Genomic DNA, 57671 nt, shown 5'->3' on the forward strand with positions numbered 1-57671 from the left:
GCAAGGCGCAGCGCGAGGTCGCTGGCGGCGAGCAGGGCATTGCGCCCGTCCTGCGGATTGCGCCCGGCATGAGCGGAAAGCCCGGTGACGACGGCGGCGTAATTGCCCGAACCCGGCCGCGCGCGGGCCATCGAGCCGTCGGGAAGGCCAGGCTCATAGGTCAGCGCCGCCAGCTTGCCCTGCGCGAGACTTTCGATCAGCGCGGCGGAGGACAGCGAGCCCGTTTCCTCGTCGCTGTTGATGAGCACGTCGTAGCCCATCATCGGCGTACCGTGCTCGAAGGCGAGAAGTCCCGCGAACATCAGCGACAGGCCGCCCTTCATGTCGGCGGTTCCGGGGCCGTTCAGGGTGTCCGCGTCCAGCCAGGTGCAGGTCTGGAACGGGTGCTCGCGGGCGTAGACGGTGTCCATGTGGCCGGTCAGGATCACCCGGTGGTCGGCCTCCGGGCGAACCGACAGGACAAGGTGGCGACCGTGACCGACCTCGCGCAACTGGCCCTTGCCATCGACTTTCTCGACCGGCGCGGGATCGACGAGGCGGACCTCGCCCGGCAGCGCGGCGAAGGCGTGGGCCAGCCGTTCGGCCATCGCCGCAAGGCCGTCGAGGTTGCCGGTGCCGCTGTTGATCGCGGCCCAGTCCAGCGTCCGGTCGAGGATCGGCGCGTGCTCGATCGGTTCGAGCAGGTCCAGTTCCTCGCCCGACAGCGCGCTCATGGCCTGAGCTTGCCGTTGAGTGCACCGACGTTGCCCGAGGCGTCGGCGGCCTCGAAGCTGGCGACCGGGTAGGCGCAGTAATCGGCGGCATAGTAAGCGCTCGGCCGGTGGTTGCCGCTCTCGCCAAGGCCGCCGAAGGGCATCGAGCCCGCCGCGCCGGTGGTCGGACGGTTGCGGTTGACCACGCCCGCGCGGCACTCGGCGAGGAAGCGCTCCCACAGCGCGTCGTCGGCGCTGACGAGCCCGGCGGAGAGGCCGAAGCGGGTGTTGTTCGCGGCCTCGATCGCGGCGTCGAAGTCGGGCACGCGGCTGACTTGCAGGACGGGCGCGAAGATTTCCTCATCGGGCACGAACACGCCGGTCACGTCGAGCATGGCCGGGGTGACGAAGGCGGCGGAGCGGCCCTCGACCCCGGTGAAGGGGCGGATGACCCTGGCTCCGCGCTCGACCAAGCCGTCGAAGCGGGCCTTGGCGGCATTGGCAGCGGCATCGGAGATGAGCGGGCCGATCCACGGCTCGGGCGTCTCGTTCCAGGCGCCGATGAAGATGCGGTCGGCGAGGGCCGCGACGGCCTCCACCAGCGCAGAGCCGAACGTGTTGTCGGGCACGATCAGCCGCCGTGCGCAGGAGCAGCGCTGGCCAGTGGTGATGAAGGCCGACTGCACGACGACCGAGGCGGCCTCGTCCACGTCGCCGTCCCACGCGACGAGCGGATTGTTGCCGCCCAGTTCGAGCGCGAGGATCACGTCGGGCCGGTCGGCGAAGATCCGCCGGAAATGCGCGCCCGCGCCCGCCGAGCCGGTGAACAGCAGTCCGTCGATCTCGCCCGCCACCAGCGCCTCGCCGATTTCGCGCCCGCCCTGGATGCACTGGAAGACGTGGGGATGATCCACCAGAGCTTCGGCCCAGCACTCGGCCATCAGCGCGCCGGTCGCGGGCGTCATCTCGGAGGGCTTGAAGACCACCGTGTTGCCCGCGAGCAGGGCCGGGACGATGTGGCCGTTGGGCAAATGGCCGGGAAAGTTGAACGGCCCGAGCACCGCCATCACGCCATGGGGGCGGTGGCGCAGCACGGCCTGACCGAACGGCATGTCGGTGCGCTTCTCGCCCGCGCGTTCGGCCTGCGCCGCGATCGAGATGCCGACTTTGCCGATCATCGAGGCGACTTCGGTGCGGGTTTCCCAGAGCGGTTTGCCGGTTTCGCGTGCTATGGTCTCGGCAAGCGCATCCTTGCGGGCTTCGAGGGCCTCTTTGTACCTTTGCACCACCTCTAGGTGCCGTTGGGTGCCAAGGCGCGACCACGCGCCGAATGCCTTGCGAGCCCGCAGCAAGGCGGCGGAAACCGCTTCAAAATCAGTAACTTCGCCTTCCCACACGAGCGTGCCGTCAACCGGGGCGAAGGATTTGAGGGTATTCATGCCTGCTCCCTCGTCACCGCGAAGATTCCGGTTGCATTGCCGCTGTCGAAAGTGAGGTCGAGGAGGCCGGTCTCGGGGTCGATGTCGCGTGAAATGAACTCGTAGAACGAGCCCGGAACCTCGCGGATGCCCTCGCTGCCGTCGGGCAGGCGGAAGGGCCGCGCGACCTTGTCGGCAAGGATCGCGGTCTGGCGAACCCGGCCGTTGCGGGAAATCTCCACGGCCGGTTTCAGCGGGTAACCCTCTGATTTCAAAGCCTCGGCATGGGCCTCGACGTCAGGCACGCGGGTGGTCGCATGGTTGAAGGCATTGCCCTCGGTGGCGATCCAGGCACCTTCCTTGCTGTGCTTCAGCAGCGCCTCGTAGTCGGCGAGGGCAGGGGCGGGATGCTGCCGGTCGAAGGCGCGCAGGGCGCCGCGCAGCATGGTGATGCCGTCCTCGATCGAACAGTCCCCATCGCGCGAGAGCGCATCGAGAGCAGCCCGCTCGGCTTCGCCCAAAGGATCGGCAGAAGCCCCGAAAATGGCGGTTGCGGCGGCCTGCGCGGTGTCGGGAAGCTGGTCGATGTGGAGTTCGGAAACGAAGAACTGCGGCACCTCGGCGGGCAGATCGACCTGCACATAGGCGCGCCCCGTCATCGTCAGCGCAGGCAGTGGGTAAAGCCCGCGCACTTCGTAGCCCAGCGGCGCGAGGAAACGGCCGAATGCCTCGTGTCCAGAGGGCAGGGCGCCGGTTGTGCCGTCGATCGTGCGCAGGGCGCCATGGTCGAAGACGATCGGCTCCCCGGCAGCGCGCATCCGCTCGACATAGCGCGCGGCGGTCGGCACGCGCGCCAGAAGGTCGAGGAAAAGCGCGGCGTTCAGCGCCATTGCCACTTGGGCGCGGCTGGCGCGCTCGGCCGATCCGGCCAGTTCCGGCGCGATCCGAAGTGTCTGCAGAGCCTCTTGCGCCTTTGCCTCGCCGACAATCGGCGCCAGCAGGCGAGCGAGCGTTCCAAAGTCGGAAAATGCAGGAATCATCGATCCCCCGTTATTCATTTATTGCGTCAGCGGGAAACATAGGAAAGCCGTTTGCGGAAGTCCATGCCCCTGCGAAAGAAGCTGACGAGGCAGAATCTTTGCCTTTTCACGGCAGGTGCTTAGAAGGCCATCAAGTCAATTGACGGAGTGGGTCATGTCTTTTCTCGAAAGGCTGGACGTAAGCCTGCCCCTCATCCAGGCGCCGATGGCCGGGACCAGCACTGCGCTGTTGGCGGCGGAAGTCTCGAATGCAGGGGCGCTCGGCTCGATCGGCGTCGGCGCAACGGATGCGAGCAGCGCGCAGGCCATGATTGCGGAGGTGCGCGAGCGCACCGATCGCCCCTTCAACGTGAACCTGTTCGTCCATCGTACACCAGTCGCCGATATCGAGGTGGAGAGGGCATGGCTGGATTGGCTGCGCCCGCTCTTCGCCGAGTTCGGGGCCGAACCGCCACAAGCTCTGCAGTCGCCTTACACGAGTTTCGCGGACGATCCTGCGATGCTGGCGATGTTGCTGGAGACCAGGCCGCCGGTGGTGAGCTTTCATTTCGGCTTGCCTGATGCTCAGGCCATCGCCGCCTTGCGCGAGCGGGGAATCGTGCTGCTGGCAACGGCGACGAATATCGATGAAGCGCGCGCCATCGCGGTCGCCGGGATCGACGCCGTGGTCGCGCAGGGGATCGAGGCGGGCGGCCATCGCGGCATGTTCGATCCCGGAGCGTCCGATCCCGAACTCGGCACGACGGCGCTTACCCGGCTGCTGGTGCGCGAAGCCGGACTGCCGGTGATTGCCGCGGGCGGCATCATGGACGGCGCCGGGATCGCCGCCGCGCTCGATCTCGGCGCGGTGGCGGCGCAACTCGGGACCGCCTTCATCGATTGCCCGGAATCGGCGGCGGACGAGGGCTATCGCGGGGCGCTCAAGGGGCCGGGTGCGTGGCATACGACATTGACGCCGCTTGTTTCGGGGCGCCCCGCGCGGGCGCTGGCGAACCGGTTCACGGCGCTCGCAGCAGAGGTGGGCGGGCGGCAGGTGCCGGACTATCCAATCACCTACCACGCCGGGAAGGCGCTGAATGCTGCGGCCAAGGCAAAAGGCGAGTACGGGTTCGGCGCGCAGTGGGCCGGACAGGGCGCTCCGCTGGCGCGGACGATGCCTGCAGCCGAGATGGTCGCGGTTCTGATGGCGGAACTGAAAGCCGTGAGGACGCGGGGCTAGCCCGGACCCGCGATCTTTCACCTATTTCCCGTCACCCTGAACTCGTTTCAGGGTCCATTTCGCCGATAGCGCGGTAGCTGGATCAGCAAACCGACAGCGCGGCGTGAGCACGACGCTTCGGCACCCATTGCTCGATGGACTCTGAAACGAGTTCAGGGTGACGGGGGCGTTACAGGTGTGGGAGGGCGTGGTTCCGGCTTGGCAGCCACACCCTCAAACCCCCGTCACCCGTGCGCGCCGAACTCGTTCGCCAGCGCTGTGGTGATCCGCAGCGACAGGGCGTATGACCGCGCGATCGGGTCGATGAAGTCCTTGTGGATCTGCGCATAGCCCGTCGCGCTCGAATCCGGGTAGTCGCTGGGCGCATCCACCGCGAAGTCGCTGATCGAGGGGAAATGCACCGGGAAGGCGCGGCGCAGCTGGGCCAGGCCGTCCTCCACGCGCAGGGTGAAGAACATCTCCAGCACGTCGTCGCGGCTGATGTCGTTGGCGCGGCTGAACTGCGGGGTCATGACCGAGCGCAGGAACATGTGCTGGAACAGAGCGATGCGCAGCGCATGGAGCACGCCGAGCGAACGGCGCGTATGCTCGCGATCCTTCTGCGGGGCCTCGTCGGGGACGAGATCGAGCAGGCGGTGCAGCTTCAGCGCGTCGACGCGCAGGCGCGAGGCGAGGCGGCGGTAGACACCGGCGCGGTCGTCCTTGGTCAGGTACTCGGCCAGCTTGAGGCAGGCGTCGGAGATGTTCTCCTCACCGCCGCGATAGGGGCGGCTGGCCCAGTAGGCTGAGTTGAACAGCTCGCCATAAGCCGAGACGGTCTTGATCGAGGCCAGCGCATTGGCGGCGCGGGCAAGGCGCACGATCTGGCGACCACGCGCGGATTCGCGCAGAAGTCCGCCGATTTCCTCGCGGTTGCCGTCCGCCGCCGTGCCGATCCCGGCGATCACGTTCACCGGATAGCCCAGCTGCTGCAGGATCGCGTTGTGCGGGATCGCGCGGATCTGGCGCAGGTTCATCGACCGGTCGGAGGCGAGGTCCGACTGGCGGCGCGACTTGCGGCTACCGGTATCGTTCAGCAGTCCCAGCCCGAACGCGGTGATCGCCCGGCTGTAGGTCGAGCTTTCCAGATGCTCGTGCTGCACCGAACGGATCGCGCGGTAGAAGTCGAGGCTGAGGTCGGTGCGGCGGTAGAACAGGTCCGTCGGCACATTGACGTCGGCGTCCCACAGCGGGCGCTCGGCCATGCGGGTGAGGGTGGCCAGCGCCAGTTCGTCCGAGCCGAACCAGAGGTAGCCGTCGCCGCCCTGGAAGCTGACTTCGGGCTCCAGCCTGATCCCTGCGCGCAGGAAGCGGCGGCGCGCCCAAGGGGACAGCTGCCAGTCGAACCGGTCGTCGATGCTGGAGGGGTGGCAGCCCCGGCCCATCGATTCGCCGCCGGTGTTGAAGATCAGCGCGCAGACGTCCGACAGGCCGTTGGCGGCCATCGCTTCCGACAGGCGGCCCTGCAGGCGTTCGATGGCGAGGGCGGCGGGCACCTGGCCCACGAAGCGGCCCGCGTCGGAGAAGCCGGTCTGGATCGAGACGCGGCCGCGCCGCCTTGCGTAGTCGCGGTAGGCGGGCTCGGCCAGCACCGCGTCGAGGAAGCGGCCGCCGTGCTCCAGCGCGGATTCCGTCTCGAACAGCGGTGAGACGTCGACCTTGTCGTCGATCCCGAACATGCGCGCGAAATAGAGCGCGGCAAGCACGGTGGTCGGCTCCTCGCACTCGGCGACGAGCATGCGGATCGGTGCGTCGGCGTCGATGTGGGCGAGGATCTGCGCCATCGCGAGGAACTGGCGCACGGCGGTCGAGTTCTCGATCGCCAGCGCGGCGAAGTTGGACTTGAGCGGCTTCACTTCAGCCAGCAACTCGCGCATGCGCACCAGCGCGGCCTGGCTGGCAAGGCTGAGCTTGCCGTCCGGATCGATGCGGCGGCGGATCGCGTTCTGCAGCTGCGATGCGTTCACGCGGAAGTGGATGCCGCCCATGCCGAGCCCGTCGGCGCGCATGGCGGCGGCGGTGACGAGCATGGCGCGGGCCTGCTCCTGATCGGCGTGGCGGGCTTCGTCCTCAAGCCGGGTGATCACGCCTTCGAGGCTGACGATCTTGTCGGCGTGCTCGGCGGTGAGGCCGTTGGCGGCGGCGGACAGTGCTTCGGGGTCAGTGAGATCCTGCTTGAAGGCGGCCACCGCCTCTGCGGTGTGCGCGTGGGCGCGCGACAGTTGCGCGACGATTTCGGGCGCGACCTGCGCCAGCGCCTCGGCATAACCGGCCAGACGCTGGGCCTTTTCCTCAAGCCGGTAGCGGATCGAGGTGGACCAAGAAATGTCCGTGCGCCCGTCCATGTCGTAGCCGACCCAGTGGGCGAAGCGCACCGGCATCGGGTTCAGGCCCTTCCAGCGCTTCGGCCAGCGGGCGGCGGCAAGGTCGAACAAGCGCGCGTTGATGCGATCACGCGCCTTCTGGCCGCGCGCCATGGCGGCCATTGCAGCGTCATGCTCGGAATCGAGCGTGATCGTGTCGCGCGCCGGGGAGGCTACGCAGACCGAGGCCACGCTGAAATCGCCGTTGGAGGCAGAGGTGGTGACGGCCGCGGTCTGGGCTTCGCTCAGCAGGAACGTGGGGTGCGCGGTGAAGACGACATGCGCCGCCGGGCGCTGCCAGCGCACGGCGAAGGCGGTGAAGTCGTCGTCATCGGCGGTCTTTGCGGCAAGGGCGTCGAGCGCCTTGTCGTTGTCTGCGATCGGCACGGTGCCGAGAACGCGGTCGAGCCGGGCGGCGCGGGCGCGCAGGCCCTCGCATTCCATCTCGGCGACGAGCGCCTCGATGTCGTCGAGGGACATTTCGCCGTTTTCCAGAGCCCGCGACAGTTCCAGACCCAGCTGGAACACGGGGTTGAACAGCGGCGTCACCGCCGTGAGCTTGTGCAGCTCCTTCAGGCGCGCGTCGAGTTCGTCGACGGTGCCCAGCGCCAATGCGCCCTTGCCCTCGGCCGCCATCAGCGAGCGAGGCCCGCTGCGAGGCGCGCTTCGGCTTCGATCTTCGCAACGTCCGGCTTACCCTTGGGGACCATCCAGCTGCCGCCGACGCAGATCACCGCGTCCAGCGCCAGCCATTCGGGCGCGTTCTGCGGAGTGACGCCGCCGGTCGGGCAGAACTTTGCGGCCATCAGCGGGGCGGAGATCGCCTTCAGCGCGGGCGGACCGCCTGCGGCCATCGCCGGGAAGAACTTGAGGCGATCGAACCCGCATTCCAGTGCGAACATCACGTCGCTGGCGTTGGCGGTGCCGGGCAGGAACGGGACCTTCGACTTGTAGGCCGCTTCGGCGAGGTTCGGCGTCAGGCCGGGCGAGACGATGAATTCGGCGCCCGCGTCGATCGAACGCTTGAGGTCGTCAGGCGTCAGCACCGTGCCCGCGCCGACGACGGCGCCGGGAACCTGCTTCATGATCCTGATCGCCTCGATCGCGCATTCGGTGCGCAGCGTCACCTCCAGCGCGGGCAGGCCGCCGGCGACGAGCGCCTCTGCGATCGGCAGGGCGTGCTCGATGTCCTCGATGACCAGAACCGGGATCACCGGGGCGAGGCGCATGACCTTCTCGACGGCTTCGGATACGGTAGTCATTACTGGAGGTGCTCCCTTGCGAATGCGGCCGCCGCGCCGAACAGGCCGGGCTGCGGGTGAGTGATGAGCTTGACGGGCAGGGTGGCCATCAGGCCGGCAAAGCGGCCCTTGGCGCGGAAACGCTCGGCAAAGCCCGAGGTCTTGATGGTCTCGCGGATGCGGTAGCCAAGGCCACCGGCGATGACGACGCCGCTGGCGCCCTGTGCCAGCGCGCAGTCGCCCGCCGCCGCGCCGAGCGCGAGGCAGAAGCGGTCCACGGCGGCGACGGCAAGGCTGTCCGTGCCCTCTGCGGCGGCGGTCCAGATCTCGACGTCGGAGAGTTCGTGGATGGCCTTGTGCTCCATGGCGGCGAGCGTCGCATAGATATCGACGATACCAGGACCGGAGACAATGCGTTCCACCGAGACGCGGGTGTGGCGCTTGCGCAGGCGGGCGAGGATCGCGTCCTCGATCAGGTCGAGCGGGGCGTAGTCGGTGTGACCACCCTCGGTCGCCTGAACGTGGTAGCTGCCCTTGCCGTCACGGTAGAGGTGCGCGACGCCAAGGCCGGTGCCCGGGCCGAGGATGCTGAGCGTGCCCGATGCGGGCAGCGCCTCGTCCGGGCCGGTTAGGTAGAGGAAGTCGCTCTCGTCCGCGCAGGCGACGGCGTGGGCGACGGCGGCGAAGTCGTTGATGATGGTCTGGCGCGTGGGGCCAAGCATCTCCTGGATCTTTGCGGGGCGCAGGATCCAGGGGTTGTTGGTGAACTTGATCACCTCGTTGCCGACCGGGCCTGCCACCGACATGGCGACGGCATCGGGCAGGGCGCCGCCGTTCATGGCGCGGAACGCCTCCCACGCCAACTGGAAGCTGCCGTGGTCCTTGGTGTGCAGCGTGGCGGGTTCGCCCAGCGTGATCCTGCCGTCATCGCCGATGGTGGCGATGGCGAAGCGGGCATGGGTGCCGCCGATGTCGACGGCCACGATTTCCGTCGTCACAGCCCGGCAACCTCCAGCATCGACGAGCCGCCGTGTTCGGCGCTCGACGCATTGATGCGGAACATCGCGAAGAGTTCGCGGCCGGTGCCCATCGCGGGCGGCGGGGTCGGGGCGGGTTCGCGGCCCGAGAGGTCGGCGGTGGTGGAGATGGTGCCGTCCTCGGCCGAGAGACGCACGATATCGCCATCGCGCAGGTACGCCAGCGGGCCGCCTGCGAAGGCTTCCGGGGTGACGTGGATGGCGGCGGGCACCTTGCCCGAAGCGCCCGACATGCGCCCGTCCGTCACGAGCGCGACCTTGTGGCCGCGATCCTGCAGCACGCCCAGCGGCGGGGTCAGCTTGTGCAGTTCGGGCATGCCGTTGGCGCGGGGGCCCTGGAAGCGGACGACGACGATGACGTCCTTGTCCAGTTCACCGGCCTTGAATGCCTTCGCCACGCCTTCCTGATCGTCGAACACGCGGCAGGGCGCCTCGATCGTCCAGCGTTCGGCATCGACCGCGCTGGTCTTGAAGGTGCCGCGACCGAGGTTGCCGTCGACCAGACGCATGCCCCCATCCGGCAGGAACGGGTTGGAGACCGGGCGCAGCATCGTGTCGTCGCCGCTGACGGTGGGCGCCGGAGTCCACGCGAGTTCGCCGTCGACCATCACCGGCTCGTCGGCGTAGGCGGACATGCCGCCTTCGGCCACGGTCAGGATGTCGCGGTGAGCGAGGCCGCCGTCGAGCAGTTCGCGGATCACCCAGGCCATGCCGCCCGCTGCGTGGAAGTGGTTCACGTCGCCCGAGCCGTTGGGATAGGCGCGGGTGATGAGCGGCACGACGGCCGAAAGCTCGTCGAAGTCCTGCCAGTCGATCAGGATGCCGCCCGCGCGCGCCATGGCGGGCAGGTGGATCGCGTGGTTGGTCGAGCCGCCCGTGGCCAGCAGACCGGCGATGGCATTGACGATCGCCTTCTCGTCCACGACCTGCGCCATCGGCCGATAGTCCTCGCCCTTGCGAGTCATCGCCGCCAGACGGTGCGTGGCCGAGCGGGTCAGCGCGGTGCGCAGCGGGGTGTTGGGCGGCACGAACGCTGCGTTCGGCATGTGCAGGCCCATCATCTCCATCATCATCTGATTGGAGTTGGCGGTGCCGTAGAAGGTGCAGGTGCCCGGCGAGTGATAGCTGGCGCTTTCGCTGGCGAGCAGTTCCTCGCGGCCGACCTTGCCCTCGGCGTAGAGCTGGCGGACCTTCTGCTTCTCCTTGTTGGAGATGCCGGTGGGCATCGGACCCGAAGGCACGAAGATCGCGGGCAGGTGGCCGAAGCGCAGCGCGCCGATGACGAGGCCGGGGACGATCTTGTCGCAGATGCCCAGCAGTGCCATGCCGTCGAACATCGCGTGGGAGAGGGCGACGCCGGTGGACAGCGCGATGACGTCGCGGCTGAACAATGACAGTTCCATGCCGTCGAACCCCTGCGTCACGCCGTCGCACATGGCGGGCACGCCGCCGGCGACTTGCGCGGTGGCGCCGACTTCGCGCGCGAACAGCTTCATCTGCTCGGGGTAGCGGCCATAGGGCTGATGGGCCGAGAGCATGTCGTTGTAAGCGGTGACGATGCCGAGGTTTACCGCCTTGTTCCCGGCGATCGTCGCCTTGTCCTCGCCCGAGGCGGCGAAGCCGTGCGCGAGGTTCGAGCACGAGAGGAAGCTGCGGTCGGAATGGCGGTCCGTCTCGCGGGCGATCATGTCGAGATAGCGCGCGCGGCTGTCCTTCGACCGTTCGATGATACGGTCGGTGACGCGCGCGACCACCGGGTGGAGGTTGGTCATGGTCTACTCCTGGTCTTTCGCGACATCCGGCTCTTCCCGCCCCGCATGTGGGCGGGAAGGTAACCGGTGTCAATCGCTATATTCTGGCCTATGAACGGCCTGCTCAAGCAAACTTGAAGGCTGACACGAGGTTACTCGTGCCAGGTCACTCCGTCACGTTCGGCGAGGGCGATCGCGGCGGACGGGCCCCAGCTTCCTGCAGTGTAAGTCTTGGGCTCCTGCGCCTGTTCCTCCCAGCCGGAGCGGATCGCGTCGATCCATTCCCATTGGGCTTCCACTTCGTCGCGGCGCACGAACAGGGTCTGGTCGCCTTCGATGAGGTCGAGCAGCAGGCGTTCGTAGGCGATGCGGCGCTGGTGGTCGGCGAAGGCGTCGGGGCGGGTGATCGCCAGCGGCACCGAGCGCAGGCCGTAGCCGTCACGGTCCAGCCCCGGCACCTTGGCCATGAGCGAGAGGGTGATGTTCTCTTCCGGCTGGATGCCGATGACGAGGCGGTTGGGCACCGTCTTCGCGCCCTTGCCGTGGAAGATCGAGTGCGGAACGTCGCGGAATTGCACGACGATCTCGGTCGTGCGCTTGGGCAGGCGCTTGCCGGTGCGCATGTAGAAGGGCACGCCCTGCCAGCGCCAGTTGTCGATGAAGCCCTTGATCGCGACGAAGGTTTCGGTGTTCGAATCCTTGCCGAGCTCTTCATCATAGCCGGGCACGGCCTTGCCGGTGATCGCGCCGGCGCGGTACTGGCCGGTGACGGTTTCCTCGGGCTTCACCTTGCGCAGCGAGTGGAGGACCTTGACCTTCTCATTGCGGATCGAGGTGGCGTTGTACGAAACCGGCGGCTCCATCGCCACGAGCGCGAGCAGCTGGAGCATGTGGTTCTGCACCATGTCGCGCAAGGCGCCGCTGTCGTCGTAGTAGGCGACGCGCGATTCGAGGCCCACGGTCTCGGCCACGGTGATCTGCACGTGGTCGATGTGCGCGGCGTTCCACAGCGGCTCGAACATCAGGTTGGCGAAACGCAATGCCAGGATGTTCTGCACCGTCTCCTTGCCGAGATAGTGGTCAATCCGGAAGATCCGGTCCTCGGGGAAGGCGCTGGCCACCGCGTCATTGATGACCTTGCTCGATGCGAGGTCCACCCCGAGCGGCTTTTCGAGCCCGATGCGCACGTTGCCGCTGGCGAGGCCGCTCTTTTCGAGGCCGTGGATGGTCGGTTCGAACAGGCTGGGCGCGGTGGACAGGAAGATCGACAGGCCCTGCGTCGGGGTGCCCACCTTCTGCGCCAGCGCGTGAAAGCTGTCGATGTCGTTGGCGTCGAGCGGCTGGTAGCTCAGCCGGTTGAGGAACTGCGCCAGGCTGCCTCGGCGACCGGCGGGCAGGAACTGCTCCAGCGATTCGCGCGCGAAGTTGCGGAAGCCCTGGTCGTCCATGTCCGACCGGGCGGTTCCGATAATTTCGATGTCAGGACCCAGCAGGCCTTCCGCGTCGAGCGCGCAAAGCGAAGGGAGGAGCATCCTGCGTGAAAGATCGCCCGTGGCGCCGAAGAGGAGCAGGCGATCGGAAGTGAATTGCGTCACGGTACCCTTTCCACCGGACGACCGCGCTCCTCCTCGCAGCCGTTGATGATTGTTCTCAAGGCTGCATGGCGTCATGTCCACTTGTGGGCGGACCGCCATGCGGTTGCGCCATAACAAAGGCCGCCGCCGAGCGCTAGGGCACTCGGGCGCCGCAAGCACGTTTTCCAAACTTGCCGCAGGGTGAATGGACACGGAAATGTCATTTCCGGCGTTGGTGAATACGAATGTTGCAACAATAGTGTCTTGGAACCATGTCACGCGCGGATTTGAATCTTCGGTGCACACCCACCGCGACCTCAGGAGCATTACAGGCATGAGCATCGAGGGCGTCCACCTCCTCGAACACCTCCAGACACCCGCGATGATGATCGTGCGGGGGCAGGTGCGCTTCGCCAACAGCGCGGCGAAGGCACTGCTGGGCGCGCATATCGTCGGGCAGGACGTGCGCATCGCCATTCGCGAGCCGCGCGCGGTCGCCGCGATCCTCAGCGACGAGGGCGGCTCGGCGCGGGTGAAGGGGCTGTCCACCGGCGGGTCGGTGTGGGAAGTCGACTGCAAGGTGGTCGGCCTCTACGAGCGGCTGGTCAGCCTCTACGACTTGTCGGAGCGGGTCAGCGTGGCCAAGTCCCACGCCGACTTCGTCGCCAATGCCAGCCACGAACTGCGCACTCCGCTCGCCAGCGTCATCGGCTACTGCGAGACGCTGATGAACCCCAAGGCGGGCGGCGACGAGGCGTTGCGCAACCGCTTCCTCGGCACCATCCGCCATGAGGCGCAGCGGATGCAGGCGCTGATTTCGGACCTCATGTCGCTTTCGCGCATCGAGGCGGTGAAGCACGAGGCGCCTTCGGACACCGTCGATGTCGTCGCACTGGCGCACGAAGTGGCGGGCGAGTTCAAGGGCACGATGGAAGTCCATGTCCGGGCCAACCAGTCCGAAGCGGTCATCGCGGGCGATCGCGGCCAGCTTTCGCAGGTCCTGCGCAACCTCATCGACAATGCGCGCAAGTATGCGAAGCCCGAGGGCCCCGTGGAAGTCTCTGTGGAGGCCGCCAGCACCGGCTGGGTGCTCGTCACCGTGCGCGACGAGGGCGAGGGCATCGGCCCCGAACACCTGCCGCGCGTGACCGAGCGCTTCTACCGCGCCGATACCAGTCGCAGCCGCGCGGTGGGCGGAACCGGGCTGGGCCTGTCGATCGTCAAGCACATCGTCGAGCGCCACCGTGGCCGCTTCGACATCGAGAGCCGGCAGGGCGTAGGGACGACCGCCTCGCTGATGCTGCCGCTGCGCGCGGAGGGCTGATCGCGCGGAGGCCGGTGTTGCCCCCCCGTCCGGCTAACTCGCTTCGCTTGCAAGCTTTCCGCCCCTCCCGCTTGCCGGAGGGGTTGGAGTGGGAAGCCTGACGTCATCAAAGTGTCATTCGATGGACATATTCGCGTCATCGAAATGACGCGAATCCTGAACCCAATCGTGATGCAATCCGCAGCCATGCGAAGATTGCCCGTTTCCGCCATAGCGCTCGTCGTCGCCCTGGGCTGGGTTTCCCCAGTCCTGGCGCAGTCCGCCGATTCGGTCACCCAGGCTGACCTCGCCGCCATGCGCGCGCAGATGGAGGCGATGGCGCAGCGCATCACCTCGCTCGAAGGGCAGCTTGCGGCGGCGAAGGGCGCGGCGTCGCAGGCCGCGACTCCGCTTCCGAATGCGGCCGCGACGCCGGTTCCAGCTCTCGCGGCAGGGCCGGCCACGCCCGCTGAGGCTCCTCCGCCCGCCCCGGCAGCCAGCTCGATCCCGGCGAAGCTCGCCAAGACCGCGAGCGGCATCAAGCTGCGCGGCTATACCCAGATGCGCTTCAACGAGATCATCTCGGGCGACAAGGACGCGCCTTCAGGCCGCTCGCGCCTGCGGTCGGTGCAGGACGGCAGCATCGGCCCGGACAGCAACTTCTTCTTCCGCCGCATCCGCCTCGTGATGCAGGGCGACCTCGGCCACGGCGTCTCGTTCTACCTGCAACCCGACTTCGCCAGCGCGGTCAACAACCAGACTTCGGGCGAGCGGCGCGACAACTTCCTGCAGCTGCGCGATGCCTACGTGGACGTCGCGCTCGACAAGGCGCAGCGCCTGAAGCTGCGTTTCGGCCAGTCCAAGGTGCCGTTCGGGTGGGAGAACCTGCAGTCCTCCTCCAACCGTGTGCCGCTCGACCGCACCGACGCGATCAACGCCGGAGTGCCCAGCGAGCGCGACCTCGGCATCGTCGCCTACTACACGCCGGACCGCGTGCAGGCGATCTGGGACGAACTGGAAGCGGGCGGGCAGAAGCTTTTCGGCAATTACGGCGCCTTCGGCTTCGGCGTGTTCAACGGGCAGGGCGTCAACCGGCAGGAGCGCAACGAGAGCCTGATGTCGGTGGCGATGGCGACATGGCCGATGCGGCTCGACGGTATCGGGCTGGACGGGCAGGTGCTCGAAGTGGGCGGCTCGCTGATGCACAACAAGGTGAAGCCGGAAGTGCGCGCGGGCGGGGTGACCGCGCAGAACTTCACCGAGCGACGCGCGGTCGCGCACGCGATCCTCTATCCGCAGCCCTTCGGCATCCAGGCCGAGTGGACTTTCGGGCGCGGGCCGCAGTTCGATACCGGAACGCAGACGATCGAATCGCATAATGCCAGCGGCGGCTACGTGATGCTGATGTACCGCGTGCCGGACTTCGGCGCGGGCCGGGTCATCCCCTATGCGCGGTGGGAACGCTACAAGGGCGGCTGGAAGGGCGCGGTCAATGCGCCGCGCCTCGATACCAACGATATCGAACTGGGCGTGGAATGGACGCCGGTGAAGCCGATCGAGTTCACGCTTGCCTATGCCCGCATGAAGCGCGCCGAGGCCGACGAACGACGCGCCGGACAGGCCGAAGGCGACGTCCTGCGCGCCCAGATCCAGTGGAATTATTGAGGCCTGCGCGCCGGATTTTCGAGACACTTCCTACTTAGTCACGTTATTGACGCAAAAGTGTCATCAAAGACCAATAGGGGGCAGTTCAAGATCAAAGCCCAAGGGGGTTTACCAATGCGTTCGACCAAGACCTTCATTTTCGCCGCCGTCTCGCTCGCCGCGCTCAGCGCTTGTGGTGGTTCTGGTGGTTCCTCAGCCGGATCGCGCGATTTCGTTCGCGCGGTCGGTTCCTCGACCGTCTACCCCTTCGCCACCGCCGTGGCCGAGGGTTACGCGAAGGCGGCGGGTGTGAAGTCGCCGGTCATCGAATCGACCGGGACGGGCGCGGGCATGAAGCTGTTCTGCGCCGGTGTCGGCGCCCAGCACCCGGACATCGAGGACGCCTCGCGCCGGATCAAGAAGTCCGAGTACGAGGAATGCCAGAAGAACGGCGTTAAGGAGATCGTCGAGGTCCAGGTCGGCATCGACGGCATCGCTTTCGCCGAATCGAAGAGCGGCCCCGGCTTCCAGCTGACACCGACCGACATCTACAAGGCGCTGGCGGCCAACCCTTTCGGCAAGCCCAACACTGCGAAGACCTGGAAGGACGTCAATCCGTCGCTTCCGGCCGAACCGATCCTCGTCTACGGCCCGCCCTCGACCTCGGGCACGCGCGACGCGCTCAAGGAACTGATCCTCGAGGCCGGCTGCAAGACCGACGCGACCACCGCCAAGCTCAAGGACAGCGACAAGAACAAGTACGAAGCGATCTGCCACGACATTCGCGAAGACGGTCCCTACGTCGACGCGGGCGAGAACGATAACCTGATCGTCCAGAAGATCTCGCAGAATTCGAAGGCCATCGGCATCTTCGGCTACTCGTTTCTCGAAGAGAACCCGGACAGCCTGAAGGGCATCCCGATGTCGGGCGTGACCCCGACCTACGCGACGATCTCGGACTATTCGTACCCCGGCGCGCGTCCGCTCTACATCTACGTCAAGAAGCAGCACCTCGGCCCGATCAAGAGCCTGCAGGGCTACGTCGCCGAGTGGGTGAAGTCGTGGGGCGCCGACGGCCTCCTGCAGAAGAAGGGCATGGTCATCGCGCCCGAGGACGTGCGCAAGAAGAGCGCCGAAATCGTCGCGAACATGACCCCGCTCGATCCGTCCGAGCTGAAGTAAGAACCCACTACGGTGCTTCGATCCCTTGCATCGTCATTGCGAGCGGCGCAGCCGCGCGGCAACCCAGGGCAGGCGCAAACCGCCCTGGGTTGCTTCGGCCTGCGGTCTCGCCATGACGGCGTGGATGGAGCGCCCGGTATGAACAAGGGGCCGATGGGCCAGTCATGATACTTACCGGAGTTCTCCTGGCCGTCCTCGGCCTCGGCCTTGTCGGCTGGTTCGCCGCGCGCGGCCGGGCGCGGCTGCTCTATACCGGCCGGGGGTCGATGCACTCGATGCCCGGCTACCATGGCTGGCATCTGGCGCTGTGGATCGTGGTCCCGGCACTGGCCGCCTGGCTGGTATGGCAGGCCGTGATGCCCGGCCTCGTCCAGGGCGCGGTCTTCGCCACTCCTGCCGCGCATGGCCTGCCGACCGACCCGTTCCAGCTGGGCGCCATCGTCGCCGAGGCGCAGACCATCGCCGCCGATCCGAACGCCGTCGCCTTCAACCCGGAGGCGCAGGCGCTGGTCGAGCCGTTCCGCGCCGCGCAAGTCAAGTTCGGCCTGATCGGCGCAGTGATTGTACTGATCGTTGCCTTTGCGGGCGGCGCCTTCGGCTTCACGCGCATCCGCCCGGACTTCAAGGCCCGCACCCATGTCGAGCGCCTGGTGCTGGGCGTGCTGCTGGCAGCCTCGCTGCTGGCGATCCTGACCACCTTCGGCATTGTTGCCTCGCTGGTGTTCGAGGCGGGCATGTTCTTCAAGGATGTGTCGCCGATCGCGTTCCTCACCGGCACCCACTGGTCCCCTGCGAGCACCATGGGCGACAACATCAACGACAACTTCGGTGCTGTGCCGCTGTTCTGGGGCACGATCTACATCGGCGCGATCATCGCCATGGTCGTCGCGATCCCCCTCGGCCTGATGAGCGCGATCTACCTGACGCAGTACGCCACCCGCGACGTGCGCAAGTGGGTGAAGCCGATGCTGGAGATCCTCGCGGGGATTCCCACCGTGGTCTACGGCTACTTCGCCGCGCTGACGGTCGCGCCGTTCATCCGCGACTTCGCCGCCTCGCTGGGCATGGCCAACCCCTCGACCGAGAGCGCGCTGGCCGCCGGTCTGGTGATGGGCGTGATGATCATCCCGTTCGTCTCCTCGATGGCCGATGACGCGCTTGCCGCCGTGCCGCGCGCGATGAGCGACGGTTCGCTGGCGCTGGGCGCCACCCGCTCGGAGACGATCAAGCGGGTGCTGCTGCCCGCCGCGCTGCCGGGCATCGTCGCGGGCGTGATGCTGGCGATCAGCCGCGCCATCGGCGAGACGATGATCGTCGTCATGGCCGCCGGTGCCGCCGCCAACCTTTCGGCGAACCCCTTCGCCTCGATGACGACCGTCACCTACCAGATCGTCCAGATGCTGACCGGCGACCAGGAGTTCAACAGCCCCAAGACGCTGTCGGCCTTCGCGCTCGGCTTGGTGCTGTTCATCGTCACCCTCATCCTCAACATCGTCGCCCTGCGCGTCGTGAAGCGGTTCCGCGAAGCCTATGAGTAAGTCCGACTGGAATTCGCCCGAGGCGGTACGCCGCCTCGCGAAGCGACATGCTGCAGAGAAGCGGTTCAAGATGATCGGCCTCGGCGCGATCGTCCTGAGCCTCGGCTTCCTCGCGCTGCTGCTCGTCATCATGCTGAAGAACGGGCTGGGCGGTCTGGACTGGGATTTCCTCTCCGGTTCGGACTCGACCGACGCCAGCGCGGCAGGTGTATGGGGCGCGGCCAAGGGTTCGCTGCTCACCATGCTGGTGACGCTGCTGCTCAGCTTCCCTATGGGCGTGCTCGCCGCGATCTATCTGGAAGAGTTCGCGCCCAAGAAGAAGTGGATCGAGTGGGTCGAGGTGTCGATCAACAACCTCGCCGCTGTGCCGTCGATCATCTTTGGCCTGCTGGGTCTGGCGGTGTTCATCAACACCTTTCAGATGCCGCGCTCCTCGCCGCTGGTCGGTGGTCTGACCTTGGCGCTGATGACGATGCCGGTCATCGTCATCTCCGGCCGCAACGCGATCAAGGCCGTCCCGCCCTCGATCCGCGAGGCCGCCTACGGCATCGGCGCCAGCAAGGTGCAGACGACGTTCCACCACGTCCTGCCCCTCGCGCTGCCGGGCATCCTGACCGGCACCATCATCGGCATGGCCCGCGCGCTGGGTGAAACCGCGCCGCTGCTGATGATCGGCATGCGCGCCTTCGTCGTCACCCCGCCCGACAGCCTGACGGCCCCGTCCAGCGTGCTGCCGATGCAGATCTTCCTGTGGTCGGACGAGATCGACAAGGCCTTCGTCCAGAACACTTCCGCCGCCATCATCGTGCTGCTGGTCTTCCTGCTCGCCATGAACGGCATCGCCATTTACCTTCGAAACAAATTCGAAGTCCGCTGGTAGAACCATGACCGAAGCAAAAATCACCGCTCGTAACGTCGACGTCTTCTACGGACAGAAGAAGGCGATCAACGACGTCTCGATCGACATCGACAACGGGATCGTCACTGCCTTCATCGGCCCGTCGGGCTGCGGCAAGTCGACGTTCCTGCGCACTCTCAACCGCATGAACGACACGATCGCCGGTGCCCGCGTCGACGGCCAGATCCTGCTCGACGGCGAGGATATCTACGCCTCGACGATGGACTCGGTCGCCCTGCGCGCCCGCGTCGGCATGGTGTTCCAGAAGCCGAACCCGTTCCCCAAGTCGATCTACGAGAACATCGCCTACGGCCCGCGCATCCACGGCCTCGCCAGTGCCAAGTCCGACATGGACCGCATCGTCGAGAACGCGCTCACCAAGGCGGGCCTGTGGGAAGAGGTCAAGGATCGCCTCACCGACGCCGGCACCGCGCTTTCCGGCGGCCAGCAGCAGCGCCTGTGCATCGCGCGCGCCATCGCGGTCAGCCCCGAGGTGATCCTGATGGACGAGCCGTGCTCCGCGCTCGACCCGATCGCCACCGCGCGCATCGAGGAACTGATCGACGAGTTGAAGGAAAGCTTCGCCATCGTCATCGTCACCCACTCGATGCAGCAGGCCGCGCGCGTGTCGCAGCGCACCGCCTTCTTCCACCTCGGCAGCATGGTGGAATATGGCGAGACCGACCAGATCTTCACCAATCCGCGCGAAACGCGCACCAAGGACTACATCACCGGCCGCTACGGCTGAGTTGGTGAGCTGACAGGGAAAAGCCATGGTAGACCATACCGTCAAGGCCTTCGACTCCGAGATCGGGCAGCTTCGCGGCCTCGTCGCCGAAATGGGCGGGCTCGCCGAAGTCGCGATCCGCGATGCCATCACCGCGCTCGTCCATCATGACGAGGAACTGGCCGCGCAAGTCGTCGCCGCCGACGCCCGGCTCGATGCGCTGGAGGCCGAAGTGGACCGCCTCGCCGTTCGCACGATCGCCCTGCGCGCGCCGATGGCCGACGATCTGCGCGACGTCATCGCCGCGCTCAAGATCTCGGGCGTGATCGAGCGCATCGGCGACTACGCCAAGAACATCGCCAAGCGCGTGAATGCGCTGGAAGGTCGCACCAAGATCGACCCGGTCACGCTGGTCCCGGCCATGGCCGAGATCGCCGAGTCCATGGTGCGCGATGTGCTGAACGCTTACGGCTCGCGCGATGCGCAGCTGGCGGTGGAGGTCATCAAGCGCGATCAGAAGCTGGACCAGTTCTACAACACGCTGTTCCGCTCGCTGCTCACGCACATGATGGAGAACCCGGCAACGATCACCAGCGCCGCGCAGCTTCTCTTCATCGCCCGCAACCTGGAGCGTATCGGCGACCATGCCACCAACGTGGCGGAGATGGTCTACTACGCGGCGACCGGCGAATACTGCACGGAGCGTGACTCTTTGACGGATGACACCAGTTCGGGGATGCTGTCGTGAGCGCCGCCTCGATCCTCGTCGTCGAGGACGACGTCGCTCTCAGCGAACTGCTGACCTGGAACCTCTCCGCCGAAGGCTACGACGTTCGCTCCACGCCCGACGGCGAGGAAGCCCTCGTCATGGTGCGCGAGCAGACGCCCGATGCCATCGTGCTCGACTGGATGATCGAGCAGGTGCCCGGAATCGAGGTCTGCCGCCAGCTGCGCAAGGACAAGGAAACTGCCTCGGTCCCGATCATCATGCTCACCGCGCGCGGCGAGGAAGAGGACATGATCCGCGGCCTCAAGACCGGCGCGGACGACTACGTCACCAAGCCGTTCTCCCCGCGCGAGCTGATGGCCCGCATCGAGGCGCTCCTGCGCCGCGCGCGTCCGTCGCTGGCGGGCAGCGTGCTGTCGTGGGGCGACATCGAACTCGACGCCACCAGCCACCGCGTGCGTCGCGGCGGCGAGGCGCTGCATCTGGGTCCGACCGAGTTCCGCCTGCTGCGCTACTTCATGGAGCGCCCGAACCGCGTGGTCTCGCGCCAGCAGATCCTCGACGGCGTCTGGGGCATGGATTCCGACATCGACGAGCGCACGGTGGACGTCCACATCCGCCGTCTGCGCAAGGCGATCAACCGCGACGGCGAGACCGATCCGATCCGCACTGTGCGCGCGGCGGGCTATGCGATGGACGTGGCGTAAGGTACGCGACGGTTCCATCGCAAACCTGCCGTCACCCTGAACTTGTTTCAGGGTCCATCGGGCAACTTGGGCCGGAGTGTCGTTTCGCCATCGGCGCTCCCGGTTTGCGGGAGCACAGCGCGGCGTTGACGGCCAAATGGACCCTGAAACAAGTTCAGGGTGACGGGGTTTGATGACGCAACAAGAAGGGGCCGCCTTGCCGCGGCCCCTTCGTCGTTTCAGCCCAGAAACCTCAACCCAGCAGCCCCGCCGTCTGCGCCAGCAGCCACAGGCCGATCACCAGGAACAGCAGCGCCGCCACGGTGCGCACGACGTTCAGCGGCACCTTCTTGATGAGGGCATTGCCGAGAAACACCGCCGGGACGTTGGCGATCATCATGCCGATGGTGGTGCCCATCATCACCGGCACTACGCTCTGGAAGCGCGCGCCGAGCGCGATCGTGGCGATCTGGGTCTTGTCGCCCATCTCGACGAGGAAGAACGCGATAGCGGTCGCCAGGAACGGACCGAAGCGGCTCGGCTTGGCCTCTTCGTCCTCGTCGAACTTGTCGGGGATCAGCGTCCAGCCGGCCATCAGGATGAAGCTGGCGGCGACGAGGTAGCGGAACCACTGCCCGTCGAGGAACGCCGCCGCCTGTTCGCCCACCAGTGCGGCGAGGAAGTGGTTGGCGATCGTGGCGACGAAGATGCCCGCGACGATCGGCCAGGGCCGCTTGAAGCGCGTGGCGAGAACGATGGCGAGAAGCTGGGTCTTGTCGCCGATTTCGGCGAGGGCGACCACGGCGGTCGATGTAAGCAGGGCTTCCATGGTCATGGTACTTTCGGGCCGGGCGGAAACGAAACGCAACGACGCATTCGGTAATCCGCCCGGCCGAGCGAAACCGCATGCGTCATTGGTCTCGCCCGGACGTTTTAAAACGTCCTCCTGCGCGCCATGGCCTCTCGGCCAAGTGTGTTGACGGCAGGTCCCGCGACATGCGCGGGCGGCTACTCCCCAGATGACGGGACGGCGCTTACCGGTGTTTGCCGACTTTGCAAAGGGCAAAAAAGAAAGGCCCGGTCGCTGGGCGACCGGGCCATGAGGTTGCCGTCGGGAGGGCAGGTGCCTCCCCGGAAAAGACGGCTTAGAAAGTGACCGAAGCCGAGAGCGAGAACACGCGGCCGACGTCGTAAGTGTTGACCTGAATGCGGCCGCCCTCGAAGTCCTGATATTCCGAGTGCTTGCGGCCGGTGAGGTTGCGTGCCTCGAACTTCACCTCGATGTCGGTGCCTGCCAGCTCGATGCCCTGACGCGCCACGAAGTCGATCGTGAAGCCGGGGTTCTCGAAGATGTCGTTCTGGCCCGACTGGTTGAGACCGCGGCTCGTCACGCGCTTGCTGGCGTAGTTGAACAGGAAGGTCTGCTGCGAGAGCCCGTCCTGCTGCTCGAGGCCCAGCTGGACGTTGGCGATGTGCTCCGACTGGCCCGTGAGCGGCGCGCCGTCGCGGAAGTAGTCGAGCGCATTGTTGGTCGAGGCACCGTACACCGCCGTCGTGTCGCCCTGCTTCACGCTGAGCTTGGACTTGGTGTAGGTGTAGTTCGCGGCCAGCAGCACACGGCGGTCGGCGAAGACGTCGAAGTACTTCTGCAGTTCGACTTCAGCGCCGTAGAGGTTGGCCGAAGGCGCGTTGGCATACGTCGTCACGAAGTCGTTGCCCGGGCGGACCAGGAACGTTTCGATCGGGTTTTCCAGACGCTTGAAGAAGCCGCCGATGGACACCTTGTCCTTCGTGCTCAGATAGTACTCGAAGCGCGCTTCGGCGTTGTAGAGCTGGCTGTCCGTTAGCAGCGGGTTGCCGCGATAGCTGCGGTTGCTGTCGGGGTCGAAGAAGGTTTGATACAGCAGCTCGCGGAACTGCGGGCGTGCGATCGTCTTCGAACCGTTGACGCGCAGCTGCATGCCGGGCTGCAGCTCGTAGGTAAGCGTCAGGGCGGGCAGCCAGTATTCGCGCTCGAGGTTGGTGTCGGGGATGGCCGTGCCGGTGGCGGCGATCGGCACCACGCCCGCGAACTGGGTGGCGTATTCCCAGCGCACGCCGAGGTCGAAGCTGAGGGCGTCGGTGACCTGGCCGTTCAACTTGGCATACCATGCGTGGTTGTTCAGCTTGGCGTCGAACACCGCGCCGGCGTAGTCGATCTCGTTGGTCAGCAGGTGATAATCGACTGCGTTGTCCGTGGCCTGGTCGATATAGAACATGCCGGGCTGGAACAGGACGTCCGGCCGCAGCAGGCCGAAGGTGCTGATCAGGCGGGTATCGCCCTGCGCACGGATCTGGAACGCGCGGCGCGAGGTGCGGCGATCGTTGAGCTGGTAGGCATAGCCCACCGTGCCCTGCCAGCCCGCACCAAACGTGTGCGACAAGTCCGCACCGGCCGACCAGACGTCCTCGTCCAGGTTGGAGAAGTCGACCGTGGCGTCGCCCTGGTTGCCGCCGTCGAGGCGATTGATGAACTGGTCGCCGTTAGCACCGCTGTTCAGGCGGACGTACTGCAGCGAGATTTCGTAAGGCGCCTTGCGCTTGGAGTTGGCGTAGCCGCCGCGCACGTCCAGCTCGGTGTCGCTGCCCAGCTTGAACTCGCCGACCAGCTGGGTGTCCATCAGCTGACGCTCGTACCAGCCGGTGTCCTGGTACATGTAGTCGATCGTCGGGGTCGCGTTCTGGTAGCCCAGCGAAAGCGAGGCGCGCTTGACCGTGTCGTGGATGTACACGTTGGTCCAGCGGATCTTGTTCTCACCCCACTCGAGGCCGAGGCCGAGCATCGCGTTCGCGACGATGCGGTTCTCGGTGACGACCTGCTGGAAGTCCTGCTCGCGCGTGTCGTAGTCGAGACCGGCGATGCGCTGCGTGGTGATGTCCTTGGTCTGCAGCTTGTTCGAGTAGCTGGCCGCCGCGATCACGCCGAGGCGCACTTCGCCGATGTCGGCATACGTACCGGCCGAAAGGCTGCCCGAGAAGTTGACCGGAAGGTGCTCGTCCTTCTGGACCACGGCGTTGCGGCCGTTGATCAGCGTGCTGCCGATGGCGCGCGCCTCATCGCTGGTGCCGTCGAGCAGGGTGCCGCTGCTCAGGTAGTCCTTCATCTCGACGGACTTGTTGCGGTTGCCGTTGTCGTAGCCCGTCCAGTCGGTCTTGCTGCCGTAGTAGGTGTAGCCGAGCTTGTTGGTGGTTTCCGTATCCCACGAGGCGCCGCCGCCGATCGTCAGGAACGGCTTGTCGGGCACGGCGCGGGTGGTCAGGTTGATGACGCCGCCGCCGAATTCGCCGGGGAAGTTCGCCGAGTAGCTCTTCTGGACGAGCGAGGAGGCGATGATGCTGGTGGGGAACAGGTCCAGCGGGACGACGCGCTTGAGCGGCTCGGGGCTGGGCAGGGGCGAGCCGTTGAGCAGGGCCAGCGAGTAGCGATCGCCGAGGCCGCGCACGTAGACGTAGCCGTTGCCGACCACCGAAAGGCCGGTCACGCGGCCGAGGGCGCCGGCGATGTCGCCTTCGCCGGTACGCGCGATTTCCTCGTTCGACAGGACCGAGACGACCTGCGGGGCATAACGCTGCACATTGCGCGAGCGCTGGCCGGTGACGAGGATCTCGCCGCCCGGGATCGACACGTCGGGTGCTTCCGCTTCCTCGGCTTCCTGCCCGGTGGGCGGCGTACCGGCGTCGGCGGGAGAAGTGCTGTCGGTCGTGGTGCTGTCCTGCGCCCATGCCATCGTCGGCATGGTCATCGCGCTGGAAAGCAGCAGCGCCGCTACGAGCCGCGGCTTGGTCATTTGGTGTCCCCCTGGAACAGAGAATTGGATGCAAATGAGGGGACGGCCTTCGCGGACCGCCCCCCCTTTCGTTCGACTAAGGGCGGTTGCCTCAGGTGACCGGCAGGGCCGTGCAGGCGCTGTTCGAACCGAAGTTCGCGGTCGCGGTGTCGCAGGTCCAGCCACGATACCAGGTGTCGGCAGCGTCCTTGACGGCGCCGACATAGGTTACGGCGTCGAAGTAGCTCGAGAGCGACTTGATGTTGGCATAGGCCACCACACCGGCTTCGTTGGCGCCGTTGACGAACGTGCTCGCCAGCGTCGAGGTGAAGGCGGCGTTGTTGTTCGAACCGGCGTTGAACGCGGCCTGGACGTCGGCGTTGGCATAGCTGCCGGTGCCGAGGAACGCGCCCGAGCTGGCGCAGGTCATGACGACCGACTGCGCGGTCAGCGTCGCACGGGTGGCGGTGGTGCCGGTGCCGTTGACGCGGATGCACTCGTCCTGCGGCGCGTAGACCACGCCGTTGACCAGGGTGAGGTCGGCGTTGCCGCGTGCGAAGATCGCCGCGTTGTTCGAGTTGTTGTTAACGCCGGTCTGGATGGCGGTGAAGTTGGCCACGACGCTGCGCTGGCGCGGGGTCTGGTCTTCGTTGTTGTTGCTGTCGACTTCCATCAGCGAGTCGCCGTCGGCAGCGCGCTGCGCGATGATGACGTACTGGAAGTTGCCCTGCAGGCCGGTGTCGATGTCGAGGCTGTCGTCGTCGGCGTTGACGGCGATGTAGTGCTTCATGTTGACCGCGCCGCCGAAGAATTCAGCGCCGTCGTCCGAGCTGTTCACGCTCTGGATGTATTCCAGCGTGGTGCCGGTGCCGACGCCTTCGCCGGTCAGGGCCTGCAGCTCGGTGTTCGAGCCGAGCACATAGCCCGAGAAGCGGATCTGGACATACTTCATGATGCCGGCGTTGTAGGCGTTGTCCTTGCCGCCGAAGACCGCCGGGTTGGCCGAACCTTCGGTGTCGCGCTCGCAGGTCTGGTCAGCGGTCGAACCACCGGCGGTGCAGTCGGTGGTGATGCCGCGGCCCATCAGCACGACGCCGCCCCAGCGACCGTCGGTCGCTTCGGTCGCGGTGCCGCGCACGTTCTCGTACGTCGTGAAGATGATCGGCTGGGCGAGGGTGCCCTCGGCGTTGATCTTGTTGCCGCGGTTGACCGCGAGCCATGCCGGATCGGCGCCGTTCTGGCCGTAGACGATCACGCCCGGCTCGATGGTGAGCGTAACGTTGGTGTCGGCGGTCAGCGAGCGGCCACCGCAGCTCAGCGTCGTGGTGGAGAACGGAGCGGCGGTGGTCGGAGCGGTCAGGCCGCCGTCGCAGCCGACGTCGACGCGGCCGTTCATGCGGTAGAGCACGCCATCGACCTTGGGCAGCGTGGTGCTGGCGTCGATCAGCGAGGGCAGGGTGCAGACGCGCCAGGTGCCTTCCGGACCGCTGACGGTGCCGCTGTTGGTCAGGCCGCCGGTCGCGCCGATCGCGGGGCAGTCGGTCGCCGCTTCGACCAGGCCGGTGCCCGGGGTCGGGGTGGGGGTCGGCGTCGGGTTGGTGATGTCGACATCGATCGAGCCGGCGCCCGGCGAGGAGATGTCGTCGGCGCCGCAGCCGGCGAGAGCGAGTGCGCTGCAGCCCATGAGCAGCAGACCGGAAATTTTCTTCACGATGAATCCCCCGTGTGTTCAGGCGTGTTCAGGTCGAACAGATCGAACGGGGGCGATCACGATTCCGCCCCTCGCTGATCGAGGCCTCTAGGCCGCGCGAGTGACGCTTTGTTGGCATTACAATGACACTAATATGCACTTACACGACGGTTATGTGACGTTGCGAATTAGCCGCAGGTTAGCTACCCATCGAGTCGGCGGTGGCTTTGGCGATCACAGGTTGATTGCAGTTTTATGACACTGACGTCATTTTGTTGATGGGCGGCGATTTCCGGCAGACGATGACGGGGTATCGACATAGTCCACGGGAGAAATCGCAATGTCCCTTACCGCACTCGCCGCCGCCGTTCTGATGGGTCAGTCAGCGTTTTCGCTCGTCGTAGAGCGGCCGGCATCGCAGGCTCATGACGTCGCCTATGCGGAACTCGCCGCGGGCCGCACGCAGCAGGCGATCACCAAGCTCGAGGCCGACGGCGGCGCCAAGTCGGATGATCCGGCGACGCTCATCAACCTCGGGGCCGCCTATGCCCGCACCGGAATGAGCGGCAAGGCGCTGTCCGCCTTCCGCGCGGCGGTATCGACGCCGGTGCGCTACGATCTCGAACTGGCTGACGGAACCTGGGTCGATTCGCGCTTCGCGGCGCGGCGTGCGCTCAGCGGCCTGCTGGCGGCGAACCGTATGGCCTCACGCTGAAATCCGGTTTCCGGCGGGGATGAGGGGGTGTTCCGAAAGGGGCGCCCCTTTTTCTCGCCCTCTCCCGATCATTGTCTCGACGATCCTCGGTGCACAAGCCGGGTCCTTCGAGGTCGCAGCAGCCACGAAGGCGTCCTCATATATATAAAGCCAGTCGCCGCGTGGCTGCCCTGAAATAAAACCGTCATCCGTTCATCATCTGCGACGAGATTTGCGACGGCTTGGCAGCACTGTCGTCACACACCTGTCATCCTGCTAGCGCACTGCGCGCTCATACGGAGGGTATGGTGATTCGATACGCACATCTTCGCAGCCGTTTCGCGCGCTGCTTCTACGCAGTTTCGGCCGTGGTCGCGGCCCAGCTTTCGCCTTCGCTGGCCCATGCTCAGGCCGTCGCGGCCGATCCTGCCGGTTCCGGCCCCATCGTCGCGGCGCTCGGCTGGCTGCAGGGTACGCTGCTCGGCAACGTGGCGACCGCGGTTGCCGTCATGGCGGTGGCGGCCGTCGGTTTCATGATGCTCACCGGCCGGATGAACTGGCGCTTCGGCGCGACCGTGATCATCGGCGTGTTCATCCTGTTCGGCGCGGGCGCGATCGTCACCGGCATCCAGTCGGCAGCGGTGGGTTAAGCGCATGAGTCTCGCCCGCTATCCCGTCCATCGCGCGTTGACCCGGCCGCAGATGTTTGCGGGCGTGACTTACAGCTTCTTCATCATCAACTTCGCTCTGGTGACCGAGATTTTCCTCATCACCAAGAGCTTCTGGACGCTGCCGGTCATGCTGGTGATCCACGGCATCGGCTATCTCGCGTGCCTGCGCGAGCCGCGGGTGTTCGATCTGTGGATCGCCAAGGTCAGCAAGTGCCCCCGCGTCGCCAACTGGCAGCGCTGGGGCTGCAACAGCTACGCGCCGTAAGCGACTGCGCGCGCGGGGGACGACAGTTTTATGGCCAAGAGCTTCAAATCGCCGTTGAAGGCCTGGGGAGCCAAGGAAGTGCTCGCCGGTGACCGGCTGCCTTACGCCGGGCTCGTTGACGACAATGTCGTGCGCCTGCGCGACGGTTCGGTCATGCTCTCGCTCATGGTGCCCGGCCTCGCGTTCGAGACCGCCGACAGCGACGAACTCAACGCCCACGTCGCCACGCGCGAAGTGTTGCTGCGCTCCTCGCTCGATGCGCGCTTCGTGCTGTACCACCACGTCATTCGCCGCCGCGTCGAGATCGAGATGGCGGCGCAGTTCGACGATCCGCTCGCCGCGCATATCGATGCGCGCTGGCGGGCGCGTACGGGTTCGGGCGCGCTGTTCGTCAACGACCAGTTTATTACTCTGGTGCGCCGTCCGGCACGCGGCAAGGCGGGCTGGGCGGACAAGCTCAGCCGCTTTATGAAGAACAAGAGTGCCGATAACGCCGAGGTCGATCCCGGCGATATCCGCGCGCTCAAGGCGGCTGCATCGGCGATGGTAGCCTCGCTCGGCGCTTACGGTGCGCGCCTGCTGGGCGACTACGACGCGCCTGCGGGTCGCTGCTCGGAAGTGCTCGAACTGCTTTCCGCGCTCTACAACGGCGAGATGCGGCCGGTGCGCCGTCCCTCGGACGAGACCGACATCGGCCACATGCTGCCTTACCGCCGCGTCAGCTTCGGCATGGACGCGCTGGAACTGCGCGGCGCGACCGGCGGCACCTTCGGCTCGATCGTGAGCCTCAAGGACTACCCCGATTCGACCGCACCGGGCCTCACCGACGCGCTGCTGCGCCTGCCCTGCGAACTGGTGCTGACCGAGACGTATGCTCCGGCCGACCGTCAGATCGCGCGCGAACGCATCGACCTCTCGATCCGCCGCCTGCGCAGCGCCGACGAGGAAGCCGTGGCCGAGCGCCGCGAAATGTCCGCCGCGCGCGATGCGCTGGGCACCGGTTCGGTCGGTTTCGGCGATCACCACCTCTCGGTTCTGGTCCGCGCCGATTCGCTCGATGCACTGGACGAGGTTACCGCCATGTGCGCCGCCTCGCTGGCCGACGCGGGCGCGGTGGCGGTGCGCGAGGAAGTGAATCTCGAACCCGCGTTCTGGGGCCAGCTTCCCGGCAACGAGAGCTTCATCGTGCGCCGCGCGCTGATTTCCAGCGCCAATATGGCCTGCTTCGGAAGCCTGCACGGTTTCGCAATGGGACAGGCGAGCGGCAATCACTGGGGCGACGCAGTCACGCTGCTGTCCACCACCAGTTCGACGCCGTTCTTCTTCAACTTCCACCAGGGCGACCTCGGTAACTTCACCGTCATCGGTCCGTCGGGTTCGGGTAAGACGGTGGTCATGAACTTCCTCGCCGCGCAGGCGCAGAAGTTCGCGCCCCGCACGATCCTGTTCGACAAGGATCGCGGCGCCGAAGTGTTCCTGCGCGGTATCGGCGGTACGTACAGCCGCGTCGCGGCGGGCCATCCGACCGGCTTCAACCCGCTGGCGCTGCCCGACACCGCCCACAACCGCGCTTTTCTGCGCGACTGGCTTGGTGTGCTGCTTGCGGCGAAGGGGCCGGAGGAACTTTCGACGATCGCCAGCGCGGTCGACGCGGCCTATCACAACGACCCGTCGCTGCGCCGTCTCTCGCATTTCCGCGAACTGCTGGCGGGCGCGCGTCGTCCGGAGCCGGGCGACCTCGCCTCGCGCCTCGACGCATGGCTGCAGGGCGGCGAGCATGGCTGGCTGTTCGACAACCAGCACGACCGCCTCGACCTGAACCAGCGCGTGCTCGGTTTCGACATGACCGCGCTGCTGGAAAGCCCGCGCCTGCGCACGCCGGTCATGATGTACCTGTTCCACCGCATCGACGAGCGCCTCGACGGCGAGCCGACGATGATCCTGATCGACGAGGGCTGGAAGGCACTCGACGACGAGGTCTTCGCCGCGCGCATCCGCGACTGGCTCAAGACGCTGCGCAAGCGCAACGCTCTGGTCGGTTTCGCGACCCAGTCGGCGCGCGACGCGCTGGATTCGAAGATCGCCACCGCGCTGGTCGAGCAGACCGCGACGATGGTGTTCATGCCCAATTCGCGCGCGCGGCCCGAGGATTACTGCGAGGGCTTCGGCCTGTCGCAGCACGAACTCGACGTCATCCGCACGCTGCCCGCGCATTCGCGCTGCTTCCTGATCCGTCAGTCGGATTCGTCGGTCGTGGTGCGCCTCGACCTTTCGGGCATGCCCGAGGTGCTCACCGTCCTGTCGGGCCGCGAGAGCACCGTGCGCAAGCTCGACACCCTGCGCGAACGCTACGGCGATGCGCCGGAAAGCTGGTATCCGGTTCTCACCGGCATGCAGTGGCCGGGTGAGCTGGATGAAGACGCCCCCTGGACGGCGGCGGCGGAGTAAGCCTCATGGCGAACGCCTGCGAACAGCTTACCGAATACGCCTCCGCCGGGGTCGCCCCGGCGCTGCGCGCGGTTGATTGCGTCGCGAACGAGATGGCCGCGGGCGCCTTCGGGCGGCTGTTCGGGGCAGGGGGCGCGATGGCCCCGGTGCTCACGATCGTCCTGACGCTCTACATCGCGTTCTTCGCGTTCTCGCTGCTGACCGGGCGTTCCAGCCTCGGCATCTCGGCGCTGAGCCCGCGCATGCTGCGCCTCGGCGTGGTGCTGACCTTCGCGACGAGCTGGGTCGCCTATCAGGGCGTGGTCTGGAATCTCGCGATCGGCGGGCCGGACTGGATCGCCGGTATGCTGATGGGCGCCAAGGGCTCGGCGACGCAGCTGTTCGGCGACCGTATCGACATCGTCTTCTCGGCGATCAACCAGATTTCCGAAGCGACCTCGCAAGGCGCGCAGGCGGCCAAGGAAGGCGGCGAAGCCGCTGGCGGAGCCGCAGGCGCGGCCATCGCCGCCAAGGGCGCGGGCGGGCTGTTCACGCCCGAAAGCGTCATGTGGATGGGCGCGCTGCTGCTGCTGCTCGGCACCGTGGGCGTTCTGCTGACGGCGCGTATCGCGCTGGCGGTGCTGCTCGCGCTCGGGCCGATCTTCGTGGTCATGGCGCTGTTCGGCGGCACGCGCGGCCTTACCGCAGGCTGGCTGCGCGGGGTCGTGCTGACCGCGATCACGCCGCTTTTCGTCGTGCTTGGCGGCGGGATCACGCTGGAATTGCTGGTGCCGATCATCTCGGGCCTCGTCGAAGGCGCCAATGCGGGCGAGATCGACGGGCGCGGCGCGATGGCGTTCTTCCTCGTCGCCTCGGTCCATGTCGCGCTGATGGTCATGGTGGTGAAGGTTGCCGCGACGATGGTGAGCGGCTGGCAGGTCTTCGGCCTCGGTGCTTCCGAGCGGGATCGCGATGCGCCGCAGGGCCACGCCGCCGCTGCGGCTCCGGTCGCCGCGCCCGCGCCTTCAGTATCCGCCTACAAGAGCCGTACCTCGACGGTATCTGCCGCTGCCGCGGCGGCGGCGGGTGCTTCGGTGACGGGTGGCGAGAGTGCAGCACGTTCAAGCGACCGGCGAACCGTGGTAACCCAAGTCGTGGGCGGGGGAATCGAACCTCTGCGTCAGGGCGATTCGGCCACGCGCGCCAAGGGGATCGGCAGCCGGTTCCGCAGTGCCTCGAACGACACCGGCAAGTTGCCGAAGGAGAAGACACGATGACCCGCGCAACGCTGCGCAAGACCGTCCTTGCGGGCAGCCTGATGGCGCTCGCGCTGGCGGCTCCCGCCCGGGCGGACGACCGCCTGCTCGCCCACGCCTACAGCGAGAGCGAAGTCGTGCGCATCGACGGCAAGGCCGGCGTGCAGGCGACCATCGCCTTCGGCGAGGGCGAGGCGATCGAGAACGTCGCGGTCGGCGATTCGCAGGCCTGGCAGATCACGCCGAACAAGCGCGCCGACCTGCTCTTCGTGAAGCCGCTCGAAGCCACCGCGCGCACCAACATGACGGTGGTGACCAACCGCCACACCTATTTCTTCGATCTCGTCGCCTCGACCAAGGCGAGGCCGCTCTACATGCTGCGCTTCACCTACAAGGACGAGCCCAAGCCGCAGGCTGCTTCGGCTGCCGGGCTGGATGCATCCGAGGCCGCGCTGGCGCTTGGCGATCCTTCCGCCGTGCCTGCCGATCCGGCTGCGCTCAACTTCGCGTGGAAGCGCGTCGGTTCGGAAAAGCTGCTGCCCTCGCGCATCTATGACGACGGCCAGTCCACTTATCTGCTCTGGCCCGAGCAGACTGCGGTGCCCGCGATCCTCGTCACCAACGAGAAGGGCGACGAAGGCCCGGTCAACTACGCGGTACGCGGCGCGACGATCGTGATCGACGACGTGCCGAACACGCTGATCCTGCGTTCGGGCAAGACCAAGGCGGAACTGGTGAACACGCTGCCGCTCGCCTCGCGTCCGGCCAAGCCTCTGAGCCAGCCTGCGTCGGTTGCTCCAACAGCGGCGCCGACTGTCGCGGCGAATTCACCTGCACCGCAAGCTGCGCCGACTGTCGCTCCCACTGCCCCCGCCACTGCACCCACGTCACAGGGAAACTGATCCATGGCGCCGAATTCCTCGTCCAACTCGGCCTTTCGTGAGCGCTTCTCCGGCGATGCGGCCAGCGACCCGCGTGAGGGCGAAGGTGCGCGGGTCATCGATCTGGCGACGCGCAACGTCCTGCCGCAAGTCACCCAACGCAAGAAGGCCGACGGCCTCGGCCTTGCCGCCGGTGTGCTGATCGCGGCGGCGCTCGGCGGCCTGACGCTGTGGTCGATGGACTCTGCGCGCAACGGCACTGCCGACCTCAAGCCCGCCGTGCCTGCACCGCAGCCCGCCGCGCCCGTCGCCGCCGTGCCCGCAGCCGTGACCCCCGCCGCTCCTGCCCCGATGCCCGCGCCGCTTCCGGCCCCTGCGCCCGCACCGGTGCTAGCAGCCGCGCCGGGGACCGAGATCGCGCCCCAGGCCAACCGCTTCGCCAGCCCGACCGTCGTGTTTGACGCGGGCACCGGCGCCGCCGTGCCCGTCGCGGGTGTTGCCGGAGAAGTCGCCAAGGCAGGCGGCGGGACCGCCAACGACGACTTCGCCGCGCGTATCGGCGGCCCCGGCTCGACCGCCTCGGCCGCGCGCTCGTTCGATCCGGCCACCACGGTCACGCAGGGCACCCTGATCCCGGCCGTGCTGGAAACCGCGATCGATACCGACGTGCCCGGCTACGTGCGCGCCATCGTCTCGACCGACGTGCGCAGCTTCGATGGCAAGCGCGTGCTCGTCCCGCGCTCCTCGCGCCTGATCGGCCAGTACAAGAGCGGGCTGACGGCGGGCCAGAAGCGCGCCTACGTGATCTGGAGCCGCCTGATCCGCCCGGACGGCGTCTCGGTGAACCTCGGCTCGCCCGCGATCGCCTTTGGCGGCGAGACCGGCTTGCCGGGCAAGGTCAACACCCACTTCTTCGAACGGTTCGGCTCGGCCATGCTGCTCTCGGTGGTCGGCGGGCTGACGACGCTGGCGTCGAGCGGTTCCAACGTCGTCATCGGCGGCGGCACTTCGGCGGCCTCGGCGGCGGTGCAAAGCGGTTCGAGCATCGGCCCTACCATCCGCGTGCGCCAGGGCGAGCCGATCCGCGTGTTCACCGCCAAGGACCTGGACTTCAGCGCGGTTCAGTGAGCGATCATGGCCGACGTCCTCACCCTGCAGCCTGCAACGGGGCATGTTCCCATGGCTGACACGCCCGTCCATGCCGAGCCGCGCAGCGTCTATCTCGACGCCTACCTCGCGCCGCTGCGTCCGTGGCTCGACAAGGAGACGGTGACCGAAATCCTCGTCAACCGCCCCGGCGAGATCTGGGTGGAGGACGCGGCGCTCTCGGGCATGCAGCGCATCGATCTGCCGCAGATGGACAACCGCCTGCTACAGCGCCTTGCCGAGCAGGTCGCGCGGATCAGCCATCAGGGCATCAACCGCGAGCACCCGCTGCTTTCGGCGACGCTTCCGGCTTATGGCGGGCACTCGGGCGCGCGCATCCAGCTGGTCGGGCCGCCCGCCACGCGCGCGAACTGGGCGCTGGCGATCCGCCGGCATCGGCTGCTGGAACTGCCGCTCGACGCCTACGATCGCGGCCCGATCCCGCCGCATATCGAGGAGCCCGCGCCCGATGCCATGCTGGAGCCGATCGCGTTTCTGCGCGACGCGATCCGGCGGCGGCGCACGATCCTGATCTCGGGCGGTACGTCGACCGGCAAGACCACGTTCCTCAACGCGATGCTGTCCGAAATCCCGGAGCATGAGCGCGTGGTGCTGGTGGAGGATACCGCCGAACTGCGCCTGCCGGGCGCGAACGGCGTCGGCCTCATCGCGGTGAAGGGCGAACTGGGCGAGGCCAAGGTCTCGGCCAACGACCTGCTGCAGGCGGCGCTGCGCCTGCGTCCCGACCGCATCGTGCTGGGCGAGCTGCGCGGCACCGAGACGGTCAGCTTCCTGCGCGCCATCAACACCGGCCATCCGGGCTCGTTCTCGACCGTGCACGCCAATACTCCGCGCGGCGCGCTGGAGCAGATCGCGCTGATGTCGATGCAAACCGGGATCGGCCTGACGCGGGCAGAGACGCTGGAATATGCGGCTTCGGTGATCGACATCGTGGTGCAGCTTGACCGCAGCGGCGGCAAGCGCGGTATCTCGGCGATCGCGGAGAGCCGGACGCTGGTGTGATGGAAGGGGGGAGGCGGCGGCCCATCCCTCCTCTTTGTCACCCTGAACTTGTTTCAGGGTCCATCGTGCGGTTGGTGCCGGAAGGTCGTTTCACCAAACGCGCTTGTGGTTCGCTGTTCGCAGCGCAGGGCTTTCGGCAAAATGGACCCTGAAACAAGTTCAGGGTGACGGGGGTGCGGCGGATAGCGGTGTTGCCGCGATCACGCCTCGATCGCAGACCCTTGCGCATCCTGCACCCGGCATCCCAGCCCCAGCCAGTCGGCCAGCGCCTTGAGGTCCTTGCCGTTGCCTGCGCCGTAGAGCGGCCGCACGGCATCCTGCACCGTCAGCACCAGCGTGCCACCCTCCACCGCCAGCGAGGTTGCTGCAAGGCCGCCCGCGACGCCGCCGGTCAGGCGGCGGCACAGGCGCACCGCGAGGCCCCAGCCGATGGCGCGGCGCAAGTCCTCGGCGCTTGCCAGCTTGGTGAACTGCGGCGGCACCTCGGTCTCGCCCGAGTTGGCGAAGACGGTCATCGCCATCATTCCGCGCCCGCGCATGTCGAGCCCGATCCAGCGCTTGCGCAGTGCCCATGTCAGGGCTTCCTCGGTGCGCATGTTCGGCTCGGTGCGCATCGCGGCAAGGGCGAGCAGGCTGGCGGCCTTGCGCAAGTCGGCGTCGGCTCTGGCCTGCGTGCAGGCGGGGGCGGTCCACTCGGCGATGCGCACGGCGTCATCGGCGCTGACGCGGGCGGTCTGGGCGAAGTCGGCGACGCTTGCCAGCATCGGGCTTTCCTGCCGGATGCTCTCGGGGAGCTGCATGTGCAGCAGCCCTTCGCGCAGGCCCCATGAGGAGAAGATCAGCCGCGAGGGGTGCAGTTGTCCCACCATCTGCGCCATCAGCGCCGCCGCGTCGGGCAGGGTGGCGAGGCGCGAGGCGGAGATACGCGGGTCCGAGTTCTCCAGTTTCCCCTTGGCGAAGATGCGGGCGAGGTGTATCGCCTCCGAAGGGGCGAGTTCGAAGCCGTGCGGGTCGTCCACCGGCCAGTCGAGCGCGCGCATCGCCTGCAGCGCCAGAGCGCGCCACGATCCGCCGACGATGTAGAGCGGCATGCCGCGTCCGCCGTGGTGGCCGTTTACGCCCCAACCTCGGGCCGAGAGGCCGTCGCGAACGGCGGCGGCGAACTTTTGCTGGCCGAGGGCGCGCAGGTCCGGCAGGCGCAGGGTGCCAAAGGGCAGGGTGATGCCGCCGGGGGCAATGCCGCCCGGCGCAGAGGCGTCGATTTCCACAAGTTCGAGGCTGCCGCCGCCGAGGTCCGCCGCGATGCCGCGTGCGCCGGGGAAGGCGGCGATGACGCCGGTGGCGCTGGCGCGGGCCTCTTCCTCGCCCGAGAGCAGGCGGGGGGAGAGGCCGAAACCGCGCACCGCTTCGAGGAATTCAGGGCCGTTGGAGGCGTCGCGCGCAGCGGCGGTGGCGACGCATTCGATGTCATCGATCCCCTGCAGCCGCAGCAGCGTGGCGAAGCGAGCGAGGGCAGCGAGCGCCGTGCGCATCGACTTCTCGCCGATCGCGCCGGTACGGCCCAGATCCTTGCCGAGCCGGGCGTTGACCTTCTCGTTGAGCACGACGACCGGCGCACGCGGCGGCCCGTTGTAAACGACGAGGCGCACCGTGTTCGACCCGATGTCGATGATGGCGCGCTTGGCGCTGGACTGGCTGATGCCGATCATTCTGGTCAATACGTACCACAAGGGGGGATGGTTGCGACCCGCTCTTTAGAGCGGCGCACGCCCGAGGTGAAGTGTGCGGGGCCATAGTTGTCCCCTCATTTACGGGAGAAGTCTCGAACCTCCCGTCGTCATTGCGAGCGAAGCGAAGCAATCCAGGGCGGTTTACGCGGCCCTAGATTGCTTCGCTTCGCTCGCAATGACGAGGAGCTTGGGCATCCTCAGATGTTCCCGCGCCTCAGCGAGAGCTTGGGCACCTTGCGCCCGCTGTCCAGAGCCGCGCCGCGTCCGGAAAGCGACGGGTTGGTCATGAAATAGCGGTGAAGATTGAAGGGGTTCTCCACTTCGCCAACGCGGTCGTAAGTGCCGTCCGGCGCCAGATCCCACGACTGTTCGCTGTCAAGCAGGTTCGCCAGCATGACCTGGTCGAGCACCTGGTCGTGTACCGTCTTGTTCCGGATCGGCAGCAGCACTTCGACGCGGCGGTCGAGATTGCGGCTCATGCCGTCGGCCGAGGTGATGAACAGCTTGGCGCGGCGGTTGGGCAGATAGGCGCCGTTGGCGAAGGCCCAGATGCGCGCGTGTTCGAGGAAGCGGCCGATCACTGACTTTACCGCGATGTTCTCCGACAGCCCCGGCACGCCCGGACGCAGGCAGCAGATGCCGCGCACGACGAGGTCGATGTCCACGCCCGCGCGGCTGGCGGCATAGAGGCGGTCGATCAGGTCCGGATCGGTCAGCGAGTTGAGCTTGGCCCAGATCGCCGCGGGCTTGCCGGCTTCGGCGTTGGCGATCTCGGCGTCGATGCATTCGTTGAGGGTCGAACGCAGCGAGATCGGCGAGATCGAGAGCATTTCGAGGCTCTTGGGCTCGACATAGCCGGTGATGAAGTTGAACAGGCGCACCACGTCGCGGCCCGCTGCCGGTTCGGCGGTGAAGTACGACAGGTCGGTGTACACGCGCGCGGTGATCGGGTGGTAGTTGCCGGTGCCGAAGTGGCAGTAGGTGCGGTACGAACCGCCCTCGCGCCGGACCACGGCCGAAACCTTGGCGTGGGTCTTCCAGTCGACGAAGCCGTAGATCACCTGAACGCCCGCGCGCTCCAGCTGGCTGGCCCAGAGCAGGTTCTGCTCCTCGTCGAAGCGGGCTTTGAGTTCGACCACGGCGGTCACCGACTTGCCCTGCTCGGCCGCCTGGATCAGCGCCGAGATGATCGCCGACTGCTTGCCCGCGCGGTAGAGCGTCTGCTTGATCGCCACCACGTCCGGGTCGAGCGCGGCCTGGCGCAGGAAGTCGATGACGACCTCGAAGCTCTCGTAAGGATGCTGGACGACGATGTCCTTCTCGCGGATCGCCGCGAAGATGTCGCCGTCATGCTCGAGGATACGCTCGGGGTAGCGCGGGGTATAGGGTTCGAACTTGAGTTCGGGGCGGTCCTCGTCGCAGATGGCGGAGAGGCCGGAGAAGCCGATGATGCCGTCGGTCTTCATGATGAGGGCCTTGTCGAGGCCCAGCTGCGTGCGCAGGATTTCCTCGGCGGCCGGGTCGAACTTGCCCTGCAACTGCAGCACGATGACGAGACCGCGGCGGCGGCGCTGGATCGCGGTGCGGAAGTAGCGCACGAGGTCCTCGGCGTCTTCCTCGACCTCGAGGTCGCTGTCGCGCAGGATGCGGAACACGCCGTGGCCATTGAAGCGGAAGCCGGGGAACAGTTCCTCTGTGTTGCGGCAGATCAGGTCCTCGATCGAGATCCAGGATGCCTCGGCGCCCGGAATGCGCACGAAGCGCGGAAGCGGCGAGGGGATCAGCACCATCTCCATCACCGACGCCTCGTCCGCCTCTCGCGTCAGCGAGAACAGTACGCCGATGCCCTGGTTGGCGACGAAGGGGAAGGGGTGCGCCGGGTCGATCGCCTGCGGGGTGATCACCGGCATGACCTGCTCGATGAAGTATTCGCGCAGCCACTTCTCGCGCTCGCGGTCGAGCTTGTCATCCTCGCCGACGACGGTGATGCCTGCTTCGCCGAGCTGGGTCTTGAGGGTGGACCAGGTTTCCTGCTGGATTCGCTCCAGCTCCATCACCTTTTCGTGCGTGACCGCGATCGCCTGCGACGGGGTGAGGCCGTCCATCGAGATTTCCTCGATCTGGCGGCGCACCTGCGCGTGGAAGCCGGCGACGCGCACCATCAGGAACTCGTCGATGTTGTTGCCCGAGATCGACAGGAAGCGCAGCCGTTCCAGCAGTGGATAGTTCGGGTTGCAGGCTTCGGCCAGCACGCGCTCGTTGAAGGCGAGCCAGCTCAGTTCGCGGTTGAAGTACCGCGAAGGCAGGGTGGCGAGGTCTTCGGTTTCCTCCACGTCCTGCGCGGGTTCGTTGGCGGTCAGCATGTCCATGGTAGTCACGAGAAACCCTTTCGCATGCCAGAATGACACAAGTGCGACGGTGTGGGGAAGGTTTTGCGCCCACCATTGAACAATCGTTGCAGCGCAGCATTGAATCGCGCACACTCCGTTTCGATGATCAAGGCAGCCCTGCACCATCTCACCCGCTACCGCTATTCGCGGCGCATCCGTCTCGGCCCTCAGGTCATCCGGCTTCGCCCGGCGCCGCACAGTCGGACGGAGGTGCCCAACTACTCGCTGAAGATCAGCCCGCCCGAGCATTTCCTGAACTGGCAGCAGGACCCGCACGGCAACTGGCTGGCGCGCGTGGTGTTTCCCGATCCGGTCGATCATTTATCGATCGAGGTCGATTTGCTGGCGGAACTGGCCGTCATCAACCCGTTCGACTTCTTCGTGGAGCCGGAGGCGGAGGAGTATCCCTTCGCCTATTCGGAAGGCATGAAGGCGGACCTTTCGGCTTATTTCGAGGTCGAGGAGCAGGGGCCGTTGTTCGAGGCGCTGGTCGCCGAACATGCCGACTACGAGGGCCGCACGGTCGATTTCCTCGTCGACATCAACAGCCGCCTGCAGCAGCGCATCGATTACGTGATCCGCATGGAGCAGGGCGTGATGACGCCTGAGGAGACGCTGAAGGTCGGCATCGGTTCGTGCCGCGATTCGGCGTGGCTGCTGGTGCAGCTGCTGCGCCGCCTCGGCTTCGCGGCGCGGTTCGTGTCCGGCTATTCGATCCAGCTGGTCGCCGACGTGCTGCCCAAGGAAGGGCCGGTCGGCGTGCTGGAGGACGTCACCGACCTCCACGCCTGGGCCGAGGCCTATGTCCCCGGCGCGGGCTGGATCGCGCTCGACGCCACCTCGGGCATGTTCGCCGGCGAGGGGCACATTCCCTTGTGCGCTGCGCCGCATTACCGCTCCGCCACCCCGATCGAGGGCATGGCCGAGCCGGCCGAGGTCGATTTCGACTTCAAGATGAACGTCAGCCGCATCGCCGAAGCGGTGCGCATCACCAAGCCTTTCACCGACGAGCGCTGGGATGGCCTGCTGGCGCTGGGCGACAAGGTGGACGCGGACCTCACCGCCTGGGGCGTAAACCTGACGATGGGCGGCGAGCCGACCTTCATCGCCGCCACCGACTTCGAGGCGCCCGAGTGGAACAGCGCCGCCGTCGGCCCCACCAAGGCTGCCTATGCGGACAAGCTGATCCGCCTGCTGCGCGCGAAGTTCGCGCCGGGATCGCTGCTCCACCACGGGCAGGGCAAGTGGTATCCCGGAGAGACGCTGCCGCGCTGGGGCTACTCGATCTACTGGCGCAAGGACGGCGTGCCGATCTGGCATGACGACAGCCTGATCGCCGGGGAGAAGCCGCTGGAGAAGGGCGGCGATCCCGATCCGGTGCCCAGCATCGACGTGCTCGCCGCCGCCAACCTGCTGGCCGGCGCGGCGCAGGGGCTGGGGCTGGAGCGCGGCTACGTCCAGCCGGTGTTCGAGGATCGCGGCGTCTGGATGCTGCGCGAGGACGAACTGCCGGTGAACACCACGCCGATGGACCCGGCGATCGAGGACGAGGAACTGGCTCGCCGCTTCCGCCGCACCTACCGGCGCGGGGTGGAGCAGCCGGTCGGCGTCGTCCTGCCGGTGCAGCGCTGGAACGCGAAGGACAAGTCCGCGCCGCGTTGGAAGAGCGAATACTGGCGCGTGCGCAAGGGCGTGCTGACGGCGGTTCCGGGCGATTCCGCGCTGGGTTATCGCCTGCCGCTGGGCTCGCTGCCCTATGTGGCGCCGGCCGACTTTCCCTACATCCACCCGCGCGACACGGCAGAGCCGCGCCAACCCCTCGCCGATTTCCGCCTCCAGGCGATCGAGCGCGGCAATCAGGGGCGCGAAGTCGGCACGGCGCAGCGTTCCCAGGCGGTGCCCGAGCCGCACACCTTTACCGGTCCGGCGGTCGATCAGGACATCATCGAGGGCGCCGTGCGCACGGCCGTGACGGTCGAGCCTCGCGGCGATTACCTGGCCGTGTTCATTCCCCCGGTTGAGGCGCTGGAGGACTACCTCGAACTCGTCGCCGCGATCGAGGCGGTGGCCGAGGTGCAGAAGCTGCCGATCCGGATAGAGGGCTATGCGCCGCCGCCGGACCCGCGCCTGATGGTGCTCAAGGTCACGCCCGATCCCGGCGTGATCGAGGTCAACATCCATCCTTCCGCCAGCTGGCGCGAGACGGTGGAGATCACCGAGACGCTCTACGACTGCGCGCGAGAGATCGGGTTGACCGCCGACAAGTTCATGGTCGACGGCCGCTCGATCGGCACCGGCGGCGGCAATCACATCGTGCTGGGCGGGCCGACCTTGCTCGACAGCCCGTTCATCCGCCGCCCGGACCTGCTCAAGAGCTTCGTCACTTACTGGCAGCGGCATCCCTCGCTCAGCTACCTGTTCTCCGGCCTGTTCATCGGCCCGACGAGCCAGGCGCCGCGCATCGACGAGGCACGGCACGACGCGCTCTACGAGCTGGAAATCGCGCTCTCGCAGGTGCCCGGTCCGCACATGCAGCAGCCCGCGCCGTGGGTGGTGGACCGCCTGTTCCGCAACCTTCTGGTGGATGTGACCGGCAACACCCACCGCACAGAGATCTGCATCGACAAGCTGTTCTCGCCCGATGGCCCGACCGGCCGCCTCGGCCTCGTCGAGTTCCGGGGCTTCGAGATGCCGCCCGAGGGCCGCATGTCCTGCGCCCAGCAGCTGCTTCTGCGCGCGCTGACGGCGTGGTTCTGGCGCGAGCCGGTGGAAGGCCCGCTGGTGCGCTGGGGCACGCAGTTGCATGACCGCTTCATGCTCGGCCATTACGTATGGGCCGATTTCCTCGACGTGCTGGATGACCTGCGCCGTGCGGGTTACGACTTCGACCCGTCGTGGTTCGAGGCGCAGCGCATGTTCCGCTTCCCCGTCCATGGCGAGGTCGAGGGCGGCGGCGTATCGCTGGAGATCAGCCACGCGCTCGAACCTTGGAACGTGCTGGGCGAAACCGGGGCGATCGGCGGCACCGTGCGCTACGTGGACAGCTCCACCGAGCGTCTGCAGGTCAAGGCCACGGGTCTGGTCGAAGGCCGTCACGTCATCACCTGCAACGGCCGCCGCGTGCCGCTGACCAAGGTGGCGCACGGGGAAGGCGTGGGCGGCGTGCGCTACAAGGCGTGGTGGCCGTCGGAGAGCATGCATCCGATGCTGCCGCCGCATGCGCCGCTGACGTTCGACATCTACGACTTGTGGAACGGCCGCTCGCTGGGCGGCTGCGTCTATCAGGTCGCGCATCCGGGCGGGCGCAGCTACGACACGGTGCCGGTCAACGACTACGAGGCCGAGGCCCGGCGCAAGGCGCGGTTCCAGGATCACGGCCACTCTCCGGGGCCGCTGCCGGTGCCTGCGGAGGAACTGCCGAGTGAATTTCCCTACACTCTCGACCTCAGGCGGCCCTCGCGGCTAATGTAGGGGCATGTTCGAGGGGATTTCCGGCCAGATCGCGACGAGGGGACCACGCACGTTTGCGTGTACCTCACTTCGTCACCCCGAACTTGTGTCAGGGACCATCGGGCGGTTTGTGCCGGAGCGTCGTTTCATTGCGCCGCACTCTCTGTTTGCGGTTTACAGCGCCGGGTGTGCGGCTCCATGGACCCTGAAACGAGTTCAAGGTGACGGGGCTTGGGAGTGCAAGGTCGGGAGGCGATCGTGGTAACCCGTCCTGACCCCGGCCCCGATCTCGCTCCTGCCGCCAGCTGGCTCGACGGCTATGTCGCCGAAGCCTCGCGCGGGGATTTGTTCGGCGATGCCAGCCGCCCGGTCGCGGAAGTATGGCACAAGGTCGCGAGCGGGCTTTCGGCCGCGACCGACGGCGACCCTTCCGCGCTGCAGGAAGCGACCGCACGCCACGCGGCTGACCTCGGCCTTGCCTTTCGCCTGACCGGGGATGAGGACGAGCGTTCGTGGCCGCTCAACGCCATGCCGCTGATCGTCGGCGCGCAGGAGTGGGCACAAGTCGAACGCGGCCTGATCCAGCGCGCGGAACTGCTGGAGACGATCGCCGCCGACATCTACGGTGAGCAGAAGCTGGTGGCGGACGGCCATCTCCCCGCCGCCGTGGTCGCGGGAAGCCCGTTCTTCGCGCGGCGAATGATCGGCAAGACGCCCCATGAAGGCCGCTTCCTGCACGTCTACGCCGCCGACCTCGCCCGTGGGCCGCGCGGACAGTGGCGCGTCCTGCAGGACCGGGTGCGCGTGGCGGGCGGCATCGGCTATGCGCTGGAGAACCGCCTCGCCATGTCGCGCGCGATCGGCAACCTGCTGGCCGACGCCCATGCGCGCCGCCTGTCGGAGTTCTTCGCGCGCATGGTGGAGGGCATGACCGCTGCCTGCCGCCGCGAGAATCCGCGTATCGCGTTGATGACGCCGGGCCGCTTTAACCAGACTTACGCCGAGCAGGCGCACCTCGCGCGCTATCTCGGCCTTCCGCTGGTCGAGGGGCGCGACCTGACCGTGCTCGACGAGAAACTCTACGTCGGCACCATCGCCGGGCCGAAGCGCGTCGATGCGGTGTGGCGCTGGATCGACACCACCGCGCTCGATCCGCTCTCGTTCGACGCGAAATCGCAGCTTGGCGTGCCCAACCTGTTCGACGCCTGGGCGGGCGGCGGCGTGGAGATGGTCAACTGGCCAGGCGTCGAGGTGCTCGAATCCGCCGCATTCGCCGCCTTCATGCCCCGCCTGTGCAGGGTCATGCTGGGCGAGGCGCCGATCCTTCCCAACGTCGCGACATGGTGGTGCGGGCAGGCGGTGGAGAGCTCCACCGTCGCGGCTCGGATGGATGAACTGGCGCTGCTGCCTGCCTTCGGTCAGCCGGTCGAGGCGCTGGACAGCCGCAATCCGATCGCCGGAGCCGGGCTCGACGGCAAGTCGCGCGTGGCGCTGATCGATGCCCTGTGGCGGCGGCCGATGGACTATTGCGGGCAGGAGATCGTCCACCTCTCCACCACGCCTGCCATCATCGACGGACAGATCGTGCCGAGGCCGTTCACCGTCCGCGCCTTCGTTGCGCGCACGGCGGACGGCGGCTGGACGGTGATGCCCGGCGGCTTCGCGCGCCTGTCCTCCAACACCGCGTTGCCGACCTCGCTGATGGGCGACGGTGACTTGTCCGCGGACTTGTGGGTCGTCGACGACAAGCCGGCCGCCGCGCATCTCGGCAGCCGCGTGGCCGGAGAACCGCCGATCTCGCGCGGGGGCGGCATCCTCGCCAGTCAGGCGGCCGACAACCTTTTCTGGTTCGGCCGCTACAACGAGCGCGCCGAATCGATGGTGCGGGTGGTCCGCGCGATCCTTGCCAATCCGGCCGACAGCGACGGCAACGTCGATGCGGAAGGGGCCGCGCTGCCGCGACTTGCCGCGCTGCTGGTGGAAGGCGGGGCGATCGAGCCGGAAACCGCGAAGCTGTCGGTCGCGAGGATCTGCGCACGGGCGCTCACCGAAACGCGGCTGTCCGGCGGCATCGCTACCCTGATGCGCCGCCGCCAGCAGGTCGGCATGGCCCTTCGCGAACGCTTCGCGCGCGATTTCTGGCGTATCGTCAGCCGCCCGATGCCCTCGATCAATGTCGATCGCCCGCAGTCGATGCTGAGCAGCGCACGCTGGCTGACCGAGCATTTCAGCGCGCTTGCGGGCCTGATCTCGGAAAACATGGTGCGCTCGGCTGCGTGGCGCTTCCTCGAGATCGGGCAGCGGCTGGAGCGTGCGCAGGCGATCTGCCGCATGACGCGGCAGCTCACGAAAGACGGCGACGTCACGTCTCTCGGCCTCCTGCTCGACTTGTGCGACAGCCAGATCATCTACCGCAGCCGCTATCTTACAGGACCTTCACTCAACCCGGTGCGCGATCTCGTGCTGCTCGATCCGGACAATCCGCGAGCGTTGGTGTTCCAGGTGGCGCAGGTCGTGGCCCACCTTTCCGCGCTGCCGTCTTCACGCGATGACAACATTCCCGAACCGCCCCTGCGCGCGGCGCGCGCGCTGCTGGGTGAGTTGCAGGCGGTGCTGGCCCCCGACATGACGCCCGAGCGTCTGGAGGCGATGGAAGCGCAACTGCTCGAACTGTCCGACGCGATTTCGCTGCGCTATTTCCTGCAACTCGACAACGAGGACGCCGAAAGGCGCACGACGCTGCTGTGATGCGCTATTCCGTAAGCCATATCACGACGCTCAAGTACGCCGAGGCCGTCAGCATGGCGCAGTTCAACGTGCGCCTGAAGCCGGCCGCGTGGAACGGGCAGGTGGTCAGCGACTACAAGCTGACGCTCGATCCGGCACCGGCGCAAGTGGTTGAGAGGCTCGGCGGCTACCACGTCAACGAAGCCCGCTTCGCCCTGCGCGAGGTGACCTCGCAGGTCCAGATCGAGAGCCGCTTCACGGTCGAGGTGGAGCCGTTGCCGTTCTTCGTGGAGGACGCCGCCGGGCCGGGGCTTGCCGAACTGCGCGAGCGGGCGATGAAGAAGCCCGACCTCTCCGATCTGGCCCCGGCATCGTACATCTTCGCCTCGCCGATCGCGCAGCCCCAGCGCGAGATCGCGCGCTGGGCCGGCTCGCTGCTCGACGAGGCGATGCCGGTGATGGAGGCGGGGCGGGCGCTGATGTCGGCGATCCATTCCGAGTTCACCTTCGACGCCGAAGCGACCGAGACGGATACGCCGCCGATCGAGGCATTCAACCGGCGGCACGGCGTTTGCCAGGACTTCAGCCACATCATGATCATAGCCGCGCGCGCGCACGGCATTCCGGCAGCCTATGTCAGCGGCTACCTGCGCACGCTGCCGCCGCCGGGGCAGGAACGGCTGGTCGGCGCCGACGCCATGCACGCCTGGGTCAACCTGTGGTGCGGCGAGGAGCTGGGCTGGGTCGGCTTCGACCCCACCAACGACAAGCTGGCGGACACCGATCACATCTTCCTCGGCATGGGGCGCGACTATTCGGACGTGGCCCCGCTCGACGGACGGTTCCGGGGCGCGGGGAACCAGGCGATGTACGCTTCGGTGGATGTCGCGCCGCTGGATTGACACTTCGACAAGTTCAGGGTGATCCTTCGACAGGCTCAGGATGAGCGGGGGTGGTGCCTCCGCTTGCGTCACTCCCTTCGTCACCCTGAACTTGTTTCAGGGTCCATCGTGCCGGAACCCGGGGCTGTGAACAGCAGGCCGCGAGGGCCTTTGGTGACACGACCTTCCGGCACCAACCGCCCGATGGACCCTGAAACAAGTTCAGGGTGACGGAAAGAAAGGAAGGCCCGCCCCCCCGGCCCCGCCCTCCTTCGACGGGCTCAGGACGAGGGGCAGGGGCAGGCGCCGTATCCGCGCAGGAGAGAAGCCGGGCCGCGTCAGCGCCTATCTAGCACGGCCCGACTCCACTCCTGCGCGAGCGGGTCAGTGGCTGCGGGGGGTATTGGTGACGGGTTCGCCGGGAAATATTCCCGCGATGGCGAGCGCCGCGCCGATCTTCGACAGCGCCTCCAGCATGTCGCCCACGCTCTCCTCGGTCACCACCAGGTCGAGCGTCTCGCGAGTCGCGGCCGGGCCACGGTCGCGCAGCGAGGTGATGAGTTCGAGAATCACCGCCTCGTGCTCGGATACGTGGCTGCAGCCCATCGGGCAGAACGCCAGGGTGTCGAGCGCATCGCGGTTGAGCAGCACCATCGCGCGGTGGAAGGGCTGAAGGCCGCCGATCATGCGCCAGCGTGCGAAAGCCGGGGCCAGAAGCTGGGCCGGGCAGCGCTTGTGGCCGATCGCGGTGACCCACGCGCGCATCGACCAGACGAGGAACCGGCAACCTTCGTCGAGGGTGCTGAGCGGGCGATCCACGTATTGATACATGCCGGGTCTCCTTTAGGGCTTGCACATGCGAATGATTATCATTAGCTACTGTTACGCGGCTTGCTCCTCTCGTCAAGCCTGCACCCAAGCCCGGAGGAACGCTTGTCATGGGGCGTTCCTCCCATCCTGTGACCTTGGCCGGGGCGGCTCCTTGCCTTGCCCGCCCCGGCCGTCTTTTCTCCAGGGTCATGGAGGCGGCGAAAAGGCCGGAAATCTGCGAAATTCCGGCAAATGTTCGGCGGAATGGTCCCCAAATACCGTCATCCCGGCGCAGGCCGGGACCGCTGTCGGTCTTCAGGCGCGAACTGTCGCGCAGGGCACTTTTATGCTGGGTGGGCTTGGTGTGGCCGGCGGTCCCGGCCTGTGCCGGGATGACGAATCGATTATGCTCCGATTATCCGACCTTTATCCACAGCATCGCCCACAGGCGAATCAGCGGTAGTCGAAGCCGCCTTTGGGCTGGATCTTCAGCGAATTCTGCTGGAGCGCCGTCATCAGGTAGGACCCGACGAGCAGCGGGAATTCCAGCATCTGCGTCTCGTCCCAGCTTTTCGCCAGCGTGTCCCAGGTCGAATCGCTCATGCAGTGATCGGCGACCAGTTCCTCCACACCGCGCAGGATCGCCGATTCGTGCTCGGTCCAGCCGGGCGCCGCGGAGCCTTCCAGCACGCGCTCGATTTCCTCCGGCGTGAGGCCGAAGGCCTTGCCGATATCGACGTGTTCGCTCCATTCGAACGGCGCGCGGGCAAGCCACGCCAGGCGCAGCACCGCCAGTTCGCGGTCGCGGCCCGGGATCGCGCCTTTCGCCAGCTCGATGCCCAGCACCATCTGGCCCTTGAACATGCCGGGATGGCGCAAGGTGATGAGGCTGACGTCGGGGAAAGGGCGGCTATCCGGGATGGAGAACGCGGCGCGGATGACCTGGACCTGCTCCATGCCTTCGGGGCTGACCTCCTCCAGCCGCAGCGGAGCGTAGCGGGGGCCGTTCGTCACAGTCTGCGCCATGCGCGCGTCAGCGTCGAAATCGTACTTGCCGGTGATCGGTTCGGGCATTCGGGTTCCTCGTATCAAGCGGCCCATCGGCCCATGTGGTCAAGATATTCGGTGAAGCGGGCACGCACGGCCTGCGGGTCGAGGCCGAAGCGCGCGGGGTCGGGTTTGGCCATGCGCTCGGTGGCGGTGTTGCTCCGCCACCATGCGGCCATCGCCTGTTCGAAGGCGGGCGAAACTTCCTCGCCCAGCCAGCCGTAGAGGCGGCGGACCTCACCGAGCGGGTCGGCCTGCATGGCGGTGAAGCCGATGTCGAAGAAGCGATGATCGTTGCCCGCATCCCGGAACGCGATGGCGCGGGTCATCGCTTCCGACCAGCAGCGCACGTTGAGGTCGCCGATGTAGGCATGGTCGACGTGGTCGGTGAACTTGCCGATGATGTCGGCATAGACCGTCGCGACCGAGAGCATCACGTCGGTCGGATCGCGATGCGTCATCACGAAGCGCGCATCGGGATAGGCCGCATCGAGCGCATCGAGGTACAGCATGTGCGTGGGCGCCTTGAGGCGCCATGGTCGAGCGGGTTCACCCCACTGCAGCAGCTTCAATACGCGCTTGTGGTACTGGTAAGTGCCGTTGGGTGCCGTCTCCAGCAGCCATTGCGAGTAGCTGGGCACTTGCGCGAAGGCCTGGAATATCTGGCTGCGGAAATCGAGGGCCATCAGGTCCTGGCACTCCATGGCGCCGTCGATCCCGCTCGGTGTGCGGCTTCCGCCCTTGAGCGTCTCGTCGGCGGCGCTGGCGCTGGCACCCCGGCGCGGGTCAGGGCCATCGACCGTAGACGGCGGCGGGCAGGGCTGGGAACTCTCCCAGACGCGCAGATAGCGAACGCCCGGATCGCTGGAGAGCAGGTAGGATAGCGCCGAGGAGCCCGTGCGCGGCAGGCTCACGCCGAACAGTGGCGCGCGAACGTCCTCCTCCGCGATCTCGGGATGGCGGCGATACCAGTCCTCCACCATCAGCCGCTGGCGCAAGTGCAGGAGGATGCGGTCGCGTAGCGCATGCTCGCCCACCGCATTCAGCCGTGCCTCGGCATTCAGCGCCGTTACCAGCCGTTCGAGACCCTCGCGAAAGCCGTCGTCGCCGAAATCGGAGAGGCCGGTCGCGCTTTGCGCTGCGGCCATGAGGTCGGTAGCTGGTTCCATGGCGCTCTCCCCGTCCGGCGCGGCCGGTTCTTCGGGGACACTATGCGCGGGATGGCGGTAGCGCCAAACGCTGCGGCGATTTCGATGGCGGGATGCCGCCGCCGGGATGGCTCAGCCGCGCGAGGCCCTGACCGCAGCGCCGCCTGCGAAGGGCGCGATGGCGATGAGGACGAGGCTTGCCGCTGCCGTCAGGGCCAGGCCGCTCTCTCCTCCGACACCGAGGCTGCCGGCGCCGAAGATCAGGACCGGCACCGCCATCGGGATCACCAGCAGTCCTGAAAGCGCCGCGCCGCCGCGCAGGCCCGAGGTCAGCGCCGCCACCGTCACGCCCAGCGCGGCGAGGCCCGGTGTGCCGGCGAGCAGTCCGATCTCGACGATGCGCAAGCTATGGCCATCGAGCCCCAGCAGCGCGGCGGCGGGCAGGGTGGCCAGCATTAGCGGCGGTCCGAAACTCAGCCAGTGCGCCGCCACGCGCACCGCGATCACCATTTCCTCCGAGATGCCGCGCAAGGCCCACTGGTCGAACATGCCCTGTTCGATGTCGGGCTCCACCAGCCGGTCTAGCGGCAGGATCGCGGCGAGCAGGGCGGCGACCCAGATCACCCCTCCGCCGGTTCTCGCCAGCAGCGGCGCATCCGGCCCGACCGCGAAGGGATAGAGCATTGCCACCGAAAGGAAAAACAGTACCGGCAGCAGCGCGCCGCCTCCTCGTCCGCCCAGCAAAAGGCGCGCAAGGTCGCGGCGAAGCAGGGCCATGACGCGGCTCATGCGGCGAACTCCGAGAGGTGGAGCGTGCGCAGGGCGGGCAGGCGGAATGGCTGGTGCGAGGCGATCACTGCCACGCCTCCCGCCGCACAATGCTGCGCCGTGATGGCCTCGGCCAGTTCGACGGCATGGCCGTCAAGGCCGTTGAGCGGCTCGTCGAGCAGCCACACTTTCGCACCCTGGCCCAGCAGCCGGGCGAACGCGGCGCGCTTCTTCTGGCCGGTCGAGAGATAGCGCACCGGCACGTCGAGCAGCGCGGCAAGGCCCAGTCGCTTGATGTGGGCTGTGCCGCCCATGTCGCCGTCCGTCCGGTGGTCCGTGCCGTCCAGCCGCTGCCAGAAGTCGAGCGCACGCCCCAGCGGCAACGCAGGATCGAGCGCGGGACGTTCGTCGAGCAGGCCGACGGTGCCTTCCACCGCGATGGTTCCCTCGAACGCGGGGGCCAGCCCGGCGAGAATGCGCAGCAGGCTCGATTTGCCGATGCCGTTGTGACCCGCGACCTGCAGCGCCTCGCCAGCGCCAAGTGCCAGCGAGAGCCCGGCGAACAGCATCCTGTCGCCGCGACGGCACGCGAGATCGGTTGCGCTGACTGCTGCCCCTTGCATGGGCCGGAGCCTTAGGGGAAACGCTGCGGGCTGCCAAGGAGACCGAAATGGCTATAGTCCGCCTCACCGATGCCCAGCGCGATGCTGCGCTTGCCGAACTGCCGCGCTGGAGCCTGCGGGCCGACGGACGGGCCTTCGAGGCCGAATTGAAGTTCGCCGATTTCAACGAGGCCTTCGGCTTCATGACCCGCGTCGCACTTTATGCAGACAAGGCGGACCACCATCCCGAATGGTTCAACGTCTACTCTACGGTGCGCGTGACGCTGACGACTCACGACGTCGACGGCCTGAGCGAGCGGGACGTCGCAATGGCGCGCTTCATCGAGAGCATTGCGTGAACACGCGAGGGCGTTTCCCTTGCATCAGGCTGCCCCGCATATCGGGCAGCTGAGCATCAATGCTGTCGATTTTGTATGCAGGACCAGACGATGCTGCACTATTCGTGAAAATCCAAAAGGTTGCGTGATGAAGAAAAAAATATAATGGTGAGCAGGTTCGTTACTCGCGGAATCGGCGGGCGAACCCATGAAGCAACGGCTGCCGGATATAGTAGCCGATAGTCCGCAGGCACGATCGGATGCTTGTTTGGGCAAGTCGACAACGGTTCGTCGCACGATGCTCTCCAATTACCGGCCTCGCGCTGCTGTTGCGGCGCGCGTTCATCTGCCCGCAAGGTGAATCTGAACACGCAGGTGGTCCATGGTGTTCAGGTGCAGCTCCGCCGCACATCTTACGAAGCTTAATGGACGGGTTCGGGCAACCCGACGCGCCTTCAAGCGCTTGGCTGCCAGACGAAAAAGCTGCGACCCCGCAGGCCCGAATGGTCGTGTTTGAAGGAGTAACGCAATGAGTGTCATTTCCAAGAGCCCCCGAGTTCTCCTGATGGCTGCCCTGGTGGGCGGCGCAGCGTCGGTCAGCGTTTCGGCGCAGAGCCAGAGCGGGCAGGATTCCGATCTCGCGGTGCAGGTTACCGACACGAGCCCCGAAATGATCAAGGGGCCGCAAGTAAAGGGCATCATTTCCGCACGTAGCGGTGACCGTATGCAGATCACCTCGGACGACGGCACCAAGACGGTTGTGACCATCAACGACGCCACAAAGATCAAGGCCAGCAGCGGCTTCCTGGGTCTGGGCGGCAGCCGCATCGCCGCGACTTCGCTGCTCAACGGCATTCCGGTCGAGGTGGAGACGCTGCAGGGTGGCGGTACGTTGCTCGCCAGCAAGATCGATCTGAAGGGCAAGGACTTCAAGACCGCCAAGATGATCCACAACGGCACCGACCAGCGCTTCGCTTCTAACGAAGCCGCTACTGAAGGTCTGAAGGCCCGCATGGGCGACATCGACAAGTACAACATCAAGGGCACGACGAACGTGAACTTCGATACCGGCAAGTCGAAGCTGTCGCCGGAAGCCAAGGCCAACCTTTGCCAGGCAGCGACCCAGGCCGAAGGCATGGACAATGCGCTGCTGCTGGTCGTCGGGTACACGGACTCGACCGGTCCCGAGGAAGTCAACCAGGTGCTCAGCGAGAAGCGCGCCAGCGCGGTCGTGAACTACCTGCAGCAGGCTTGCCACTGGAAGCCCTACCGCATGCTGACGCCGACCGGCATGTCGATGGCCGATCCGGTCGCCGACAACACCACCGAAGAAGGCAAGGCGCAGAACCGCCGCGTTGCCGTGAACATCATGGTCAGCAAGGCCGTCGACGGCATCTGACGGTGTGCGGGGCGGGCAGTGCGATGCCCGCCCCGCTTCGTTCGAGCTTACGGCGTCACAGCGCCGGATTGTTGTAGCAGTGCCAGGTGAAGATCGCCGCCGCGCCGCGATGCGGCCGCCAGCTTTCGGCGAGTTCCCGGGTCTGCTTTTCGCTGGGTCGATCCTCCAGACCAAGCAGCTTCCCCAGCCCCACCTGCACCGCGAGATCGCCAGCCGGCCATATGTCGGGGCGACCTTCGGCGAACAGCAGGTAGATTTCCGCCGACCATCGCCCGATGCCCTTGATCTGGACGAGCAGTGCGATCGCCTCCTCGTCGTCCGCAGGCAGGTTGTCGAAGTCGAGGCATCCGGCGATGACCAGTTCACACAGCGAGCGCGCGTAGCCCTGCTTCTGGCGCGACAGGCCGCAGCCGCGCAGCGCGTCGAATTCCGCTGCGAGCAGCGCTTCGGGCGCCATCGTCTCACCCAGGAGAGCCTCCAGCCGGTTCCAGACCGACGCGGCTGCGGCGACGCTCACCTGCTGGCCGACGATCGTGCGCAGCAGCGTCGCGTATCCCGTCGCGCGGATGCGCGGTTCGGGGTAGCCTGCTATTTCGATCGCGCGGGCGATAGCCGGCTCTTTCCGGGCGATGGCATCGAGGCCAAAGCATAGTTCGTCTGCCGTCAAACCCATGATTTACGCTACCTTGCAAAAGAGGGTTGCAGCCTTTAGCAGCCTGCGGCAAGTGCGCATACCAAGACAATTACGATACAGGGTGTATCACAAGAGGAATCGAGAGCCATGCCGCAGATCATCGTCGTCAATCATGCTGGTGAAGAGAAGTCCGTTGACGCTGCCGAGGGCCGCACCCTCATGGAAGTGATCCGCGACGATGGTTTCGACGAACTCCTCGCCCTGTGCGGCGGCTGCTGCTCGTGCGCGACCTGCCATGTCTTCATCGACCCTGCCTTCGCCGACAAACTGCCGGCCATGAGCGAGGACGAGAACGACCTGCTCGATAGCTCCGACCACCGCAACGAAACCTCGCGCCTGTCGTGCCAGGTTCCGGTGACGGCGGAACTCGAAGGCCTGCGCGTCACCATCGCACCTGAAGACTGAGGGTAAATTGCGGGGCATGGGCGCAAAACATTTGCGCCCGCCGCTTCGGCTTCCTAACTGTCGCGCCATGACCGCGACACTGCCCACTGCCCCGCAACCCCGTTCATCCACGCTCGACCTGATCGGCAATACTCCGCTGGTGCTCCTCGAAGGGCCGAGCGAGGCTGCCGGCTGCGAAATCTGGGGCAAGTGCGAATTCGCCAACCCCGGTGCCTCGGTGAAGGATCGCGCGGCCCTGTGGATCGTGCGCGATGCCGAGGAAAAGGGCCTGCTCCAGCCGGGCGGCACCATCGTCGAAGGTACGGCGGGCAATACCGGCATCGGTCTTGCGCTGGTCGCCAATGCGCTCGGTTACCGGACGGTCATCGTCATGCCCGAGACGCAATCGCGCGAGAAGATGGACACCCTGCGTGCGCTTGGCGCCGAACTGGTGCTGGTCCCCGCCGCGCCGTTCTCGAACCCCGGTCACTTCGTCCACACCTCGCGCCGTCTGGCCGAGGAGACCGAAGGCGCGATCTGGGCCAACCAGTTCGACAACATCGCCAACCGCAAGGCCCACATCGAATCGACGGCGCCGGAAATCTGGGAGCAGATGGGAGGCCGGATCGACGGCTTCACGTGCGCGGCGGGCACCGGCGGCACCATCGCCGGGACCGGCATGGGCCTGAAGGCCTTCGACGAGAACATCGTCGTCGCCCTCACCGACCCGCACGGTGCGGCGCTCTACAACTACTACGCCAACGGCGAGCTCAAGGCGGAAGGCAATTCCGTCGCCGAGGGCATCGGCCAGGGTCGCATCACCGCCAACCTCGAAGGCGCGCCGATCGACACCCAGTTCCGCATCTCCGACGAGGAAGGCCTTGAATGGGTCCGTCGCCTGCTGAGCGAGGAAGGGCTGTGCCTCGGCTTGTCATCGGGCATCAACGTGGCGGGCGCAGTGGCGCTTGGCCGCAAGCTGGTCGAGGAGGGGCGAGAGGACCCGCGTGTCGCGACGATCCTGTGCGATACGGGCTTTCGCTACCTGTCCTCTCTGTACAACGCGGAATGGCTGGAATCGAAAAGCCTGCCGGTCTTCCCTTGGCTGGCGAGGTGATGTAAACCTGTCACACACGGCAGGAAATCGTCCGCCTATATGATCGAGTCGCATACAATTCTGGAACCTTTGCAGACGGCGCAGCACTTCGCGCCGCCCACCGCGCGTGAACTGAGGTCGCAGGCCGTCTACCGGCTGCAGATCGGCCTGTTCGGGCTGTGCGCGATGCTGTTGATCGTCGGTCTAGCCAATGTCATTCGCGACCGGATCCGGCTGACCGACTCGGCCGATCCGATTCAGGAAGTGGTTGTCGTCGATGCCAAGCCGACCAAGACAGCCAGCGACCCGCTTGCCGACATCGGCGTGGTCCCCGCAGCGGATCCCAGCCCGACACCGACCCCCACCGCGTCGACTTCTCCCACTCCTGGCATGGAGATGACCGGTGATCCCTCGGCGCAGACCGCGCCCTGAGATATCGGTTTTATCGTCGTCACGAGCGTAGCGAAGCAGTCAAGGGCCGCGTAAGCCGCCCCGGGTTGCTTCGCTACGCTCGTGACGACGAGAGGGTTTTCGGTTGATGGGATGGCGGACAGCAACCTCGTTCGCGGTTTCGCTGCTCGTGGGCGCCTGTGGTCAGGGCGGCGCCGGCGCTCCGCCGGGGCAGGAGATCATCGGTCTCTATTCGAGCCTGCCGATCGCCTGGGGCGAGAGCGAGGACATTCGCGGCTTCCTTGCCGACGATGCCGCGCCGCACTGGGTGCTCGAGGCGTTGCGCGCGCAGGGGCGCGTCGTGCCGCTCGATACTCTCGCGAACGCGCAAGGCGTCCTGCCCCTTCCGTCTAATGGGGTGGTTGTCCTTGCCCAACCGCGTCCGCTGACCGCGCAGGAGAACGTCGCGCTCGATGCCTGGGTGCGCGGGGGAGGGCGGGTGCTGCTTTTCGCGGACCCCATGCTTACTGCTCATTCCCTGTTCGGCCCCGGCGATCCCCGTCGGCCGCAGGACATGGCGATGCTCTCGCCTATCCTCGGACGGTGGGGTCTGGAACTCCTGTTCGACGACACGCAGGACGCCGGCGAGCGGTGGGAGAACGGTATCCCCGTCAACCTGCCGGGGCGCTTTCAGGTTTTGGGGAAATCCGGGGCCGGGAAATCCGGGGGCGCCGTGGGGAAAGCCGGGGATGTGGCCGCCAACTGCCGAATCGAGAGTCGGGATCTCATCGCAGACTGCACATCCGGGAAAGGCCGCATTCTCGCTCTGGCTGATGCGGCATTGCTCGATAACCCTGAGAAATCGGCCGATCTGGCGCAACGGCGCCGGATTTTGAGCGGCCTTTTGCAGCGATTGCTCAAGTAAGCTTCCAGCGGGAAGTCCGGGGATGGTGTGCGAAAAGTCGGGGATCATGCGGGAAAGGCGAAAAATCACTACATAATCGCTGATTTATAACGATATTTATCGTACTGCGAGCAAGGATTTCCTTGGTATCCTCGGTCACAATTCACCGCAAATCCCGCGTTCCGGCGCAAAAGTGCCCCCTGATCCCCACATTTCCCTTTAATCCCCGACATTCCCGATATAGAACCACTGTCAATCGGAAAGGCTGATTCCTGCCGTGCCCGCCTTGGGTCACGGAAACCGGCGCGCATGCGTCGCCGGGTGAGGGGGTCTTCATGTTCCGGGACGGCAACTTTGGGGCGATTTCGGACAGTCATGGCGGGGCAGCCATACATTTACAGCGGACCGGGCTTCTCGCTTCTGCGCGACAAGAACCGCTTCGTGCTGCCCAAGGAGCTTCGCTCGCCGGTCCGGGATTCAAGCGGCAAGGACGTGCTGTGCCTTGCCAAGCACGCCGAATGGAAGTGCCTTGTCGGCTTCGGCCTGTCCCGCATGGATGATTTCGAAGCGCAGCTGGATGCCGAGCAGGCGCGTGCAGACGCCGCCGGCAAGCCGTTCAACCGCGATAGCCGCGCGATGCAGCTCTACAACTTCCAGCAGGTGCCGTTCGACGGCAGCGGCCGTTTCACGATGCCTGAAGCGCTTGCCGGGCTTGCGGCGGTGGGCGACCAGCTGTTCTTCCAGGGCATCGGCCGTGGCGGCATCCTGATCTGGAACCCCGAGGAACTCTACAAGCACGCCGAAGACCCCGCTTTCGAGGCCGTCATCGCCACCTGCCGTTCGCTGCAGGAAGCCGAAACCGCGAAGGCAAAGAAATCGTGAGCAGTCCTGACCAGCCCCATATCCCCGTGCTCCTTGAGGAGGTGGTCGCCGCCCTGAACCCCCGGGGCGGCGACCTCATCGTTGACGCGACGCTGGGTGCCGGTGGCTATACCCGCCGCCTGCTCGACGAAGGCGCAATCGTCCATGCATTCGACCGTGATCCCGATGCGATCGCCGCTGTGCAAAACGATCCGGGGAAATGGCCCGAACTCGCCAGCAATCCGCCGCGCCTCGTGTTGCACGCCCGCCGCTTCTCCGAAATGGTCGAAGGCCTTGGAGATGTGGGGGTCGACAAGGTTGACGGCGTGGTGATGGACATCGGCGTGTCCTCGATGCAGCTCGATCAGGCGGGGCGCGGGTTCGCGTTCGGTTCTGACGGCCCGCTCGACATGCGCATGAGCCAGGACGGCATGTCTGCCGCCGACTTCGTCAACGAAGCGGACGAGGCGCAGATCGCCGACGTGCTCTACCTCTACGGTGAGGAACGCCAGTCGCGCCGTCTCGCCCGCGCCATCGTCGCCGCGCGGCCGCTGGAGACGACCGGTGACCTCGCCCGCGTGGTGCGCAAGGCACTGGGCTATAACCCTGCCTACAAGGGCAGCAATGCGCCCAAGGACCCGGCGATCCGCACGTTCCAGGCGATCCGCATCCACGTCAACGGCGAACTGGACGAACTGGACGCGGCGCTGGAAGCGTCCGAGACGCTGCTGCAGGGCGGCGGGCGGCTGGCGGTGGTGACGTTCCACAGCCTCGAGGACCGCAAGGTGAAGCGTTTCCTGCGCGATGCCAGCAGCGTGTCCCAGTCCATTTCGCGCCACCTGCCTCAGGCCGTCAGCGCGCCCGCCCCTTTCGCAAAGGTGTCGAAGGGCGTGCGTCCAAGCGAGGCAGAGCTCGAAATCAACCCGCGGTCGCGCTCCGCCACGCTGCGCAGCGCCGTCCGCACCGACAGCCCCCCCAGGCATCCCAACTCACCCGAGCCTTATGGCGCCCCCGGCCGAAGGAAAGTCGCATGAACCTCACCAGTGATCGGATCCGATCGATCGGCTGGGTCTCCGTACTCGTTGTCTGCGGCGCGATGACCGTGGGCCTGACGCTG

At 66.7% G+C, this 57671-nt stretch carries 48 protein-coding genes and 1 riboswitch (2 of these 49 only partly in view); of the genes, 29 read left to right on the forward strand and 19 right to left on the reverse strand.

The annotated features are described in order from the left end of the window. The 3 genes in view from ACODRZ_RS11420 to ACODRZ_RS11430 are tightly spaced (each overlapping or abutting the next) and all read right to left on the reverse strand, a layout consistent with a single transcriptional unit that may run on beyond the window. A protein-coding gene (locus ACODRZ_RS11420) for a hydrolase (protein ID WP_488970269.1) crosses the window boundary here: on the reverse strand, positions 1–713 show its 5' portion. Its footprint begins 493 nt before the window's first position; only the first 713 of its 1206 coding nucleotides appear in the window; the start codon lies at positions 711–713; its stop codon lies beyond the left edge, outside the window. Then, positions 710–2131: a succinylglutamate-semialdehyde dehydrogenase gene (gene astD, locus ACODRZ_RS11425; RefSeq protein WP_488970268.1), complete on the reverse strand. Its 1422-nt coding sequence runs from the start codon at positions 2129–2131 to the stop codon at positions 710–712. The genes ACODRZ_RS11420 and astD overlap by 4 nt, the downstream gene beginning before the upstream one ends. After that, positions 2128–3150, reverse strand: coding sequence for a 2-oxoadipate dioxygenase/decarboxylase family protein (locus tag ACODRZ_RS11430; RefSeq protein ID WP_488970267.1), 1023 nt, complete (start codon positions 3148–3150; stop codon positions 2128–2130). The genes astD and ACODRZ_RS11430 overlap by 4 nt, the downstream gene beginning before the upstream one ends. A gap of 154 nt (positions 3151–3304) precedes the next feature. On the opposite strand from ACODRZ_RS11430, the gene ACODRZ_RS11435 reads away from it, so the two are divergent. Further along, entirely contained in the window at positions 3305–4369 is a 1065-nt protein-coding gene (locus ACODRZ_RS11435; RefSeq protein WP_488970266.1) for an NAD(P)H-dependent flavin oxidoreductase, read from the forward strand. A gap of 224 nt (positions 4370–4593) precedes the next feature. Here the strand turns inward: ACODRZ_RS11435 and ACODRZ_RS11440 are convergent, their stop codons facing one another. From ACODRZ_RS11440 to zwf, 5 genes are all read right to left on the reverse strand, one after another. After that, positions 4594–7407: a phosphoenolpyruvate carboxylase gene (locus ACODRZ_RS11440; protein ID WP_488970265.1), complete on the reverse strand. Its 2814-nt coding sequence runs from the start codon at positions 7405–7407 to the stop codon at positions 4594–4596. Then, positions 7407–8033: a bifunctional 4-hydroxy-2-oxoglutarate aldolase/2-dehydro-3-deoxy-phosphogluconate aldolase gene (gene eda / locus ACODRZ_RS11445; RefSeq protein ID WP_488970264.1), complete on the reverse strand. Its 627-nt coding sequence runs from the start codon at positions 8031–8033 to the stop codon at positions 7407–7409. The genes ACODRZ_RS11440 and eda overlap by 1 nt, the downstream gene beginning before the upstream one ends. Continuing rightward, positions 8033–9010: a glucokinase gene (locus ACODRZ_RS11450; protein WP_488970263.1), complete on the reverse strand. Its 978-nt coding sequence runs from the start codon at positions 9008–9010 to the stop codon at positions 8033–8035. Before ACODRZ_RS11450 ends, eda begins: the two co-directional genes overlap by 1 nt. Next, positions 9007–10821 (reverse strand): phosphogluconate dehydratase, encoded by a 1815-nt coding sequence (gene edd, locus ACODRZ_RS11455; protein WP_488970262.1) that lies wholly within the window; start codon positions 10819–10821, stop codon positions 9007–9009. The genes ACODRZ_RS11450 and edd overlap by 4 nt, the downstream gene beginning before the upstream one ends. 131 nt (positions 10822–10952) lie before the next feature. Then, positions 10953–12395, reverse strand: a complete 1443-nt coding sequence (zwf, locus tag ACODRZ_RS11460) for a glucose-6-phosphate dehydrogenase (RefSeq protein WP_488970261.1) — start codon at positions 12393–12395, stop codon at positions 10953–10955. 313 nt (positions 12396–12708) lie between these two features. Between zwf and ACODRZ_RS11465 the strand changes: the two genes are divergently transcribed. The 8 genes from ACODRZ_RS11465 to phoB all read left to right on the forward strand — a co-directional run bounded on the left by ACODRZ_RS11465 (position 12709) and on the right by phoB (position 21100). Continuing rightward, entirely contained in the window at positions 12709–13698 is a 990-nt protein-coding gene (locus ACODRZ_RS11465; protein WP_271184558.1) for a sensor histidine kinase, read from the forward strand. Between the two features lie 186 nt (positions 13699–13884). Continuing rightward, complete coding sequence (locus tag ACODRZ_RS11470) at positions 13885–15342, forward strand: porin (RefSeq protein WP_488970260.1); 1458 nt, start codon at positions 13885–13887, stop codon at positions 15340–15342. A 114-nt stretch (positions 15343–15456) separates the two neighbouring features. Further along, a complete protein-coding gene (locus tag ACODRZ_RS11475; RefSeq protein ID WP_488970259.1) occupies positions 15457–16503 on the forward strand; it encodes a substrate-binding domain-containing protein in 1047 nt (348 codons plus the stop codon). A gap of 164 nt (positions 16504–16667) precedes the next feature. Further along, on the forward strand, positions 16668–18041 hold the full coding sequence (gene pstC / locus ACODRZ_RS11480; protein WP_488970258.1) for a phosphate ABC transporter permease subunit PstC: 1374 nt from the start codon (positions 16668–16670) through the stop codon (positions 18039–18041). Continuing rightward, on the forward strand, positions 18034–18921 hold the full coding sequence (gene pstA / locus ACODRZ_RS11485; RefSeq protein WP_488970257.1) for a phosphate ABC transporter permease PstA: 888 nt from the start codon (positions 18034–18036) through the stop codon (positions 18919–18921). Before pstC ends, pstA begins: the two co-directional genes overlap by 8 nt. A 4-nt stretch (positions 18922–18925) precedes the next feature. Then, positions 18926–19687, forward strand: a complete 762-nt coding sequence (pstB, locus tag ACODRZ_RS11490) for a phosphate ABC transporter ATP-binding protein PstB (protein WP_008828291.1) — start codon at positions 18926–18928, stop codon at positions 19685–19687. A gap of 25 nt (positions 19688–19712) precedes the next feature. Further along, a complete protein-coding gene (phoU, locus tag ACODRZ_RS11495; protein ID WP_271184563.1) occupies positions 19713–20414 on the forward strand; it encodes a phosphate signaling complex protein PhoU in 702 nt (233 codons plus the stop codon). Beyond that, positions 20411–21100, forward strand: a complete 690-nt coding sequence (phoB, locus tag ACODRZ_RS11500) for a phosphate regulon transcriptional regulator PhoB (protein ID WP_008828293.1) — start codon at positions 20411–20413, stop codon at positions 21098–21100. Before phoU ends, phoB begins: the two co-directional genes overlap by 4 nt. Positions 21101–21332: 232 nt before the next feature. Here the strand turns inward: phoB and ACODRZ_RS11505 are convergent, their stop codons facing one another. The 3 genes from ACODRZ_RS11505 to ACODRZ_RS11515 all read right to left on the reverse strand — a co-directional run bounded on the left by ACODRZ_RS11505 (position 21333) and on the right by ACODRZ_RS11515 (position 26596). Continuing rightward, a complete protein-coding gene (locus ACODRZ_RS11505; RefSeq protein WP_036526437.1) occupies positions 21333–21908 on the reverse strand; it encodes a TMEM165/GDT1 family protein in 576 nt (191 codons plus the stop codon). 6 nt (positions 21909–21914) lie between these two features. Further along, positions 21915–22109, reverse strand: a riboswitch (yybP-ykoY riboswitch). Between the two features lie 115 nt (positions 22110–22224). Continuing rightward, positions 22225–24906 (reverse strand): TonB-dependent receptor domain-containing protein, encoded by a 2682-nt coding sequence (locus tag ACODRZ_RS11510; RefSeq protein ID WP_488970256.1) that lies wholly within the window; start codon positions 24904–24906, stop codon positions 22225–22227. A gap of 91 nt (positions 24907–24997) precedes the next feature. Continuing rightward, the gene (locus tag ACODRZ_RS11515) at positions 24998–26596 is read right to left on the reverse strand and encodes a hypothetical protein (protein WP_488970255.1); all 1599 of its coding nucleotides are present in this window, start codon (positions 26594–26596) and stop codon (positions 24998–25000) included. A gap of 319 nt (positions 26597–26915) precedes the next feature. Here ACODRZ_RS11515 and ACODRZ_RS11520 point away from each other — a divergent pair, with 319 nt between their 5' ends. The 8 genes from ACODRZ_RS11520 to virB11 all read left to right on the forward strand — a co-directional run bounded on the left by ACODRZ_RS11520 (position 26916) and on the right by virB11 (position 34938). Continuing rightward, complete coding sequence (locus tag ACODRZ_RS11520; RefSeq protein WP_488970254.1) at positions 26916–27290, forward strand: hypothetical protein; 375 nt, start codon at positions 26916–26918, stop codon at positions 27288–27290. 284 nt (positions 27291–27574) lie between these two features. Then, complete coding sequence (locus tag ACODRZ_RS11525; RefSeq protein WP_008831074.1) at positions 27575–27919, forward strand: TrbC/VirB2 family type IV secretion system protein; 345 nt, start codon at positions 27575–27577, stop codon at positions 27917–27919. A 4-nt stretch (positions 27920–27923) separates the two neighbouring features. After that, positions 27924–28205 (forward strand): VirB3 family type IV secretion system protein, encoded by a 282-nt coding sequence (locus tag ACODRZ_RS11530; RefSeq protein WP_103094926.1) that lies wholly within the window; start codon positions 27924–27926, stop codon positions 28203–28205. A 30-nt stretch (positions 28206–28235) separates the two neighbouring features. Further along, on the forward strand, positions 28236–30653 hold the full coding sequence (locus ACODRZ_RS11535; protein ID WP_488970253.1) for a VirB4 family type IV secretion/conjugal transfer ATPase: 2418 nt from the start codon (positions 28236–28238) through the stop codon (positions 30651–30653). 5 nt (positions 30654–30658) lie between these two features. Next, positions 30659–31909 carry a TrbL/VirB6 family protein gene (locus ACODRZ_RS11540; protein WP_488970252.1) on the forward strand — a complete coding sequence of 417 codons (1251 nt, stop codon included), beginning with the start codon at positions 30659–30661 and terminating at the stop codon, positions 31907–31909. Further along, positions 31906–32790, forward strand: coding sequence for a TrbG/VirB9 family P-type conjugative transfer protein (locus ACODRZ_RS11545; protein WP_488970251.1), 885 nt, complete (start codon positions 31906–31908; stop codon positions 32788–32790). Before ACODRZ_RS11540 ends, ACODRZ_RS11545 begins: the two co-directional genes overlap by 4 nt. Positions 32791–32793: 3 nt before the next feature. Further along, the gene (locus tag ACODRZ_RS11550) at positions 32794–33897 is read left to right on the forward strand and encodes a TrbI/VirB10 family protein (RefSeq protein ID WP_488970250.1); all 1104 of its coding nucleotides are present in this window, start codon (positions 32794–32796) and stop codon (positions 33895–33897) included. Between the two features lie 6 nt (positions 33898–33903). After that, entirely contained in the window at positions 33904–34938 is a 1035-nt protein-coding gene (gene virB11 / locus ACODRZ_RS11555) for a P-type DNA transfer ATPase VirB11 (RefSeq protein ID WP_488970249.1), read from the forward strand. 200 nt (positions 34939–35138) lie between these two features. Here the strand turns inward: virB11 and ACODRZ_RS11560 are convergent, their stop codons facing one another. After that, the gene (locus ACODRZ_RS11560; protein ID WP_488970381.1) at positions 35139–36647 is read right to left on the reverse strand and encodes a Ppx/GppA phosphatase family protein; all 1509 of its coding nucleotides are present in this window, start codon (positions 36645–36647) and stop codon (positions 35139–35141) included. 218 nt (positions 36648–36865) lie between these two features. Beyond that, complete coding sequence (locus tag ACODRZ_RS11565) at positions 36866–39037, reverse strand: RNA degradosome polyphosphate kinase (RefSeq protein WP_488970380.1); 2172 nt, start codon at positions 39035–39037, stop codon at positions 36866–36868. 123 nt (positions 39038–39160) lie between these two features. On the opposite strand from ACODRZ_RS11565, the gene ACODRZ_RS11570 reads away from it, so the two are divergent. The 3 genes from ACODRZ_RS11570 to ACODRZ_RS11580 all read left to right on the forward strand — a co-directional run bounded on the left by ACODRZ_RS11570 (position 39161) and on the right by ACODRZ_RS11580 (position 46137). Next, entirely contained in the window at positions 39161–42529 is a 3369-nt protein-coding gene (locus tag ACODRZ_RS11570; RefSeq protein WP_488970248.1) for a transglutaminase family protein, read from the forward strand. Between the two features lie 237 nt (positions 42530–42766). Continuing rightward, positions 42767–45256: a circularly permuted type 2 ATP-grasp protein gene (locus ACODRZ_RS11575; RefSeq protein ID WP_488970247.1), complete on the forward strand. Its 2490-nt coding sequence runs from the start codon at positions 42767–42769 to the stop codon at positions 45254–45256. After that, a complete protein-coding gene (locus ACODRZ_RS11580; protein WP_488970246.1) occupies positions 45256–46137 on the forward strand; it encodes a transglutaminase family protein in 882 nt (293 codons plus the stop codon). The genes ACODRZ_RS11575 and ACODRZ_RS11580 overlap by 1 nt, the downstream gene beginning before the upstream one ends. Before the next feature lie 363 nt (positions 46138–46500). Here ACODRZ_RS11580 and ACODRZ_RS11585 read toward each other — a convergent pair whose 3' ends face one another. From ACODRZ_RS11585 to ccmA, 5 genes are all read right to left on the reverse strand, one after another. Further along, the gene (locus ACODRZ_RS11585; protein ID WP_488970245.1) at positions 46501–46947 is read right to left on the reverse strand and encodes a hypothetical protein; all 447 of its coding nucleotides are present in this window, start codon (positions 46945–46947) and stop codon (positions 46501–46503) included. 432 nt (positions 46948–47379) lie between these two features. Next, positions 47380–48000, reverse strand: coding sequence for a carboxymuconolactone decarboxylase family protein (locus ACODRZ_RS11590; protein WP_488970244.1), 621 nt, complete (start codon positions 47998–48000; stop codon positions 47380–47382). Between the two features lie 14 nt (positions 48001–48014). Continuing rightward, on the reverse strand, positions 48015–49142 hold the full coding sequence (locus ACODRZ_RS11595; RefSeq protein WP_488970243.1) for a sulfotransferase family protein: 1128 nt from the start codon (positions 49140–49142) through the stop codon (positions 48015–48017). 111 nt (positions 49143–49253) lie between these two features. After that, on the reverse strand, positions 49254–49910 hold the full coding sequence (locus tag ACODRZ_RS11600) for a heme exporter protein CcmB (protein WP_488970242.1): 657 nt from the start codon (positions 49908–49910) through the stop codon (positions 49254–49256). Then, a complete protein-coding gene (ccmA, locus tag ACODRZ_RS11605; protein WP_488970241.1) occupies positions 49907–50512 on the reverse strand; it encodes a heme ABC exporter ATP-binding protein CcmA in 606 nt (201 codons plus the stop codon). Before ccmA ends, ACODRZ_RS11600 begins: the two co-directional genes overlap by 4 nt. Before the next feature lie 47 nt (positions 50513–50559). On the opposite strand from ccmA, the gene ACODRZ_RS11610 reads away from it, so the two are divergent. Then, positions 50560–50850: a 4a-hydroxytetrahydrobiopterin dehydratase gene (locus ACODRZ_RS11610; RefSeq protein ID WP_488970240.1), complete on the forward strand. Its 291-nt coding sequence runs from the start codon at positions 50560–50562 to the stop codon at positions 50848–50850. Positions 50851–51358: 508 nt separating this feature from the next. After that, positions 51359–52228 carry an OmpA family protein gene (locus tag ACODRZ_RS11615; protein ID WP_488970239.1) on the forward strand — a complete coding sequence of 290 codons (870 nt, stop codon included), beginning with the start codon at positions 51359–51361 and terminating at the stop codon, positions 52226–52228. Between the two features lie 55 nt (positions 52229–52283). Here ACODRZ_RS11615 and ACODRZ_RS11620 read toward each other — a convergent pair whose 3' ends face one another. Continuing rightward, complete coding sequence (locus tag ACODRZ_RS11620; RefSeq protein ID WP_488970238.1) at positions 52284–52901, reverse strand: DNA-3-methyladenine glycosylase family protein; 618 nt, start codon at positions 52899–52901, stop codon at positions 52284–52286. A gap of 108 nt (positions 52902–53009) precedes the next feature. On the opposite strand from ACODRZ_RS11620, the gene ACODRZ_RS11625 reads away from it, so the two are divergent. From ACODRZ_RS11625 to ACODRZ_RS11655, 7 genes are all read left to right on the forward strand, one after another. After that, the gene (locus ACODRZ_RS11625; RefSeq protein WP_488970237.1) at positions 53010–53327 is read left to right on the forward strand and encodes a 2Fe-2S iron-sulfur cluster-binding protein; all 318 of its coding nucleotides are present in this window, start codon (positions 53010–53012) and stop codon (positions 53325–53327) included. A gap of 67 nt (positions 53328–53394) precedes the next feature. Further along, on the forward strand, positions 53395–54420 hold the full coding sequence (locus ACODRZ_RS11630) for a cysteine synthase A (protein WP_488970236.1): 1026 nt from the start codon (positions 53395–53397) through the stop codon (positions 54418–54420). A 39-nt stretch (positions 54421–54459) separates the two neighbouring features. Further along, positions 54460–54831, forward strand: coding sequence for a hypothetical protein (locus tag ACODRZ_RS11635; RefSeq protein ID WP_488970235.1), 372 nt, complete (start codon positions 54460–54462; stop codon positions 54829–54831). A 106-nt stretch (positions 54832–54937) separates the two neighbouring features. Further along, a complete protein-coding gene (locus ACODRZ_RS11640; protein ID WP_488970379.1) occupies positions 54938–55714 on the forward strand; it encodes a motility-associated ABC transporter substrate-binding family protein in 777 nt (258 codons plus the stop codon). Positions 55715–56068: 354 nt separating this feature from the next. After that, entirely contained in the window at positions 56069–56575 is a 507-nt protein-coding gene (locus ACODRZ_RS11645) for a division/cell wall cluster transcriptional repressor MraZ (protein WP_488970234.1), read from the forward strand. Next, positions 56572–57588 (forward strand): 16S rRNA (cytosine(1402)-N(4))-methyltransferase RsmH, encoded by a 1017-nt coding sequence (rsmH, locus tag ACODRZ_RS11650; RefSeq protein WP_488970233.1) that lies wholly within the window; start codon positions 56572–56574, stop codon positions 57586–57588. Before ACODRZ_RS11645 ends, rsmH begins: the two co-directional genes overlap by 4 nt. Next, a protein-coding gene (locus ACODRZ_RS11655; protein ID WP_488970232.1) for a hypothetical protein crosses the window boundary here: on the forward strand, positions 57585–57671 show its 5' end (the start). It continues 483 nt past the right edge of the window; the window shows 87 of its 570 coding nt (coding positions 1–87); the start codon lies at positions 57585–57587; the stop codon falls past the right edge of the window. The genes rsmH and ACODRZ_RS11655 overlap by 4 nt, the downstream gene beginning before the upstream one ends.

This window comes from Novosphingobium sp. FG90, from assembly GCF_057808725.1.

Excerpts from the sequence above, each read along its gene's own strand:
- astD (WP_488970268.1), bottom strand. The coding sequence starts at position 2,131 with ATGAATACCCTCAAATCCTTCGCCCCGGTTGACGGCACGCTCGTGTGG.
- ACODRZ_RS11430 (WP_488970267.1), bottom strand. The coding sequence starts at position 3,150 with ATGATTCCTGCATTTTCCGACTTTGGAACGCTCGCTCGCCTGCTGGCG.
- ACODRZ_RS11435 (WP_488970266.1), top strand. The coding sequence starts at position 3,305 with ATGTCTTTTCTCGAAAGGCTGGACGTAAGCCTGCCCCTCATCCAGGCG.
- ACODRZ_RS11440 (WP_488970265.1), bottom strand. The coding sequence starts at position 7,407 with ATGGCGGCCGAGGGCAAGGGCGCATTGGCGCTGGGCACCGTCGACGAA.
- eda (WP_488970264.1), bottom strand. The coding sequence starts at position 8,033 with ATGACTACCGTATCCGAAGCCGTCGAGAAGGTCATGCGCCTCGCCCCG.
- edd (WP_488970262.1), bottom strand. The coding sequence starts at position 10,821 with ATGACCAACCTCCACCCGGTGGTCGCGCGCGTCACCGACCGTATCATC.
- ACODRZ_RS11465 (WP_271184558.1), top strand. The coding sequence starts at position 12,709 with ATGAGCATCGAGGGCGTCCACCTCCTCGAACACCTCCAGACACCCGCG.
- ACODRZ_RS11470 (WP_488970260.1), top strand. The coding sequence starts at position 13,885 with ATGCGAAGATTGCCCGTTTCCGCCATAGCGCTCGTCGTCGCCCTGGGC.
- ACODRZ_RS11475 (WP_488970259.1), top strand. The coding sequence starts at position 15,457 with ATGCGTTCGACCAAGACCTTCATTTTCGCCGCCGTCTCGCTCGCCGCG.
- pstC (WP_488970258.1), top strand. The coding sequence starts at position 16,668 with ATGATACTTACCGGAGTTCTCCTGGCCGTCCTCGGCCTCGGCCTTGTC.
- pstA (WP_488970257.1), top strand. The coding sequence starts at position 18,034 with ATGAGTAAGTCCGACTGGAATTCGCCCGAGGCGGTACGCCGCCTCGCG.
- pstB (WP_008828291.1), top strand. The coding sequence starts at position 18,926 with ATGACCGAAGCAAAAATCACCGCTCGTAACGTCGACGTCTTCTACGGA.
- phoU (WP_271184563.1), top strand. The coding sequence starts at position 19,713 with ATGGTAGACCATACCGTCAAGGCCTTCGACTCCGAGATCGGGCAGCTT.
- ACODRZ_RS11505 (WP_036526437.1), bottom strand. The coding sequence starts at position 21,908 with ATGGAAGCCCTGCTTACATCGACCGCCGTGGTCGCCCTCGCCGAAATC.
- ACODRZ_RS11510 (WP_488970256.1), bottom strand. The coding sequence starts at position 24,906 with ATGACCAAGCCGCGGCTCGTAGCGGCGCTGCTGCTTTCCAGCGCGATG.
- ACODRZ_RS11520 (WP_488970254.1), top strand. The coding sequence starts at position 26,916 with ATGTCCCTTACCGCACTCGCCGCCGCCGTTCTGATGGGTCAGTCAGCG.
- ACODRZ_RS11525 (WP_008831074.1), top strand. The coding sequence starts at position 27,575 with ATGGTGATTCGATACGCACATCTTCGCAGCCGTTTCGCGCGCTGCTTC.
- ACODRZ_RS11530 (WP_103094926.1), top strand. The coding sequence starts at position 27,924 with ATGAGTCTCGCCCGCTATCCCGTCCATCGCGCGTTGACCCGGCCGCAG.
- ACODRZ_RS11535 (WP_488970253.1), top strand. The coding sequence starts at position 28,236 with ATGGCCAAGAGCTTCAAATCGCCGTTGAAGGCCTGGGGAGCCAAGGAA.
- ACODRZ_RS11540 (WP_488970252.1), top strand. The coding sequence starts at position 30,659 with ATGGCGAACGCCTGCGAACAGCTTACCGAATACGCCTCCGCCGGGGTC.
- ACODRZ_RS11545 (WP_488970251.1), top strand. The coding sequence starts at position 31,906 with ATGACCCGCGCAACGCTGCGCAAGACCGTCCTTGCGGGCAGCCTGATG.
- ACODRZ_RS11550 (WP_488970250.1), top strand. The coding sequence starts at position 32,794 with ATGGCGCCGAATTCCTCGTCCAACTCGGCCTTTCGTGAGCGCTTCTCC.
- virB11 (WP_488970249.1), top strand. The coding sequence starts at position 33,904 with ATGGCCGACGTCCTCACCCTGCAGCCTGCAACGGGGCATGTTCCCATG.
- ACODRZ_RS11560 (WP_488970381.1), bottom strand. The coding sequence starts at position 36,647 with ATGATCGGCATCAGCCAGTCCAGCGCCAAGCGCGCCATCATCGACATC.
- ACODRZ_RS11565 (WP_488970380.1), bottom strand. The coding sequence starts at position 39,037 with ATGGACATGCTGACCGCCAACGAACCCGCGCAGGACGTGGAGGAAACC.
- ACODRZ_RS11570 (WP_488970248.1), top strand. The coding sequence starts at position 39,161 with ATGATCAAGGCAGCCCTGCACCATCTCACCCGCTACCGCTATTCGCGG.
- ACODRZ_RS11580 (WP_488970246.1), top strand. The coding sequence starts at position 45,256 with ATGCGCTATTCCGTAAGCCATATCACGACGCTCAAGTACGCCGAGGCC.
- ACODRZ_RS11585 (WP_488970245.1), bottom strand. The coding sequence starts at position 46,947 with ATGTATCAATACGTGGATCGCCCGCTCAGCACCCTCGACGAAGGTTGC.
- ACODRZ_RS11590 (WP_488970244.1), bottom strand. The coding sequence starts at position 48,000 with ATGCCCGAACCGATCACCGGCAAGTACGATTTCGACGCTGACGCGCGC.
- ACODRZ_RS11595 (WP_488970243.1), bottom strand. The coding sequence starts at position 49,142 with ATGGAACCAGCTACCGACCTCATGGCCGCAGCGCAAAGCGCGACCGGC.
- ACODRZ_RS11600 (WP_488970242.1), bottom strand. The coding sequence starts at position 49,910 with ATGAGCCGCGTCATGGCCCTGCTTCGCCGCGACCTTGCGCGCCTTTTG.
- ccmA (WP_488970241.1), bottom strand. The coding sequence starts at position 50,512 with ATGCAAGGGGCAGCAGTCAGCGCAACCGATCTCGCGTGCCGTCGCGGC.
- ACODRZ_RS11610 (WP_488970240.1), top strand. The coding sequence starts at position 50,560 with ATGGCTATAGTCCGCCTCACCGATGCCCAGCGCGATGCTGCGCTTGCC.
- ACODRZ_RS11615 (WP_488970239.1), top strand. The coding sequence starts at position 51,359 with ATGAGTGTCATTTCCAAGAGCCCCCGAGTTCTCCTGATGGCTGCCCTG.
- ACODRZ_RS11620 (WP_488970238.1), bottom strand. The coding sequence starts at position 52,901 with ATGGGTTTGACGGCAGACGAACTATGCTTTGGCCTCGATGCCATCGCC.
- ACODRZ_RS11625 (WP_488970237.1), top strand. The coding sequence starts at position 53,010 with ATGCCGCAGATCATCGTCGTCAATCATGCTGGTGAAGAGAAGTCCGTT.
- ACODRZ_RS11630 (WP_488970236.1), top strand. The coding sequence starts at position 53,395 with ATGACCGCGACACTGCCCACTGCCCCGCAACCCCGTTCATCCACGCTC.
- ACODRZ_RS11635 (WP_488970235.1), top strand. The coding sequence starts at position 54,460 with ATGATCGAGTCGCATACAATTCTGGAACCTTTGCAGACGGCGCAGCAC.
- ACODRZ_RS11640 (WP_488970379.1), top strand. The coding sequence starts at position 54,938 with ATGGGATGGCGGACAGCAACCTCGTTCGCGGTTTCGCTGCTCGTGGGC.
- ACODRZ_RS11645 (WP_488970234.1), top strand. The coding sequence starts at position 56,069 with ATGGCGGGGCAGCCATACATTTACAGCGGACCGGGCTTCTCGCTTCTG.